The 56,103-nt window shown below is 61.5% G+C and carries 56 protein-coding genes and 1 other RNA gene (1 of these 57 only partly in view); 24 read left to right on the forward strand and 33 right to left on the reverse strand.

Annotated elements, in window-relative coordinates:
• The 9 genes from BUA42_RS14270 to BUA42_RS14310 all read left to right on the forward strand — a co-directional run.
• Positions 1-1,484, forward strand: the 3' portion of a protein-coding gene (locus tag BUA42_RS14270) for a replicative DNA helicase (RefSeq protein WP_072779338.1). The gene continues 7 nt to the left of window position 1, outside the view; only the last 1,484 of its 1,491 coding nucleotides appear in the window; its start codon lies off the left edge, out of view; its stop codon occupies positions 1,482-1,484.
• A 72-nt stretch (positions 1,485-1,556) separates the two neighbouring features.
• Positions 1,557-2,594, forward strand: a complete 1,038-nt coding sequence (gene alr, locus BUA42_RS14275) for an alanine racemase (RefSeq protein ID WP_072778892.1) — start codon at positions 1,557-1,559, stop codon at positions 2,592-2,594.
• Complete coding sequence (locus tag BUA42_RS14280) at positions 2,581-2,994, forward strand: hypothetical protein (protein WP_072778894.1); 414 nt, start codon at positions 2,581-2,583, stop codon at positions 2,992-2,994. The genes alr and BUA42_RS14280 overlap by 14 nt, the downstream gene beginning before the upstream one ends.
• Before the next feature lie 3 nt (positions 2,995-2,997).
• Positions 2,998-3,438, forward strand: coding sequence for a paraquat-inducible protein A (locus tag BUA42_RS14285; RefSeq protein WP_072778895.1), 441 nt, complete (start codon positions 2,998-3,000; stop codon positions 3,436-3,438).
• 197 nt (positions 3,439-3,635) lie between these two features.
• Positions 3,636-4,439: a DNA repair protein gene (locus tag BUA42_RS14290; protein ID WP_245819021.1), complete on the forward strand. Its 804-nt coding sequence runs from the start codon at positions 3,636-3,638 to the stop codon at positions 4,437-4,439.
• 57 nt (positions 4,440-4,496) lie between these two features.
• The gene (radA, locus tag BUA42_RS14295; RefSeq protein ID WP_072778897.1) at positions 4,497-5,864 is read left to right on the forward strand and encodes a DNA repair protein RadA; all 1,368 of its coding nucleotides are present in this window, start codon (positions 4,497-4,499) and stop codon (positions 5,862-5,864) included.
• Between the two features lie 31 nt (positions 5,865-5,895).
• On the forward strand, positions 5,896-6,468 hold the full coding sequence (locus BUA42_RS14300; protein ID WP_072778898.1) for a CvpA family protein: 573 nt from the start codon (positions 5,896-5,898) through the stop codon (positions 6,466-6,468).
• A 133-nt stretch (positions 6,469-6,601) separates the two neighbouring features.
• Positions 6,602-8,059, forward strand: coding sequence for an amidophosphoribosyltransferase (purF, locus tag BUA42_RS14305; RefSeq protein WP_072778899.1), 1,458 nt, complete (start codon positions 6,602-6,604; stop codon positions 8,057-8,059).
• Between the two features lie 97 nt (positions 8,060-8,156).
• Positions 8,157-8,423: a hypothetical protein gene (locus BUA42_RS14310; protein ID WP_072778900.1), complete on the forward strand. Its 267-nt coding sequence runs from the start codon at positions 8,157-8,159 to the stop codon at positions 8,421-8,423.
• A 73-nt stretch (positions 8,424-8,496) separates the two neighbouring features.
• Here BUA42_RS14310 and BUA42_RS14315 read toward each other — a convergent pair whose 3' ends face one another.
• The 7 genes from BUA42_RS14315 to BUA42_RS14345 form a co-directional block, all read right to left on the reverse strand.
• Entirely contained in the window at positions 8,497-9,696 is a 1,200-nt protein-coding gene (locus BUA42_RS14315; RefSeq protein ID WP_072778901.1) for an aminotransferase class V-fold PLP-dependent enzyme, read from the reverse strand.
• Between the two features lie 131 nt (positions 9,697-9,827).
• Positions 9,828-11,684 carry a BCCT family transporter gene (locus BUA42_RS14320; protein WP_084066241.1) on the reverse strand — a complete coding sequence of 619 codons (1,857 nt, stop codon included), beginning with the start codon at positions 11,682-11,684 and terminating at the stop codon, positions 9,828-9,830.
• Between the two features lie 187 nt (positions 11,685-11,871).
• A complete protein-coding gene (acuI, locus tag BUA42_RS14325; RefSeq protein WP_072778905.1) occupies positions 11,872-12,864 on the reverse strand; it encodes an acryloyl-CoA reductase in 993 nt (330 codons plus the stop codon).
• 101 nt (positions 12,865-12,965) lie between these two features.
• Positions 12,966-14,069, reverse strand: coding sequence for a dimethylsulfoniopropionate demethylase (locus BUA42_RS14330; RefSeq protein WP_072778907.1), 1,104 nt, complete (start codon positions 14,067-14,069; stop codon positions 12,966-12,968).
• Between the two features lie 71 nt (positions 14,070-14,140).
• The gene (locus BUA42_RS14335; RefSeq protein WP_072778909.1) at positions 14,141-14,650 is read right to left on the reverse strand and encodes a DinB family protein; all 510 of its coding nucleotides are present in this window, start codon (positions 14,648-14,650) and stop codon (positions 14,141-14,143) included.
• 1 nt (position 14,651) lies between these two features.
• Positions 14,652-15,356: a DUF1326 domain-containing protein gene (locus BUA42_RS14340; protein ID WP_072778911.1), complete on the reverse strand. Its 705-nt coding sequence runs from the start codon at positions 15,354-15,356 to the stop codon at positions 14,652-14,654.
• A gap of 1 nt (position 15,357) precedes the next feature.
• Entirely contained in the window at positions 15,358-16,146 is a 789-nt protein-coding gene (locus tag BUA42_RS14345) for a DUF2182 domain-containing protein (RefSeq protein ID WP_072778913.1), read from the reverse strand.
• 61 nt (positions 16,147-16,207) lie between these two features.
• On the opposite strand from BUA42_RS14345, the gene BUA42_RS14350 reads away from it, so the two are divergent.
• Positions 16,208-16,930, forward strand: coding sequence for a FadR/GntR family transcriptional regulator (locus tag BUA42_RS14350; RefSeq protein WP_072778915.1), 723 nt, complete (start codon positions 16,208-16,210; stop codon positions 16,928-16,930).
• Here the strand turns inward: BUA42_RS14350 and BUA42_RS14355 are convergent.
• A complete protein-coding gene (locus BUA42_RS14355; RefSeq protein WP_072778916.1) occupies positions 16,927-17,679 on the reverse strand; it encodes a cytochrome c biogenesis CcdA family protein in 753 nt (250 codons plus the stop codon). The two genes, BUA42_RS14350 and BUA42_RS14355, sit on opposite strands and share 4 nt — an antisense overlap.
• A 73-nt stretch (positions 17,680-17,752) precedes the next feature.
• On the opposite strand from BUA42_RS14355, the gene BUA42_RS14360 reads away from it, so the two are divergent.
• Entirely contained in the window at positions 17,753-18,010 is a 258-nt protein-coding gene (locus tag BUA42_RS14360) for a sulfurtransferase TusA family protein (protein ID WP_245819022.1), read from the forward strand.
• A gap of 12 nt (positions 18,011-18,022) precedes the next feature.
• On the opposite strand, the gene BUA42_RS14365 is transcribed toward BUA42_RS14360, so the two are convergent.
• Positions 18,023-18,412 carry a tautomerase family protein gene (locus BUA42_RS14365; RefSeq protein WP_072779340.1) on the reverse strand — a complete coding sequence of 130 codons (390 nt, stop codon included), beginning with the start codon at positions 18,410-18,412 and terminating at the stop codon, positions 18,023-18,025.
• A gap of 93 nt (positions 18,413-18,505) precedes the next feature.
• Positions 18,506-21,343, reverse strand: a complete 2,838-nt coding sequence (locus BUA42_RS14370; RefSeq protein WP_072778917.1) for an Rne/Rng family ribonuclease — start codon at positions 21,341-21,343, stop codon at positions 18,506-18,508.
• Between the two features lie 445 nt (positions 21,344-21,788).
• Here BUA42_RS14370 and BUA42_RS14375 point away from each other — a divergent pair, with 445 nt between their 5' ends.
• From BUA42_RS14375 to BUA42_RS14385, 3 genes are all read left to right on the forward strand, one after another.
• Entirely contained in the window at positions 21,789-22,256 is a 468-nt protein-coding gene (locus tag BUA42_RS14375; RefSeq protein WP_072778920.1) for a YbaK/EbsC family protein, read from the forward strand.
• Between the two features lie 108 nt (positions 22,257-22,364).
• A complete protein-coding gene (locus BUA42_RS14380) occupies positions 22,365-22,784 on the forward strand; it encodes a DUF2852 domain-containing protein (protein WP_072778922.1) in 420 nt (139 codons plus the stop codon).
• Between the two features lie 74 nt (positions 22,785-22,858).
• Positions 22,859-23,308, forward strand: coding sequence for an RDD family protein (locus tag BUA42_RS14385; RefSeq protein WP_072778924.1), 450 nt, complete (start codon positions 22,859-22,861; stop codon positions 23,306-23,308).
• On the opposite strand, the gene BUA42_RS14390 is transcribed toward BUA42_RS14385, so the two are convergent.
• From BUA42_RS14390 to ssrA, 8 genes are all read right to left on the reverse strand, one after another.
• A complete protein-coding gene (locus tag BUA42_RS14390; RefSeq protein WP_072778926.1) occupies positions 23,292-23,525 on the reverse strand; it encodes a ribbon-helix-helix domain-containing protein in 234 nt (77 codons plus the stop codon). The genes BUA42_RS14385 and BUA42_RS14390 overlap by 17 nt on opposite strands.
• Positions 23,522-23,695 (reverse strand): DUF4169 family protein, encoded by a 174-nt coding sequence (locus BUA42_RS14395; RefSeq protein ID WP_072778928.1) that lies wholly within the window; start codon positions 23,693-23,695, stop codon positions 23,522-23,524. The genes BUA42_RS14390 and BUA42_RS14395 overlap by 4 nt, the downstream gene beginning before the upstream one ends.
• A 90-nt stretch (positions 23,696-23,785) precedes the next feature.
• Positions 23,786-24,553, reverse strand: a complete 768-nt coding sequence (locus tag BUA42_RS14400; RefSeq protein ID WP_072779341.1) for a class I SAM-dependent methyltransferase — start codon at positions 24,551-24,553, stop codon at positions 23,786-23,788.
• A gap of 77 nt (positions 24,554-24,630) precedes the next feature.
• Positions 24,631-26,025, reverse strand: a complete 1,395-nt coding sequence (gene fumC / locus BUA42_RS14405; protein WP_072778929.1) for a class II fumarate hydratase — start codon at positions 26,023-26,025, stop codon at positions 24,631-24,633.
• 78 nt (positions 26,026-26,103) lie between these two features.
• Positions 26,104-26,601 (reverse strand): SspB family protein, encoded by a 498-nt coding sequence (locus BUA42_RS14410; RefSeq protein ID WP_072778931.1) that lies wholly within the window; start codon positions 26,599-26,601, stop codon positions 26,104-26,106.
• Between the two features lie 95 nt (positions 26,602-26,696).
• Positions 26,697-27,344, reverse strand: coding sequence for a DUF1194 domain-containing protein (locus BUA42_RS14415; RefSeq protein WP_072779342.1), 648 nt, complete (start codon positions 27,342-27,344; stop codon positions 26,697-26,699).
• Positions 27,345-27,439: 95 nt separating this feature from the next.
• Positions 27,440-28,432, reverse strand: coding sequence for a DUF4274 domain-containing protein (locus tag BUA42_RS14420; protein WP_072778932.1), 993 nt, complete (start codon positions 28,430-28,432; stop codon positions 27,440-27,442).
• 145 nt (positions 28,433-28,577) lie between these two features.
• Positions 28,578-28,932: a transfer-messenger RNA gene (gene ssrA / locus BUA42_RS14425) on the reverse strand.
• 100 nt (positions 28,933-29,032) lie between these two features.
• On the opposite strand from ssrA, the gene BUA42_RS14430 reads away from it, so the two are divergent.
• From BUA42_RS14430 to BUA42_RS14440, 3 genes are all read left to right on the forward strand, one after another.
• The gene (locus BUA42_RS14430) at positions 29,033-29,635 is read left to right on the forward strand and encodes an HD domain-containing protein (protein ID WP_245819023.1); all 603 of its coding nucleotides are present in this window, start codon (positions 29,033-29,035) and stop codon (positions 29,633-29,635) included.
• Between the two features lie 85 nt (positions 29,636-29,720).
• The gene (locus BUA42_RS14435) at positions 29,721-30,314 is read left to right on the forward strand and encodes a Crp/Fnr family transcriptional regulator (protein WP_072778933.1); all 594 of its coding nucleotides are present in this window, start codon (positions 29,721-29,723) and stop codon (positions 30,312-30,314) included.
• A gap of 66 nt (positions 30,315-30,380) precedes the next feature.
• On the forward strand, positions 30,381-30,572 hold the full coding sequence (locus BUA42_RS14440; protein ID WP_072778935.1) for a YgaP family membrane protein: 192 nt from the start codon (positions 30,381-30,383) through the stop codon (positions 30,570-30,572).
• Positions 30,573-30,795: 223 nt separating this feature from the next.
• On the opposite strand, the gene BUA42_RS14445 is transcribed toward BUA42_RS14440, so the two are convergent.
• On the reverse strand, positions 30,796-31,146 hold the full coding sequence (locus BUA42_RS14445) for a DUF4345 family protein (RefSeq protein WP_072778936.1): 351 nt from the start codon (positions 31,144-31,146) through the stop codon (positions 30,796-30,798).
• A 123-nt stretch (positions 31,147-31,269) separates the two neighbouring features.
• On the opposite strand from BUA42_RS14445, the gene BUA42_RS14450 reads away from it, so the two are divergent.
• The 3 genes from BUA42_RS14450 (at position 31,270) to BUA42_RS14460 (ending at position 34,897) form a co-directional block, all read left to right on the forward strand.
• A complete protein-coding gene (locus tag BUA42_RS14450) occupies positions 31,270-32,532 on the forward strand; it encodes a hypothetical protein (protein ID WP_072778938.1) in 1,263 nt (420 codons plus the stop codon).
• A complete protein-coding gene (locus BUA42_RS14455) occupies positions 32,529-33,923 on the forward strand; it encodes a cytochrome P450 (protein WP_072778939.1) in 1,395 nt (464 codons plus the stop codon). Before BUA42_RS14450 ends, BUA42_RS14455 begins: the two co-directional genes overlap by 4 nt.
• An 86-nt stretch (positions 33,924-34,009) precedes the next feature.
• On the forward strand, positions 34,010-34,897 hold the full coding sequence (locus BUA42_RS14460) for a fructose bisphosphate aldolase (protein ID WP_072778940.1): 888 nt from the start codon (positions 34,010-34,012) through the stop codon (positions 34,895-34,897).
• Between the two features lie 41 nt (positions 34,898-34,938).
• Here the strand turns inward: BUA42_RS14460 and BUA42_RS14465 are convergent, their stop codons facing one another.
• From BUA42_RS14465 to BUA42_RS14490, 6 genes are all read right to left on the reverse strand, one after another.
• Positions 34,939-36,057, reverse strand: coding sequence for a DUF418 domain-containing protein (locus BUA42_RS14465; RefSeq protein ID WP_072778942.1), 1,119 nt, complete (start codon positions 36,055-36,057; stop codon positions 34,939-34,941).
• 29 nt (positions 36,058-36,086) lie between these two features.
• Entirely contained in the window at positions 36,087-36,665 is a 579-nt protein-coding gene (locus BUA42_RS14470) for a DUF924 family protein (RefSeq protein WP_072778943.1), read from the reverse strand.
• 128 nt (positions 36,666-36,793) lie between these two features.
• Positions 36,794-38,083 carry an MFS transporter gene (locus BUA42_RS14475; protein WP_072778944.1) on the reverse strand — a complete coding sequence of 430 codons (1,290 nt, stop codon included), beginning with the start codon at positions 38,081-38,083 and terminating at the stop codon, positions 36,794-36,796.
• A 167-nt stretch (positions 38,084-38,250) separates the two neighbouring features.
• Positions 38,251-39,069: a M48 family metalloprotease gene (locus BUA42_RS14480; RefSeq protein ID WP_072778945.1), complete on the reverse strand. Its 819-nt coding sequence runs from the start codon at positions 39,067-39,069 to the stop codon at positions 38,251-38,253.
• 51 nt (positions 39,070-39,120) lie between these two features.
• Entirely contained in the window at positions 39,121-40,167 is a 1,047-nt protein-coding gene (gene queA, locus BUA42_RS14485; RefSeq protein ID WP_072778946.1) for a tRNA preQ1(34) S-adenosylmethionine ribosyltransferase-isomerase QueA, read from the reverse strand.
• Positions 40,168-40,255: 88 nt separating this feature from the next.
• Positions 40,256-43,549 (reverse strand): YhdP family protein, encoded by a 3,294-nt coding sequence (locus BUA42_RS14490; protein WP_245819024.1) that lies wholly within the window; start codon positions 43,547-43,549, stop codon positions 40,256-40,258.
• Positions 43,550-43,631: 82 nt separating this feature from the next.
• On the opposite strand from BUA42_RS14490, the gene BUA42_RS14495 reads away from it, so the two are divergent.
• Entirely contained in the window at positions 43,632-44,099 is a 468-nt protein-coding gene (locus BUA42_RS14495) for a peroxiredoxin (protein WP_072778947.1), read from the forward strand.
• A gap of 120 nt (positions 44,100-44,219) precedes the next feature.
• Here BUA42_RS14495 and BUA42_RS14500 read toward each other — a convergent pair whose 3' ends face one another.
• Positions 44,220-44,741 (reverse strand): GNAT family N-acetyltransferase, encoded by a 522-nt coding sequence (locus tag BUA42_RS14500; protein ID WP_072778948.1) that lies wholly within the window; start codon positions 44,739-44,741, stop codon positions 44,220-44,222.
• Positions 44,742-44,868: 127 nt separating this feature from the next.
• Here BUA42_RS14500 and BUA42_RS14505 point away from each other — a divergent pair, with 127 nt between their 5' ends.
• The 3 genes from BUA42_RS14505 (at position 44,869) to BUA42_RS14515 (ending at position 47,702) form a co-directional block, all read left to right on the forward strand.
• Positions 44,869-45,678, forward strand: a complete 810-nt coding sequence (locus tag BUA42_RS14505; RefSeq protein ID WP_072778949.1) for a ferritin-like domain-containing protein — start codon at positions 44,869-44,871, stop codon at positions 45,676-45,678.
• 223 nt (positions 45,679-45,901) lie between these two features.
• The gene (locus tag BUA42_RS14510; protein WP_072778950.1) at positions 45,902-47,215 is read left to right on the forward strand and encodes a M23 family metallopeptidase; all 1,314 of its coding nucleotides are present in this window, start codon (positions 45,902-45,904) and stop codon (positions 47,213-47,215) included.
• Positions 47,205-47,702 (forward strand): bactofilin family protein, encoded by a 498-nt coding sequence (locus tag BUA42_RS14515; RefSeq protein ID WP_072778951.1) that lies wholly within the window; start codon positions 47,205-47,207, stop codon positions 47,700-47,702. The genes BUA42_RS14510 and BUA42_RS14515 overlap by 11 nt, the downstream gene beginning before the upstream one ends.
• Before the next feature lie 61 nt (positions 47,703-47,763).
• Here the strand turns inward: BUA42_RS14515 and BUA42_RS14520 are convergent, their stop codons facing one another.
• The 7 genes from BUA42_RS14520 to BUA42_RS14550 form a co-directional block, all read right to left on the reverse strand.
• Positions 47,764-48,027, reverse strand: a complete 264-nt coding sequence (locus tag BUA42_RS14520) for a hypothetical protein (RefSeq protein ID WP_072778952.1) — start codon at positions 48,025-48,027, stop codon at positions 47,764-47,766.
• Between the two features lie 3 nt (positions 48,028-48,030).
• A complete protein-coding gene (locus BUA42_RS14525) occupies positions 48,031-50,823 on the reverse strand; it encodes a bifunctional [glutamate--ammonia ligase]-adenylyl-L-tyrosine phosphorylase/[glutamate--ammonia-ligase] adenylyltransferase (protein ID WP_072778953.1) in 2,793 nt (930 codons plus the stop codon).
• Between the two features lie 527 nt (positions 50,824-51,350).
• Positions 51,351-51,635, reverse strand: coding sequence for a barstar family protein (locus BUA42_RS21210; RefSeq protein WP_072778954.1), 285 nt, complete (start codon positions 51,633-51,635; stop codon positions 51,351-51,353).
• A gap of 77 nt (positions 51,636-51,712) precedes the next feature.
• Positions 51,713-52,921 carry a beta-ketoacyl-[acyl-carrier-protein] synthase family protein gene (locus BUA42_RS14535; protein ID WP_072778956.1) on the reverse strand — a complete coding sequence of 403 codons (1,209 nt, stop codon included), beginning with the start codon at positions 52,919-52,921 and terminating at the stop codon, positions 51,713-51,715.
• Positions 52,922-52,927: 6 nt separating this feature from the next.
• The gene (locus BUA42_RS14540) at positions 52,928-53,188 is read right to left on the reverse strand and encodes an acyl carrier protein (protein WP_072778964.1); all 261 of its coding nucleotides are present in this window, start codon (positions 53,186-53,188) and stop codon (positions 52,928-52,930) included.
• 36 nt (positions 53,189-53,224) lie between these two features.
• Positions 53,225-54,316: a UDP-3-O-(3-hydroxymyristoyl)glucosamine N-acyltransferase gene (gene lpxD, locus BUA42_RS14545; protein ID WP_072778966.1), complete on the reverse strand. Its 1,092-nt coding sequence runs from the start codon at positions 54,314-54,316 to the stop codon at positions 53,225-53,227.
• A 28-nt stretch (positions 54,317-54,344) separates the two neighbouring features.
• Positions 54,345-55,955, reverse strand: coding sequence for a L,D-transpeptidase family protein (locus tag BUA42_RS14550; protein ID WP_072778968.1), 1,611 nt, complete (start codon positions 55,953-55,955; stop codon positions 54,345-54,347).
• Positions 55,956-56,103: the final 148 nt, after the last annotated feature.

Below are 56,103 nucleotides of genomic sequence, written 5' to 3' on the forward strand. Positions count from 1 at the left end.
AAATCACTGCATTCAATCCGACGGGCGCAGAGATCCAGAACCCCGAAACAATGCCCCATTCAATCGAGGCAGAGCAGCAGCTTCTGGGCGCGATTCTGACCAACAACGACGTCTTCGACCGTGTCGCGTCGATCATCGGGCCGCAGCATTTCTATGATCCCGTTCACGCGCGAATCTTCGACATCGCCGCAGCGCGCATCGCCAAGAACAACCTCGCCTCGCCCGTCACGCTCAAAGCGTTCATGGAAGATGACGAGGGCTTGAAGGAACTGGGTGGACCGGCCTACCTTGCCCGGCTGGCGGGTGCCGCTATCAGCTCATTCGCAGTCCGCGACTACGCGCAGATGATCTACGACCTCGCCGTGCGCCGCGACCTTATCGGCCTTGGCCGGGATATCAGCTCCAAGGCTGCCAAGGTGGATGTCGCGTCCGAACCACGCGAACAGATCGTAGAGGCCGAACAGGCGCTTTACAAGCTCGCCGAGCAGGGCCGTAGCGAAAGCGGATTTCAAAGCTTCCTCAAGGCGGTAACGGACGCAGTTAATGTCGCCAACGCCGCCTATCAGCGCGAGGGTGGTCTGGCCGGCATCTCTACTGGCCTCATGGATATGGATCGCAAGCTGGGTGGTCTGCATAAGTCCGACCTGCTGATCCTTGCCGGACGTCCGTCCATGGGCAAAACCTCCCTCGCCACCAACGTCGCTTTCAACATCGCCAAAGCCTACCGCAAAGGCACCCGGCCCGATGGGACTGAAGGCACGGTCGAAGGCGGTGTCGTTGGCTTCTATTCCCTCGAAATGAGCGCCGAGCAGTTGGCCGCGCGGATTCTGTCAGAAGCGGCCGAAGTGCCGTCGGAACAGATCCGCCGCGGCGACATGACCGAAGCCGAGTTCCGCCGCTTCGTGGACGCCGCGAAATCGCTCGAAGCCTGTCCGCTCTACATCGACGACACACCGGCCCTGCCGATCAGCCAGTTGGCCGCACGGGCCCGTCGGTTGAAACGGACGCATGGGTTGGACGTTCTGATCGTGGATTATCTCCAGCTTGTGCGCCCGGCATCGGCCAAAGACAGCCGCGTGAACGAGGTGTCGGAGATCACCCAAGGCCTGAAAGCCATCGCGAAGGAACTCGATATCCCGGTCATCGCCCTGTCCCAGCTGTCGCGTCAGGTGGAAAGCCGCGAGGACAAGCGCCCGCAGCTCTCGGACCTGCGCGAATCCGGTTCCATTGAACAGGACGCGGATGTCGTGATGTTCGTGTTCCGCGAGGAGTATTATAAAGAGCGGGAAAAACCCGGCGATCACGACCTCGAAAAAATGGCCGCGTGGCAGGAAGAGATGGAACGCCTCCACGGCAAAGCCGAGGTCATCATCGGCAAACAACGCCACGGGCCCATTGGCACGGTCGAGCTGAGCTTCGAGGGTCGCTTCACCCGCTTTGGCAACCTGATCAAACCGTGGCAGCAGGGCGCGGAAGACATGTGATGTAGCCATCGTCGGCGAGGTACAGCACATTTCCGTCTTGACCCACCGCCCAGACCTGCCAAACACCCGCGCATGGCACAGGCTCAACTGACAATCGACCTTGGCGCGATCCGCGCGAACTGGCGCGCTCTGGCCGCAATGAACGCTGCCGAAACCGCGGCCGTGGTCAAGGCCGATGCTTATGGTCTGGGCGCGGACCGCGTGTCCAAGGCCCTGGCCAAGGCTGGCGCACGGACGTTCTTTGTGGCGCAAGCCGAAGAAGGCGTACTCGTTCGCGAGTCGCTTGGTGACGGTCCGACCATCGGTATCTTCGGGGGTCACATGGAAGGTGACGCGCCCCTGATCCGTGACGCCAATCTGACTCCGATGATCAATTCCATCGACCAGATGCTGCGCCACGTGGAGTCCCTGCCCGGCCATCCGTTCGGCATCCAACTCGACACCGGGATGAACCGTCTCGGTATGGAGGCGGGCGAATGGGCGGCGTTGCGCGAGATTGCACTGAGCCAGAACCCCTTTCTTGTCATGAGCCATCTCGCCTGTGCGGATGAACCGACGCACGGCATGAACGAATTTCAATTGCAGAACTTCCTGCAGATGACTGATGGGATCAAGGCTCAGCGATCCCTTTCCGCCACTGGTGGAACACTCCTGGGAGAACACTACCACTTTGACATGACGCGCCCCGGCATCGGGCTTTATGGCGGCCTGCCATTCGTCGATGCGCAACCTGTTGCGTCGCTGTCGATCCCCGTCATTCAGGTCCGCGAGGTCAACCCAGGCGAGTCCGTGGGCTACGGAAACAGTTGGGTGGCGCGCGTGCCCAGCCGGATCGCAACGATTTCCGCAGGGTACGCTGACGGCATCATCCGCGCGATGGGCCCGAAAGCGCATGTCTGGGCCAATGAAACCCGCTGCAAGATCGTCGGCCGCATTTCCATGGACCTGATCGGCGTGGATGTCGGCCCGGTGAAGGACTTGCCCGACACGGTAGAGCTTTTGGGCCAACATCAGTCTGTCGACACAGTGGCAGACGCAGCCGGAACGATCGGGTACGAAATTCTGACGTCCCTGGGACACCGCTACGCCCGCACGTATGTCGGCGGATGATCCGGGCGGGGAAATGAGCTTTTTCGAACCCTCCCCCGTGCTGCTGGCACTCATCTTTGTCCAACGCTTGGTTTACTTCGAGGTCTTGGCGCTTCTTGCTCTGCTCCGTCTGATCGTCGGCCGCGGCGCAGCGAGGCTTCCGGCCTTCTTGACATTGACGATATGCGCCGTCGCCATCTTCACGACCTTCGCCCCTGCCCTGAACTTGCAGAGCGTGCCGTTCTACGGGGATGCCGCACGCCTTCTGGCAACCGGCGGCGGCGCGGCCTTGCCTCTTGCGACCTCCGGAGTATTTGCACTCTGCTTTCTGTTTCAGCAAAGGCGCTGGCGATGGATCGATCTTCTTCACCTGCTGGGTGTCCTCGCCTTTGTTGGCCTCTGGGCGATCACGCGGGTGTAAAGAATGGCTTGGTTGAAATGGATCAACCTCGCGCTTCTTGTCCTGTACCCGGTGTCCTGGGCAGCGCCCTTGATGCGTGCGGGGCTGCTGCCACTATTCGGTTTGAGTGAGATCAGCGTGCTGACAGGTCTTCAAGCCTTGTGGTCAACCGATATCCTTCTGGCGCTGATTGTCACCGTGTTTGCGCTCTTCGCGCCATACGTGAAGACCATCGGACTGGCCTTGGTTCAGTTCGATTTTCTCAAGCGCACGGCCCTGCCGGTGCTGAGCGTTTTGGGCAAACTGGCCATGGCGGATATCTTTCTCATCGCACTCTACATCACGATCGTGAAAGGCATTGGGATTGGCCGTATCGAGACCGCCTGGGGCCTGTATCTTTTCACCGCCTGCATCCTTGCCTCACTGCTGATCAGCCTTGCTGAAATGGGCCAAACGCGGGATTGATCCAAAAGACGAAACAGTTTCGTTTTCCGCGCCCCATTGTTCACAAATCCGCTAACAGTCCAAAAAATCGTTAAAAAACAGTATGTCGTTGCGGCGCTTCGGCATAAACTTGCCGATGTTGCCAACTAGTATGATGGTTTCTGGGGGTTAAAATGATTGGGGCTGTGCGTTCGTTCGCGTTCGCCACGTCGTGGCTGATGCAACGATTGATGTTCGCGTGTGTTGCCACGCTTGGGCTTGGGTCTCTCGCCTACACAATTGCTTGCGCGATGGGTCACGCGCCGTGGCTAGAGATGACCGCAACATTTGGGGGTATGATCTATCCACAGGCCGGACCGGTGGTACAGATCGGTGTCACTGCGCTATTGCTGGGCATCTGCTTTTTCCTGCCGTCCAACGCCCGGATCATGGCGCTCGAGAACTCACACCGCCGGTTCCAGATCGCGATGGAGGACGTGGCCCGTGCCTATCGTCTGTCGCATGCGGCCGATCGCGAAGGCGTGTTCAAGATGCGCTCCGAATTTGATTCGGTCCGCGAACGCATCGCTTATCTGCGCGATCACCCGGATCTGGCGGAATTGGAGCCCTCCGTACTCGAAGTCGCCAGCCAGATGAGCCACGTGTCCAAAGACCTGGCGAAGACTTACTCGGACAGCAGCGTCAACCGCGCCCGCGACTTCCTCATCCAACGCCAGCAGGAAATCGAAGATTTCAACGACCGCCTTGATGCCGCAAAGGCTACTGCAGCAGAAATGCGCGTCTGGGTGGACAAAATCGAGCTCGAAGAATCGGTGGCACAAGCGCAATTGACCCGCTTGAACGAAGAGCTTGCGGACATCCTTCCCGAACTGCACAGCAGCGAGGACGCACCGCTTATCCCACCCCGAAAAGCGCCACATGACGCGCAAGCGACCACGAACGATTGGGACGAGGCCCCTGATTTCACCGACAAGGACGGCAATCGCATCGTTGCCCTTCTGGCGCGGCGCGCCGCCGAATAACACACCGTCCGATCCTGTGGCTTGCAGGCCCTGCCCCCTTGCTCCAAAAGCGGCGGCATGGCTAAACCGACGACTTCCTTTGTTTGCCAATCCTGCGGCAACAGCACGACCAAATGGTCAGGGCGGTGCGATGCGTGTGGGGAATGGAATTCCATCGTTGAAGAAGCCCCGCTGTCGGCCGGACCCTCAGCGAAATCGCTAGGGGCCACCAAAGGCCGTGCACTCGCGCTAAGCGCGCTGTCCGGGACCGAAGCGCCGCCACCGCGCACCACGTCTCATCTTGCCGAACTCGACCGGGTTTTGGGCGGCGGGCTTGTTCCGGCGTCCGCCCTGCTTGTCGGTGGCGATCCGGGGATCGGCAAATCGACGCTGCTTTTGCAAGCCGCCGCCGCCTTTGCCCAGTCCGGGCTGAAGGTGGTCTACATCTCCGGCGAAGAGGCCAGCGCTCAGGTCAGGATGCGCGCCGCGCGCCTTGGCCTTCGGGACGCGCCGGTGAAACTCGCTACGGAAACAAACCTGCGCGATATCCTGACCACTCTGGAAGCCGAAAAGCCCGATCTTGCGGTCATCGACTCGATCCAGACCATGTGGGTGGACAATGTGACCTCGGCCCCCGGCAGCGTGGCCCAGGTGCGCGCCGCGGCGCATGAGCTGACCAGCTTTGCCAAACGACGGGGCACATCCGTGATCCTGGTAGGCCATGTGACCAAGGACGGCCAGATCGCCGGACCACGGGTTGTCGAGCACATGGTCGATACAGTCCTGTATTTCGAGGGCGAGCGCGGACACCAGTTTCGCATCCTACGCGCGGTGAAGAATCGTTTCGGTCCTGCTGACGAGATCGGCGTGTTCGAAATGACGGGCACTGGCCTCGCGGAAGTGGCGAACCCCTCGGCGCTGTTTCTTTCCGAACGCGGCGACCCGACGCCGGGATCGGCGGTGTTTGCGGGCATCGAAGGCACCCGCCCGGTGCTGGTCGAGTTTCAGGCTCTCGTCGCGCCGACACCGCATAGCCAGCCGCGCCGCAGCGTCGTCGGATGGGACGGCGGGCGGCTGGCGATGATACTTGCCGTGCTCGAAGCGCGCTGTGGCATCCCCTTCGCCGGGCTGGACGTCTATCTGAATGTCGCAGGCGGCATGAAAGTGAGCGAACCCGCGGCCGACCTCGCCGTCGCGGCTGCCCTTCTCAGCGCGCGCGAAGACGTTGCTCTGCCGCCGGAAACGGTGGTCTTCGGCGAAATCAGCCTGTCCGGAGCACTTCGCCCGGTGGGTCAGACCGAAAATCGGTTGAAAGAGGCGCAAAAACTTGGTTTTACCGCCGCGATTGTACCAAAGGGTGGCAAATCAGTGCCGACCGGCGGAATTAAAGCCACCGAGATTGACGCGTTGGCAAGCTTTGTAGGGGATGTCTTCGGAGCCGGGTAAGGCACGACAGGCAATAGAAGGGCAGTGACGGATGGAAGGTTTTACCATTATCGACGGGGTGGTCGCCGCCATCATCGTTCTGTCGGCCCTTTTGGCCTATTCCCGTGGCCTCGTGCGCGAAGGCATGGCGATCCTCGGCTGGGTCGCGGCGGCGATCCTCGGCTTCATGTTCGGCCCGCAGCTGCGTCCGTTGATGACGGAAATCCCGGTCCTCGGCGAATTCATGACCGGCAGCTGCGAACTCAGTGTCATTGGCGGGTTCGCAGCCGTGTTCACCATCGCCCTTGTGATCATGTCCTTTTTCACACCGCTCTTTTCGACGCTGGTGCAACGTTCGGCCCTCGGCGGTCTGGATCAGGCTTTGGGCTTCCTCTTCGGCGTGGCGCGGGGCGTCCTCCTCGTCGCGGTCGGCTTCTTTGTCTATGAGGTCGTCATCACCGCGCAGGACATCGCCATGATCAACGACAGCCGCTCTGCGGTGGTGTTTGGGCGCATGACCGGCCAGATCGAGGATCAGAACCCCGAACAGGCCCTTGGCTGGATCACCGCACAATACGAAGCTCTCGTGAGCGTCTGCGAAGCGCCTGCCGGCGACGACGCGTGATCGAAACACCGCTTTGCCTGCACGGCAATGTCGCGGTTTCATGATCCTTTCGTGACAGTCGGCGCCGTGGCGCTTATGAGGGGGACAATCTCTGCTGCCACGGATTCGGAGTCCCGATTTGTCCGACACCCAGATGCCTCCCGCCCATCCGTTTGACGACGACAAACTGAAAGAGGAATGCGGTATTTTCGGCGTCATCGGCGTCACCGATGCTGCGAACTTCGTGGCTCTTGGTTTGCACGCCCTGCAGCACCGCGGGCAAGAGGCCGGCGGCATCGTTTCGCACCATCCCGATCACGGCTTCAACAACGCCCGCCGCTTCGGTTACGTGCGCGACAACTTCACCAGCCAGAAGCTGATGGAAACGCTGCCCGGCCCGCTGGCCATCGGCCATGTGCGCTATTCGACCGCCGGCTCGAAGGGCCAGACGCAGATCCGTGACGTGCAACCGTTCTTCGGCGAATTCTCCATGGGCGGCGCGGCAATCGCCCATAACGGCAACATCACGAATGCCGACGCCCTGCGACGCGAATTGATCGAGCGCGGTTCGATCTTCCAGTCCTCGTCAGACAGCGAATGCATCATCCACCTGATGGCGCGCTCGCTCCAGCGCAACATCCCCGAACGCATGGAAGACGCGCTGCGCCGCGTCGAAGGTGCGTTCTCGGTGGTGGCCATGACCCGCACGAAGCTCATCGGGGTCCGCGACCCGCTGGGGGTCCGTCCCCTCGTCCTGGGCAAGCTGGGCGACGGCTGGGCGCTGTCATCCGAAACCTGCGCGCTCGATATCATTGGCGCGGAATACGTGCGCGAGATCGATCCTGGTGAGATGGTCGTCATCACCGCCGAACACGGTGTCGAATCCATCCGCCCCTTCCGCCCGCAAAAATCCCGGTTCTGCATCTTCGAACACGTCTATTTCTCGCGCCCCGACAGCATCATTGGCGACCGTTCTGTCTATGAGACCCGCCGCCAGATCGGTGTGGAACTGGCCCGCGAAACCCCGATCGAGGCCGACCTCGTCTGCCCGGTCCCCGACAGCGGCACCCCTGCGGCCATCGGGTACGCGCACGAGTCGGGCATTCCCTACGGTATGGGCATCATCCGCAACCAGTATATGGGACGCACCTTCATCGAACCGACTGAGCAAATCCGCAACATGGGCGTCCGCCTCAAGCTCAACGTCAACCGGGCGCTGATCAAGGGCAAACGCGTGGTTCTGGTGGACGACAGCGTCGTTCGCGGTACCACCAGCCGCAAGATCAAGGAGATGATCCTCGACGCCGGCGCGGCCGAGGTGCATTTCCGCATCGCGTCTCCCCCGACGGCATGGCCCTGCTTCTACGGCGTGGACACGCCGCAGCGTGAAAAGCTTTTGGCCGCGACCATGTCCGAGGACGAAATGCGCGAGCATCTTGGCGTTGACAGCCTCAAGTTCATCTCACTTGATGGCCTCTACCGTGCGGTAGGCGAAGCCTCGGGTCGGGACCCCAAATCGCCGCAATATTGCGATGCCTGTTTCTCGGGCGAATACCCGGTGGAACCTTCCGACATGCTTGAGAAGGGCTTTCAGATGAAGGCCGCCGAGTAACGTCACGGCACAATCCCGCGCATCCGCAGATCACGCCTTTTCATCCGGCGCGCAGGGCCCCATCTGGCACGCGATGGATATGGCATAAACGACTCTCATGGCACAGACTGAAACCTCGTCCCTGGTTGCGCGAAATGCGACGCAATCCACCAACGATCTTGGCCGCGGCCTATTGCTGCTGGGCACCTTCGGCTCAAGCGCGGATCCGCAAGCGCTCCTGAAACTCCGCAACGGCAGAACCAAATCCGTATCGCGCGGAGACAGCGTGAATGGCAAGACGGTGATCGCCATCGAAGAAGGCCGCGTCGCACTGACCGGTAATGGCGATACCGAATGGCTCGAAATGCCCGCACCATCGTCCTGAAGGACACCGCCTGCTTCTCTGTTTCCCAAATACCTAGGGGGCGTCCGCTGAAGGCGGACGGGGGCAGCGCCCCCTACAGCACCGCGTCGAGCGCATCGATCAGCTTGGTGACCTCCGCCTCGGACGTGTAATGCACGAAACTCAGCCGCAGCACACCCTTGTCCGCATCGACGCCCATCGCCTCCAGCGCACGCACCGCGTAGAAGTCCCCGCCACCGCACATGATGCCGCGCGCCGCCAGGTCCGCTGCCACCTCTTCGCCGGGCCGGTTCAGGGCCAGCGCCACGGTCGGTGCTCGCAAGCAGGCCTCGGAGGGGCCGATGAGCCGCACCGAATTGCGGTCCTTCACCGCGTCGAGCAGCGGCTGTAACAACTGCACTTCATGTCCGCGCATCAGATCGTGTACCTGTGACGCGCCGACACCGTGATGCGCCGCCACGCTATCGATGTAATCCACCATGCCCGCGCAAGCCGCCACCTGCGCGTGATCCGGTCCCGCAGGCGTGAACCGTTTGTAAAGGCTGCCTGCGTTGAAATAATGCCCCTGGTTCGGCAGCATTTCCCCAAGCGCGCGGCGAATGACCATCACGCCCTGATGCGGGCCATAGGTCTTGTAGCTCGAAAACAGGTAGATATCCGGACCCAACTGCCCGACATCAACAAACCCGTGCGGCGCGTAGCTCACACCGTCGACACACACGAACGCGCCTGCGGCATGGCAGAGCGAGGTGATCTCAAGCACCGGATTGATCTCTCCCACCACGTTCGAACAGTGCGGGAAACACACCAAGCGCACGCGCTCATCCAGCAGGTTTTCAAGCTCATCCGTATCAAGATGCCCGATGTCCGGATCGACCGTCCATTCCCGCACCTCGATCCCCTCGTCGGCCAGCCGCCGCCACGGTCCGGAATTCGCCTCGTGATCCTGGTTGGTGACGATGATCGCCTCCCCGGGCGACAGGAATTTTCGGAACGCCTGCGCCAAAACGTATGTGTTCTGCGTTGTGGACGGACCGAAACTGACCTCATTGGTATCAACGCCAAGAAGCTGCGCCAACCGCGCGCGCGCCTCGTCCATCTCTTCGCCACCCAGCCGCGACGCGTCATACGGGCCGTAGGGCTGCACCTTTCGCTCCCGGTAGAACCGGGTCAGACGATCGATGACCGGGGCGCAGGTATAGGACCCGCCCGCGTTCTCGAAGAACGCCTGCCCCAGTAAAGACGGCTCTGAAAACGCCGGAAACTGCGCGCGCACAAATTCGATATCCAGCATGGACCCCCTCCCTCGTCTTTGCGACGCACAAAACCCCGCGATCCGACCCGGGTCAAGCCGGTCGCGCCACGCAACGAAAAGGCCCCGGCACATCCTGTACCAGGGCCAATCTCAGACGTCGGGACCGCGGTTTACTCCGCCGGGTTCGCCGATGCTTTCAGTTCGGCCGAAGTCGACGCCACACCGTTCTTGACCCGGTGACTGTCGCGCCAGATCGCCTTGAGAACGGAGATCCCCATCAACACCATGACCGCCGAGAATGGCAGCGCGCCGATGACCATCGCCGTCTGGATGGCGCTGAGGCCGCCCGCGATGATCAGGCCACCCACCACGAGCGCCAGAGCCGCACCCCAGAACAGGATATGCGGACGCGCTTTGGGTCCCTCGTCGCCAGCCGCGTTGATCGTGTTGATGATCAGAACGGCCGAGTCAGCTGACGTCACGAGGTACGTCAGTAGCAGGATCACCACGATGATCGACATGATCCAGGCGAGGTTCTCGGACAGCATGAAGGCCAGCATCGCAAAAAGCTGGTCCGACTGACCGGCCCCGACGATGGCGCCATCGGCCCCGCCGTTGAGTTCCAGGTCGATCGCGGTGCCGCCCACGATGGCGAACCACACAAAGCACATGAATGCCGGGATCACGATTGCGCCCAGAACGTATTCACGCACGGTGCGACCCTTGGAGATTCGCGCAAGGAACACGCCGACGAAGGGTGCGAAGGCAATCCACCACGCCCAGTAGAAGATGGACCATGCGCCCTGCCAACCAGACAGACGGTTGTCGGTCGCCGCGGCATAGGTTGCGGCGATATCTGCTTCGGACAGCCCTGCAGCCGATGCCGGCAAACCTTCACCGAAGGACTGCAAAGTCCCCCATGGGCTGGTAGCCGAGTCGTAAATCGCCGTCAGATCCTCTGCGGGCAAAGCCTGAACCGCCGGAGGGACGGTCGCCGTGAATGTCTCAACCGGCGTGCCTGTCCAGACCGTCATGATGTTGCCCGGGATCGACAGGATGTAATCCCAAATGCCCACGAACAGCGCCTGCAGCCCGAAGAACGTGGAGCCGAAGACAAGGAAGAAGGCGAGGATAAAGAAACTGAGACCCATGTTGATGTTGGACAGCCACTTGATGCCCTTGCCAACACCGGACAGGGCCGACAGCGTCGAGGCCCCCATGATCACAAGAAGTGCCGTGACAATCGCCATCGTCGACATGGTCTGATCGCCAGCTGCGTTTGTAGTGTAAAGCCAATCGCCGAACCCGATCCGCGACAGACCTGATACGAACTGTTCCACGCCGAAGCCCAGCGTTTGCGACACGCCCAGAACGGTCGCGACGACAGCCACAACATCGACCACGTGACCCACCGTCCCTGAGAGGGACCGCCCGAAGATCGGCGCAAGCGCGGACCGGATCGTCAGTGGCAGATCGCGTCGATAGGCGAAATAGGCCAGTGACAAGCCCACAATCGCGTAGGCTGCCCAAGCAGCAAGCCCCCAATGGGTGAACGACCAGACATAGGCCTGACGCACGTTGTCGGCCCCGCTCGCTTCGGTGAAGCCCTGGATGGTGCTGGGATTTCCACCCCAGTGATAGAGCGGTTCCGCCGTGGCGAAGGTCAACATCCCGATGCCGATACCGGCCCCGAACATCATGGAAAACCATGAGAAATTCGAAAACTCGGGCACATCGTCATGGTGCCCCAGTTTCAACCGGCCAGACGCAGGCAAGATCGCCAGGATGAGGCAGACGGCGACGAAAAACGCCATCACGTAGACATACCAGTAGTTGAATGTCGCGAGGATCAGACTGTTGATGCTCGACAGCACAGTCCCGGCCTGATCCGGAAAGGCGACGGCCCAAAGGATGAGCGCTCCGACGAGCAGTTTGCCCGAGATCGTGACGAGTTTTGCGAAGCCTTTGTAAAATCCACTATCGGCCGTCTCGATCGGCAAATGCATTAATGGCGGTTTGATTGCCATGGTGTACTGTCCTCCCAAACATTTTCTGGCTCTTATCGGGGCAGCCTAGCATAGAAATCTGCAAGATCAGAGAGAAATCCGCCGGAATCCCCGCTTTTTTGTTTAATATCAATGTCTTGAATCACATTCCACGCCTGTCGGAATGGCCGAAACCACCCCGATCCAGACACGCTTTTGTCCGCCGCCGTTATCCGGCAGCGACATCCACTACAACACGCCCCTTGACCTGACCTCGAAGGATTTCCGACCCAAGCTTCGGCAAATCCGACAGACCAGCCGGATGGATCATCGCTTCGAGCTTGTCCATCGGCAGGTCCTTGGCGATCCGTGTCCAGGCGCGGACGCGGTTGTCATAGGGCTGCATCACGCTGTCGATCCCCAACAGGTTCACTCCGCGCAACAGGAACGGAATGACCGTCGCGGGCAGGTTTGCCCCACCGGCCAGCCCCACCGCCGCAACCGAGGCCCCGTATTCCATCTGGCCGAGCACACGCGCGAGCATCGGGCCGCCCACCGCATCGACACAACCGCCCCAGGTCTCGGACTCCAGAGGCCGCTTTGTGGTCTCGTTCAACTCTTCCCGCGCCACGATCTGCGTCGCACCCAGTGATGTCAGGTAATCCGCCTGCTCGGGGCGTCCGGTGACCGCAGCCACCTTATGCCCGAGAGCCGCAAGGATCGCCGTTGCGACAGACCCCACACCCCCCGCTGCCCCGGTCACAAGCACCGGGCCCGGTTTGATCCCGTGATCCTCCAGCGCCATCACCGCCAGCATCGCGGTGAAACCCGCTGTGCCGACAGCCATCGCCTGCCGCGTATCAAGCCCATCGGGCAGCGGCACCAGCCAATCCGCCTTCACGCGTGCCTTCTGGCTGTACCCGCCCCAATGGGCCTCACCGACGCGCCAGCCGGTCAGCACAACCTTGTCGCCCGGCTTGTAGCGATCATCATCAGACGCTTCGACCGTCCCTGCGAAGTCGATCCCGGGTACATGCGGGTACTTCCGCACAAGCCCGCCACCGGGTCCGATGCACAAACCGTCCTTGTAGTTCACCGTCGAATACTCGACCGCCACCGTGACCTCGGCTTCGGGCAGGTCGGTCAGCTCCAGTGTTTCCACCTCCGCCGACGTCTTGCCGCTCTCTTCGTCCTTGCGGACCACCAGTGCGCTAAATCCCATGCCTCGTCTCCTTTTGCTGTCGTGTCGCGTCTTCTCTGTTTCAAAAATACCTCGGAGAGCGCGAGAGGCTGGCCTCTCGCTCCCTCACTCAGCCATCGGCGCTAGAGCCAGAACGTCTCCCACACCTGCGCCGCCCGCACCCCGTCCGGCAACACCACATCCAGATCAGTGCCCTCGTCCCAGTGCGTCATCCGCACCATACCAATCGCAACGTTGGTGTTGAAATCGGGCGACCACGCCGCGCTTGTCACCTGGCCCACCTGCTTGTCACCCGACATCAGCGGCCAGGCCCGGTCGCACCCGGGCACGCGGTCGCCAAAGATCTCGATGGCCCGGATCTGCCGCACCGGCCCTTCACGCGCAACCCGCAAGAGCGCATCGCGCCCGACACAGCCAATCGCCGTCTGGGTGTTGCAGAACTTGCCCAACCCACATTCATGCGGCGTATTGTTGTCGGTCATGTCGTTGCCGTAGCTCAACAAACCGCCTTCGATCCGCTCGATCAGGTTGGGACAGCCGGCATGGACGTCCAGATCCGCACCTGCCTCCATCAGCGCGTTCCAGAGCGGCATGCCAAGGTCACCGCCCTCGACATAGATCTCGAACCCGCCTTGCCGCGAATACCCCGACCGCGCGACCGCCAGAGAGCGGCCCTGGAAATCCAGCATCTTGAAGCGGAAAAACCGGATATCGCGCACCGCGTCGCCAAAGACCCGCGCCATCAGCTCATCGGCTTTCGGCCCCTGCACCGCCAGTGGCGACACGTCGGGCTCGTCCACCAGCACATCCAGCCGGAACCCGTAAGCCAACCCCTTCACCCAGTAGAGCAAATCGCTGTCAGCAATCGAAATCCACCAGCGATCCTCCGCCAGTTTCACCGCCACCGGATCGTTGAGCATCCCGCCCGTCTCATCGACAATGGGTACATAGTAACACTGGCCCGGCAGCATTGAGCGCAAATCGCGCGGCGTAAGCATCTGCATGAGCCGCCCCGCATCGGGACCGCGCAATTCGACCTGCCGCTCACAGGCCACATCCCAGACCTGCACCGCCTCTTTCAGATGCCGGTAGTCCTCCTCGACCGACCGAAACATCGTCGGCAGAAGCATATGGTTGTAGACCGTGTACGCCTTGATGCCGGCAGCTTCGACACCGTCCGAGAACGGAGTGCGCCGCAACCTGCGGGATGGGGAAATCAGAGCCATGTGCACACCTCAAGCACGAAAAAACGGGTTGGCGGGCGGGGCGATGCGCTGTGCGCAAGCGGCGCGCGCCATCACAGCCAAGGCCCCTCCTCGGGCATAAACAGAAGATCGGTGACAGGCGCCGTCGCACCCGCCGCCGTGAGCATCGCGTGGATCTGCCCCCGGTGATGGGTTTGGTGATTGAAAAGCGCCGACACGCACAGGTCGAACGGATGTGTGAAATCGCGATCCGCCATCACCGACCGCCAGACCACATCGCCTTTGAGGTCCACCGTATCCAGCTTTTCCGCCCAAGCGATCAGCCGCGCATCCGTCTTGTACCGCTCGCCCGCCCATACAGCCGGTGTCGGCGTGAGCGAAAGGTGGTCACCCTCGGGGGCATCGCCGATCCCAAGACGATACATCCACATCCGGTCGGCCCACAGAATGTGGTTCGCCGTCTTGAAGATCGAGCCAAAGAACGCCTTGCGCTCCTTGCGTAACTCCGCATCGCTCAACGCCTCAAAAGCGTCACGCAACTGCTTGTTCTGCCACGCATTATAGCGCGCCATCGTCACGCAATAGTCGCGCGTCACCAACATCTTACTTTGGTCCGCGCCAGTCGATCGGGCAGATCTCGGCCGACTTGCCGCCGAAATCCCAGATCCGACCGTAGTCGCGGACTTTCGACTTCAATCCCTTCGCCGCGATGATGTCCGGTCCCATCCAATATTTGGAGTTGGTGATCATCACGGGGTGATCGTCATCCGCGCCATCGATCATCTCGATCTCGCCCTGAATCTTCCGTCCGATAAAAAGCCCGCGCTTCTTGCCGTCCCGAATGATCTCGACCTTCTCGCGCTCGGCTCCCACGATGTCGCTCACCAGCATGGTGAAAAGACCCGTCGTACCGCCGGCAGCCCCCGAAAAGATCTGCAGAATGCCGTTATAGGCCTTTCCACTGGCCCGCTCATCGACATAGGCCGCCACCTTCCAGCCGCCTTCCGCCATGCGGCCGGGAATTTCGACCATCAGACCCACATTCAGCCCCGACAGGCTCTCGCCTTCGTAATGACCTTCGTCGATCGCAATCGCCATCCACGCATAACAGTGTCCCTCGGTCGGAGGATGCGCGCCAAGGCTGACCACACAGGGACAGAACACCGTGCAGGAGCAGTTGAGGAACAACTCGCCCTTGATCTCCCACTCCGTCGGCGTCATGCGCCGCCGCTTTGGGTTGTCCATCCGTTGGTCGATCCGCTGGCTGACCGGCAACCGGTCCGCGTCTGGGCGTTTCTTGACCGCCATCTTATCCTCCCATCAACACGGGCCAGCCCATCACCGCGAGACCCGCAATGATCAGGGCAAAGCCCATTGGTTTTGTCACCACATGCCCGATCTGGGGCAATTTCTCGATCACCATGAAAAGCGTCGCCAGCCCCATCCAGGCCAGGTTCATCACGCCGCCGACAAAGCCCAGCACCATGAAGCCCCAACAACAGCCGACGCAGAACACGCCAAGGCCAAGCCCCATGCGCAGGCCGCCGCCAAAGCCGGTTTTCCAACGTGTGAGAAAGTACGACATCGGGCTGTGGCAGACGCCGTGGCACACTTCCTTGGCGCGGCTGAACTGGAACGCACCCACGACGATGAGCAATCCGCCTTGCAGCCAAGGGCTGCGCGCGATGCCCAGCATGTCGATCACGCCGCCGAAAAGCAAAACAAGTTGCACACCGGTGATCAGAACGGCAAAGCCGACCCAGACCACGAAATAGCCGAGCAGAACGCCAAACCATCCGGCCCGCGTTCCGTTCGCGCTGATCATGAGGTCTTCATAGGCGCGCAGCGTAGGCACCATCGTTGGAAGCATCATCGCGGCCATCATCACCGCCCACATCGCGAAAAGCGGGCCGAACTCCGCCATCGGCATGCGCATATCCATACGCGGATCCATGCCCTGCATGGCCTGCCCCATTGGTCCGGGACGCCCGAAAAGATCGAGGTCCATACCGATGGCCATCATGTAAAGGAACACCCACGCCCCAAGGATCGACGCAAAGAACGCCAACCACCCCACGGTGCGCAACGTGCCTTGCATGTGGTCGCCTCCCCAGACTCAGCTTGACCGCATGATTGTCAGACAATTAAATGTCTGACAAATGAAAACTGCAAAACAAACCTCCAGCCTCTCGGTCCAGATCGCCGATGCCATTCGCGCGGCCATCGTCGACGGGCGGCTCTTGGTCGGCGACCGCCTGCCATCCGAGGCCGAACTGGCCGATCAGCACGGCGTCTCGCGCGCCACGGTGCGCGAGGCCCTCAAGCGACTTGCGGCGCAATCGCTCATCCGAACCGAACGCGGTGCCTTCGGCGGGGCGTTCGTCAATCATCTGTCATATGAAGAGGCCCGCGCGCAGCAGGTCACGACCTCCACGCTGCTGCTCGGCATGAACGCGGTCAGCTTCCAGGTCGCCTGTGAGGCCCGTTATGCGCTGGAGCGAAGCTGCACCGCGCTCGCCGCCGCCCGCCGCAGCGACGCGACCCTCACGACCATGCGGACCGAGATCGCGCGCCAATCCGATCCTGACCTCACCGACGAAGCGTTCTGCGCCTCGGACGTCGCGTTTCACCGCGCGCTCGTCGACAGCGCCGGCAACGAGGTGCTCAGTTATCATCTCGCCGGAAGTGTCGAGGCCATGCAGCCTCTGATGAACATGATCACCTTCACCCAGCGCAGCCGCGCCGAGATCGTGACGCTGCACACCAAGATCGCCGATAGCTTGGACGCCCGCGACGCCGCTGCAATCGACGCTGCACTGACCGCGCTCGAAGGCTACACGATCACCTTGGGTAAATCGGTGCTGGAACAGCGCGCACGCTAGCCGAGCAACGCAAGGCCTGGGAAGGTTTCCAGAAGCCAGAACGCGAAAGACGTGAACGCGCCCGTCACCAGCGCCAAGCCGACGACGACCAGAAGCGCACCCATCGCAATCTCGATCTTGCGCATGTGCTTCTTGATCCGGTTCATCAGCCCCATCGCCCGCGTCATGAACATCGCGGCCAGAAGGAACGGAATCCCCAAGCCCGCCGCGTAGACACCCAGCAAAACGGTGCCCCGCGCCACTGACGCCTCAGACGCCGCCAGAGACAGGATCGCCCCAAGTTGAGGGCCGATACAGGGCGTCCAGCCAAAGGCGAACGCAAAACCAAGGATGTAAGCCCCAAAGGCCGACCCGCCGTGATCGCCTGCCTCAAGCCGCCGCTCCTGATCCAGAAACGGGATACGGAACACCCCCAGGAAATGCAGCCCAAACAGGATCACCACCACGCCAGAGGCCTGCGCCAGTTGGGTCTGGTATTCGAGGAAGAACGCCCCAAACGCCGAAGCCGTAAAGCCCAGCAGGATAAAGATCGTCGATAGCCCCAGCACGAAAAACAGCGCCGCCGTCACAGCGCGCCTGCGCCCGTGCCCGCCTTCTTCCATCTCCTGAACGCTTACACCGGACATGTAAGCCAGGTAAGGCGGCACGATGGGCAGGACACATGGGCTCAGAAACGACAACGCCCCGGCCAGAAGCGCAATGCTCATGGCCGGAAACAGGGCGGCGTCGATGATCTGAAATTCCAACATCAGATGTCACATATGCGAAGCGCGCCTGCCTGTCACGCGACGCACAGTCACATAATCGTGGCGCGGGTTCCGCATGGACACCCTCAGGGCCACGACATACATCACCCCCATGATGGAAGAACTCGACGCCACGGGACTGCTGTGCCCCCTGCCCGTACTGAAGGCCCGCAAGCGATTGCTGAGCCTGCCTTCCGGCGCAGCGCTGGTCATCCGCACGGACGACCCTGCGGCCATTGTTGACGTCCCACACTTTTGCAACGAGGCCGGGCACGCACTTGAGAACAGTCAGGAAGACGGCGACGCCATGATCTGGACGATCCGAAAAGCCTGATCGCGACCGCGGTTAAAGTTTCAGCACGCGTTTGACAGACCCTTCTGCACTGAACGACCAGTCCAGCGGGCTGTTCTCCAAAAGAAACATGATCGAGTTGCCCGACGGAAACCCGATCTTATCCAGCCGCAACCGAACATCTGCATAGAGCGCTTCCTTCTGGGCCTCCGTGCGCCCGGACAGCAGCGCGATCTCGATGACAATCGTCGCCGCCGGATCGCGCACCCCCAAAAAGGTCGGGTGAAAGATCATGTCTTGCGGCGCGTATCTGCACACGAGGCAAAAGAAATCTTCCGGGTTCACCGCGCAGGTTTCCACCAACGCGTCGTGAAGCTCCTGATTGATCTTCTGGCAGGTTCCGGGATCAAGGTCTTGCGGCACGTGAAGCTTGTTGAACGGCATGATCATCCTTTCCGGTTCTTTGTTGACAGACGCCCCAAAAGAAAAAGGCTTCGTGTCCATCACGAAGCCTTTCTTGCACGATGTCTTGGTCGCTTAGCGGCCCAGAGACCACCAACCTTTGCGCTTTTTCTTCGGTGCCTCGTCCTGTGCGGGCTCTGCCTCCGCTGCCGTTGGTTCCGGCTCGGGCTTGGCCTCTGGCTCCGGCTCCGGCGCAGGTGCGGGTTCGGACTGCGTGACATCTGCCACCGCCACAGCCTCTGTCGCGGCCACGGCCGGTTCCGGATCAACCGGTGCCTTCTTCGCGCGCGATTTGCGAACGGGCTTCTTGGCCTCTTTCGGGGCCTCCGCATCGACAGTCTCGACCGTTTCCTTCTCAGGCTCCGCCTTTTTCCGAGTGCGCCGCGGCTTCTTCTTCGGCGCTTCGTCTTCGGCTGGGGCCGCTTCGGCCTCGCTGGCGGGTGCCTCCTCAACGGGTGCTTCGGCAGCCTTCTTGGCAGGAGCCTTCCGGGTCCGCCGTTTCTTTGGCGCAGGTGCCTCTTCTGCGGCTTCCGCAGGCAATTCCTCGGTTTGAGCAGCGTCCACAGGCGCTTCCTCGGCCTGAGCGGCCTCCGCCGGAGCATCAGCCTCTGCCGGAACGTCGTCTTTCTTGCGGGACCGACGCGTGCGCTTCGGCTTCGCCGTGGCATCTTCTGCTTTCGCTTCCGCCTCGGCTGTCACTTCGACCTCAGGAGCTTCTGCAGTGACCTCGGCCTCGGCCGGTGTTTCGCCGTCTGACGGTTCCTCGTCTGACGACTCCGCCCCGTTCTCACCGTCCTCCTGACGGTCGCGATTGCGGTTGCGGCCTCGGCCGCCTCTGCGTGACCGGCGACGGCGCTTCTTGGGCTTTTGATCTTCGTCTTCGGACCCATTCACGGTCTCTTCGATCTGATCCTCATCCTCGGACGCGGCGTCCTCGTCCACCTGATCCATCAGGGACGTATCAACGGACACCACGGGTGCCGTCGCTTCCGGCACAGTCCGGGTCGCCGTCTTGAACTTCTCCATAGAGAAATCCGGGCTGACCATGTGCACATCACCTTCGATACGCACCGACAGCCCATAGCGCGCCTCGATCTGGGCCACGTGCTCCCGCTTCTGGTTCATCAGGAAGTTGGCGATGGACACCGGACATCTGACCAGCACCTCGCGCGAGCGGCGGCGCACGCCTTCTTCCTCGATCTGGCGCAGCACCTGCAGCGCCATGTTGTCGTCGGACCGGATCAGACCGGTGCCGTGACAGGACGGGCAAGGCTGCGTCGTCGCCTCGATCATGCCGGGCCGCAGACGCTGGCGGCTCATCTCCATCAGGCCAAAACCGGAAATCCGGCCCACCTGGATACGCGCACGGTCGTTCTTGAGCTTGTCCTTGATGCGCTTTTCGACGGCGTTGTTGTTCTTGCGCTCGTCCATGTCGATGAAGTCGATGACAATGAGACCGGCAAGGTCGCGCAAGCGCAACTGCCGCGCCACTTCTTCCGCCGCTTCGAGGTTGGTCTTCAACGCGGTCTCTTCAATCGAGCCTTCCTTGGTCGCCCGACCAGAGTTCACGTCGATGGCCACCAATGCCTCGGTCACGCCGATCACAATGTATCCGCCGGACTTGAGCTGCACTGTCGGGTTGAACATGCCCGACAGATACGATTCCACCTGATGGCGCGCAAAAAGCGGCATCGGGTCGATGTAATGCTTCACGTTCTTTGCGTGGGACGGCATGATCATCTTCATGAAGTCCTTGGCGATGCGGTAACCGCGTTCGCCCTCGACCAGAACTTCGTCGATATCGCGATTGTAGAGATCTCGGATCGACCGTTTGATCAGGTCGCCTTCCTCGTAGATCTTCGCAGGCGCAATCGACTTGAGCGTCAACTCGCGGATCTGTTCCCAAAGCCGCTGCAAATACTCGTAATCGCGCTTGATCTCAGTCTTCGTGCGTTTCGCGCCAGCCGTCCGGATGATCAGCCCCGCGCCCTGCGGCACGTCGATGGAATTGGCGATTTCCTTGAGCTTCTTGCGGTCGGGCGCATTGGTGATCTTGCGGCTGATCCCGCCGCCCCGCGCCGTATTCGGCATCAGAACGCAGTAGCGCCCGGCGAGGCTCAGATAGGTGGTCAGTGCAGCGCCCTTGTTGCCGCGCTCTTCCTTGACGACCTGCACCAGAAGGATCTGGCGCACCTTGATCACTTCCTGGATCTTGTAGCGCTTGGGGCGGGGTTTGCGCTTGGGACGAATGTCTTCCTGTGTGTCGTCATCAGCAACCGACTCGATGTTTTCATCGCGGTCCGCCGGCTGCGCCTTGGGATCGTAATCATCCTCATCGTCGCTGTCTGTGCCGTCCTTTGCCGAGACGTCCTGGTCGGCATCATCATCGGGCTCTTCCACCGGGGTCTCTGCGACGGTCTCCATCGGGGACAGACCTTCCTGGTCGTCGTCCTCTTCGCTCAGATCGATGGTTTCCATCCCGGAGATGTCATCCGAGATATCCTTCGTAGCGACGGCATCGCCGTTTTCGGCTTCCGCCGCCTTGGCCCGTCCCCGCCCGCGACCGCGGCCCCGGCGGGACTTCGGCTTTTCGTCCTCGTCATCACGCTTGGCCATCGATTCCGCATAGGCGCGCTCTTCCTCGAGCAGCGCCTCGCGATCCGCCACGGGGATCTGATAGTAATCCGGATGGATTTCCGAAAACGCCAGGAACCCGTGGCGATTGCCGCCGTAGTCGACAAAGGCCGCCTGAAGCGACGGCTCGACCCGGGTTACTTTTGCGAGATAGATGTTGCCAGCAAGCTGGCGTTTGTTTTCGGATTCAAAATCGAATTCCTCGACCTTGTTTCCATCGACCACCACAACGCGGGTTTCCTCCGCGTGGGTGGCATCGATAAGCATTTTCTTGGGCATAAATTCCGTGCGCACAACCGCCGCCGTCCTCCCTCTGAAGAAGGAGACCGGGATCGGGTGTGTCTTGTCATGGCGATTGAATGCGCAAATGCTGCGCGGGGCAAATCACCCCGGCGGTCAAGCCATACGTCTTGCGCGCGTTTCATCGCGTTTCTTCTCCGACGCATGCCGAACCCGGCTGCGTCCGTTACGAACCTGACGTTTCTCAAAACCCCAGGCATGTTCTAAAGCCTTACGGCCAACTCTGCGTGATGCGGCATCCGAACGATCTTGCCGACGCGCGCACCAGCGAAACTCTTTGGCCCGGAAACCGCGACGCGGACTGGGCTGACACGCACAATAGTGCGAGGGGCGCGATCAATACAATGGGCAATCGCATCTTTTCTGATACCGGGAGCTGCAGTACCACACGCGGACAGCGAGCAGATCAGCAAGGACAAAAGACATGAGCAAGAGCCTGAAGCGCGTCCGCGCCGCCTTGGAAGCCGCAGGATTGCCGGTCGACATTCGCGAAGTCGGACAGGCGCGCACCGCACAGGAAGCGGCGAACAGTGTCGGGTGTCACCTCGATCAAATCGCCAAATCCATCATCTTTCGCGCCGAGACAAGCGGCCAAGCCGTCTTGTTTCTCACCGCTGGCGGCAACCAGGTAGACCCCGCAAAGGCCTCGACCTGCGCGGGCGAGCCGCTGGGCAAGGCCGACGCGGCGCTGATCCGTGCGCAAACGGGCTTTGCCATTGGCGGCGTGGCCCCTGTTGGACATCTCACCCCGATCCGCGCCTGGCTCGACCCGCGCCTGCTGGAATTCGATGTGGTCTGGGCCGCTGCAGGCACGCCGCGACACGTCTTCCCGCTGGACCCACACGTTCTCCCCAAAATCTCTGGCGCACAAGTATCTGAATTTACTTCATAATAAAAGTAAATGTAAAAAACATTCACATTTTCTCTTGCAATTTCGCTGGCAAATTCCGATTTCTTGGATGTGAAGACAATTAACATCCCTCAAACAACGGAGTTGAAAATGAGCACGATCGCCGCCCCCGCTTCTGTCCCTGCCCGTCAGGGTTGGTTTTCCCGCACCGAGGCATGGCTCGACAACAAGGGCAAAGGCGCCTGGATCGCCGCAGCCATTCTTGGCCTGATCTTCTTCTGGCCCATCGGCCTTGCCATCCTCGCCTACATGATCTGGAGCAAACGCATGTTCAATACATCCTGCGGCAGCCGACGCATGTCGCCCAAATTCACGGCGATGCGGTCCTCAGGCAACACCGCCTTCGACGCGTACAAGAACGAAACCCTGCGTCGTCTGGAAGAAGAGCAGCAGAACTTCGAGGCCTTCCTCGAGCGCCTGCGCGAAGCGAAAGACAAGGCCGAGTTCGACCAGTTCATGGACGACCGTGCCAAGGCGGCCAAGGAAACCCGCGAAAACGAAGACGCCTGATCTTGGTCTTTCACGCCCGTGGCTCCATATCGGGGCCACGACCGGTGCAACCTCTGTCAGCAATGGTTTGAACGATGTACGCGACACAGCCCTATGACCACCTTCCCGACCCGATGGTCCAACCCGAATTCTACGACACCGTCGTCATCAAGCGCGGTCTCGCCTGGGTCATCGACGCGGTCCTGATCCTAGCCCTCGTGGTGCCGGCGGTGGTGATGACGGCATTCATCGGCCTGTTCTTCTTGCCCTTCCTGTTCTTCCTCGTGGGCTTCGTCTACCGCGTCGCCACGATCACCGGCGGGTCGGCCACATGGGGTATGCGCCTCATGGCCATCGAGTTCCGCGACCAGCGAGGAGAGCGTTTCGACTTCTCCCAGGCCTTCCTGCACACGCTGGGTTACACCGTGTCGATGTCGGTCTTCCCGCTGCAACTCATCTCGATCGCGATGATGTTCCTCACCGAACGCGGTCAGGGCTTGACGGATATGCTTTTGGGCACCGTCGCCCTCAATCGCCGGGCGTGACCTGCGCCTGGTAATACGCCAGAACAAACACCCGAATGGCCGAGGCAAGGCCCACATCCATGCCTCGGCCTTCATCAATTTCCGCGGCCAAGGCGTTGATCGGCATATCCTTTTCCGCCGCGATGTCCCGAAACGCCCTCCAGAACGCATCTTCCAGCGACACGCTCGTGCGATGGCCCCGCAGGGTCAGCGACCGTTTGACCGGCCGTCCGCTCATGACTTTGATTTGCCGTCCAGATCGCGCTCGGCCTTTTCGGCCCGCGCTTTCTCCAGGGTCTTTTGAGCCTTGGTCCGCCCGAACTTCACCGCGTTCTCATCCGCCTTCGTGCGCTTCTCGTCGCGCGCGCGGACTTTGCGAAACCGGTTGAGGTTGGTGACGTTGCTCATAGACCAAAGATACCCCCTGATCGGAGGCAAACAAGGCCCTTCCAAGCGCCTTGTCCACGCGATTTTGAAATCGCGCCCCGCACCGCGCGCCTAAACAGGCTTCGACAGATGCCAGACCTGCTCCATCGGATAGTTCTTGGCCCAGTCGGACGGAACCCAGCACCGCGTCTCCGCCGCTTCGTCGGGCGCATAAAGTTCCTGATAGCGCGTGACCGTGAACCCGATCTCGGTGAACAGCGCAAACCAGTCCGCGATGGACAGGTTGAACGTCACGCCGCTTGGGTCGATCTCCACCTCCGTCCAGTCGACACCCCACAAACCCCGATACGGCCTGTGCAACACCGGCTCGCACGGCGCGCCGTTCAGAGGCGTGCAAATGATCGACAGCGGGTGATTGCCCAGAAACACCAGCGATCCACCGGGGCGCAAAAGCCGCCACGCTTCGCGCAGCCAGACCTCCGGGCGGCACCAGATCGCCGCGCCATATTCCGAGATTGCGAAGTCGAAACGGCCCGCGTCGAAGCCGGTCGCCTCGGCGTCCCCCTGAACGAAAGTGATCTCCGCCCCGTACGCGTCCGCCAACTGCCGGGCCGTCGCCAATTGTTCGGATGACACGTCGATCCCCGTCACCCGCGCCCCGCGCCTTGCCATCCAGCCCGACACGTACCCGGTCCCGCATCCCAGTTCGACCGCATCCAATCCGGTCATGTCTTCGGGCAGCAAGGTCACCGACGTCTCCGGCGCACCCCAGATCCCCCATTGCGGCGGCCCGCTCCAAAGCCGTTTGCCCAGATCGACCCAGTTCTGGGCATCCTTGTCCCAGACCTCGCGGTTGATGGAGACGTGATCTTTGGTCATGACAGCACCTACCGGTACGAAAAAAGCTGCCACAGTATCCCGCGGCAGCATTCGAGAGCCTAGCAAAAACTGCTGGCCTACCCTTTCGGCCCGATCATCTGCTCGGGGCGGACGACCTTGTCGAAGGTCTCGGCGTCCACAAAGCCCAGCGCAATCGCCTCTTCCTTGAGCGTCGTCCCGTTCTTATGCGCGGTCTTCGCCACCTTGGTCGCGTTGTCGTAGCCGATGGTCGGCGCGAGCGCCGTGACCAGCATCAGCGACTCTTTCATCAGCTTGTCGATGCGCGGCTCATTGGCCTGAATGCCCAAGAGCATCCGTTCGGTAAAGCTGTCTGCCGCATCGCCCAAAAGCTGGATGGATTGCAGCAGGTTGTAGGACATCATCGGGTTGTAGACGTTCAGCTCGAAATGCCCTTGAGAACCTGCAAACTTGATCGCCGCGTCGTTGCCCATCACATGCGCCGCCACCTGGGTCAGCGCCTCTGCCTGCGTCGGGTTCACCTTGCCGGGCATGATCGACGATCCCGGCTCATTCTCCGGAAGGATCAATTCACCGAGACCCGAGCGCGGACCAGAGCCCAAGAGGCGAATGTCGTTGGCGATCTTGTAGCAGGACCCCGCCACGGTCGCCAAAGCGCCCGACATGAAGACCATCGCGTCATGCGCCGCCAGCGCCTCGAACTTGTTGGGCGCCGTCACAAACGGCAGGCCAGTAATCTCGGCCATATTCGCGGCAACCGTCTCGCCCCAGCCATGCTTGGTGTTAAGCCCTGTGCCAACAGCCGTGCCACCTTGCGCCAACTCGTAAATGCCCGGCAAGCACGCTTCGACCCGTGCAATACCCTGACGGATTTGATGCGCGTAGCCGGAAAACTCCTGCCCAAGAGTCAAGGGCGTGGCGTCCTGTGTATGCGTCCGCCCGATCTTGATGATGTCCTTGAACTCTTCTGACTTTTGCTCAAGCCCCGACGCTAGCTTTTCCAACCCCGGCATCAGCACATCGCGCACCATCATTGCCGTTGCGATATGCATCGCGGTCGGGAACGTGTCGTTCGAAGATTGCCCCATATTGCAATGATCGTTGGGATGCACCGGGTCTTTCGATCCGATAACGCCGCCCAGAATTTCAATCGCCCGGTTCGCAATCACCTCGTTGGAGTTCATGTTCGACTGCGTCCCCGATCCCGTCTGCCAGACGACCAGCGGGAAGTTGTCGTCGAACTTGCCGTCGATTACTTCGCCCGCCGCCTGAATGATCGCATCGGCCAGACGCGGGTCCAGATCACCCGACGCCTTGTTCGCCTGCGCGCAGGCTTTCTTGATCACGCCCAGCGCGCGGACAATCGCAACCGGCTGCTTTTCCCAGCCGATCGGGAAATTCATGATCGACCGCTGCGTTTGCGCGCCCCAGTACTTGTCGGACGGAACCTCGAGCGGGCCAAAACTGTCGGATTCGGTGCGGGTCTGCGCCATGCGAGCCTCCTTCGGTATACGGTTGCATGCCGTTTACCCGCCCCCAATGCGCGAGGCAATTGTCAAACTGGCGCAGGGCTATTTGCGGAAGGTGTCGAGGCTCACCACATCCGCGTCTTTGCGCGGCTCGCTGCCCTTGTCCTCGGTGGCCGCCGGGCTTGGCGTGACCTCGGTCACAGCGCGCGGCGCCGGGACAAGTGCGGTCTCTTCTTCGCCATCGTCGTCGGTGCTTTCAAAGCGCAGGCCGAATTCGACGGACGGATCGACAAAGGTCAGGATCGCATCGAACGGAATATAAAGCCGCTCCGGCGCATCCCCAAAGTTCAGCGTCACCGCGAACCCGTCTTCCGAGACCTCCAGATTGTCGAACCAGTGTTGCATCACCACGGTCATTTCGCCCGGATAACGGTCGGACAGCCAATCGGCGATCTCGACATCCGGGTGACCCGTGTCGAAGGTGATGAAGAAATGATGCTCCCCCGGAAGACCGTCCTTCTGCACATCCTCAAGAACGGCGCGGATCAAACCGCGCATCGCCTGATGCATCAGGCTTCCATAATTGATGCCAGTGGTCATGTCGGATATCCCCCGAGTCGCCCTCAATCATATTGCATCGGTCCGAAAACAAAAGACCGGGGCTGACCCAAAGTCAGCTTCCGCCCATTGTATCGTCAGAACAGTACCTGAGAGATTTCGCGCAGCACTTTGCGGCGGATCGCACGCGCGTAGTCACGGTGCCCGCGCGCCGTTTCGACAAAGCCGTTAGCCGTAATCACATTGCGGGTGTAGAAATTGGTGATCGCCACACCGAGGCCTTCGATGGCGAGCCCGTTCACCGTCACCCCTTCCCGTTCCGCCAGGCGGCGAAATCGGGTCACTTCTCCTCCCGCGTTCGGTGTCCCGTCACCGGACATGTCGATCACCCGGCGCGCGCAATTGGGGCCGCGGTCGAAATGCTCAAGCGCGGTCGACATCGCCTCGGCCGGCGCGGTGTTCGACATCACGAAAGCCCGTGGAAGCCGTTGCACGGCGTTGGCGAAGAGTTGCACGTGGCTCTGGCTCAGCATCTGCGTCCAGTCGAGGCTCACCTCCTGCGCATCCACGCCCGACCACTGTATCACACTCAGCGCGACCTGATCGCGAACGAGGATCTCTGCAATCTCAGGATCCCGCAACGCGGCGGCAAGACCATCGACCTGCAACCGGTACTCCCCGGGATCGACGGATTGCGAGACATCCATGGCAAGGATAAGCGCCGTACGGCAAGCGAGCGCCGGTTGAGCCAGAAACAGACAAACGAAGAGAACACGCCACAGCATCGCGTTATTCATGACGCGGCAATCTCCAGCGTCAAGCGAAAGCCGTTCGATCGCAAGCAACGATTGAGCGCTTCGAGAAGCTAGACGGGACTGCTTCAGGCGCTGAGCGTCACGAAAGATTCCGAATGCGCGTAATACGAACTTGACGGTGCGCGCCCTGCCACTGGACGTTCAAACAGCGCAACCGGAACCGGGATGCAGTCTTTCGCCATATCGGCCCTTTCCTCGTAAAGACGGCGCATCTCGTTGAGCAACGGTCGCTGGTCATTGGCAAAGCCAACAGACGCAAGCGATAGCTCGCTGCGCGCAAAGCCTTGTTTAGTGGCACGATCGCAAATCTCGAAAACAAGCGATCCGGGAAAGCGTTCTTTGACGGCAAGCGATGGCATGCCAACCATGTGCTGACCAAACAGCATAAGGAACAAAGCCGCAGCAGTGGCACGATCACAGGACGGCTGTCTGACAACCCAATGCAGCAAGGCCACGTTTCCGGGGATGTCGTAATTCAATTCGTTCAACATCTGATGCCACAGGTCCGGGTCCGGCGCTTTTTCCTGCCACGCAAGAAATGTTGGATCCGTTGTCTCGATGGTTTGAGGCCCCGCGTCCGCACGACGTCCGGCGGCTTCGTTTTGAACAAACGCCCGCATGATGATGACACTCCCGGCCAATGGCGAGCCAAATGGGTCGTTTAGGCGGGCTTGGCACGTGTCGTCCAAAAGCTCCCGTGCCATGTCGTCCATATCCCGAAACTTGAAAAGACCGTAGGCAGTTTCTGCCACACGTGGGTGATCCGACATGATGTCCAGAATGGACCCGGCATCCGCACAAAGAATGTCATGCAAAATCGCGCATGCCTTGCGTTCGCCTTGGGTCAGGTGATGAACGCCGGGCGCGTCCAACAGGGCGTTTTTGCTGTTCTCGCGGCGTACGAAGCGCACGGCAAATGCCATCAGGTAATCTGCCCGCCCAGAGGCCTGATTTGAGATGACGGACACCTTGCCCTGCCGCAAAAACGTGGACAGACCCTTTGGTGTCTCAAGCGCCTTGCGCCCTTCCTCGTAAGCGATCTCCCGAGCGGTTTGCATGAAGCTCAAGTCCTGAATGAATACACTTTGGCTTCTGTTTTCACACGGAAAATCAGGCGAAGACTTGGCTCCAATTGGATTTCTTCTGGAAAATCATACCAGTCCGCAAAATGCGGAGTTTTAAAGCAGGACGCGTTTGAATGAAAATGCAGGCTTCTGTTGCCAGGTGCCTGCGAACCCCGCCTGACGCTGCTAGGCCTCAGGGCTTAAGTTTCGGTAACTCCGACTGCTTACGCAGCCATTGCGACCGGAGCATGGTTGTCATTTGCAACTATACTATTTGAACCGATAACGGTGGTATCTCACCGAGACAAAGCAGACGTCTTTAGACGTTCGTCGATCCTGTTTCGGCCCCATGTTCCTGCAAATGACAGGGTATCTGGTGGAGCCGCCGGGTACCGCCCCCGGGTCCGAGCCGCTTATTACACGCGCGTTTATGTCCATAGTCCCCTTGCGGGAACACATCGAATATCGGTGTTCCAACGCCGGATTTCAAGCACGATACGCATCCGGAACGCCTGAATTTTCTCTGTCCGACCGCACTTGCCAAACCGGCCCGCACGTCGGAAGCTGGCAATCGGCAACCACAGGAGCGCGATAATGTCGGACACGCAGACCGTATCCTTCACCCAGATGAAAGACGGGACCAAGGAAGACTATGAACTGCTCGACGAACTGGAGAAGCCCTATATCGCGCTGGCCCCGGACCGCATTCTGGAAGAGCTGCGCAAGCAGGACGATCCCGCCCATAAAGGTTACAAGATCACCCGCGCCCAGCACGGGCTTCAGGCCGCAACACGCGCGGAAGAGGACGGCGCCGATATCGACTGGATCGTCGGGGCGCTACTTCACGACGTTGGCGACGGCCTCGCGCCCCGCAATCACGATCGCTTCTCGGCCGAAGTCATCCGTCCCTACGTGCGCTGGGAAGTGGCTTGGACAGTGGAACATCACGGCATCTTCCAGTCCTTCTATTACGGCCACCATTACGGCTGGGACCGCAACGCGCGCGACAGGTTCAAGGCGCATCCGTGCTTCCAATCCTGTGCCGACTTCTGCGAACGCTGGGACCAGTCATCCTTCGACCCCGACTACCCCACCAAACCGCTTGAGCATTTCGAACCCCTGGTGCGCGAGGTCTTTGCCCGCAAGGCCTACGATCCGGAGGTGATCCGCGAAGGCGTTGTCGTCGGACTGCCGTAAGCGCGTTTCGCTCGCATCTCGGCGCTTGAACTGACAGGCTGTCTCGGGAAACCTGTACCCGATAGCACGAAAGGGATGCACCTCGATGCAAACACGCCCCTTCTCCGCCAAGGCAGGCCAGACGATCTTTCGTCCCGGTGAGGAATGCCCCGGCTTTCTTGACCTCAAGAAAGGCTCGATCCGTGTCATGCTGACCGGGGCTTCGGGGCGGGAAGTCGTGCTCTACCGGGTACGGCCCGGAGAGGTTTGCCTGCAAACCTTTTCCTGCCTTGTCGAAGGGCACGCATACGGCGCAGAGGGCATTGTCGAGGCGGATGTGGAGGCCGATCTGATCCCGGCATCCCAATTCCGCGAGGCGCTCGAATCCGATGCCGCGTTCCGGCACAAGGTACTGAACTCCGTGGCCCTGCGGTTCTCGGAGTACCAGCAACTGGTCGAGGATGTGGCACTCACCGCCTTTGACGCCCGGTTGGCGAAGGTCCTCCTGCGTCTCGCGGACGACCAAGACATCGTCCATGCCACCCACACCGCACTTGCCGCCGAAACTGCGTCAGGGCGCGCCTATGTCACCCGACGGCTGGCGGTCTTCGCGCGGAAAGGCGTGGTCGAACAGCTGCCGGACGGCATCGCCATCAGGGAAAAGCGTGCCTTGGAACAGATTGCCGCAGATCCGCGGTGACAGAGTCACCGTCAGACTGCCCAATCGCTTGTTAAGGTCTCCTCAATGACATGAAAGGAGATACTCATGACCAAGAACGAAGGCACTCTCGACCGCACCCTCCGCGTGATTGTTGGACTTGTCCTGCTCTCACTGGTGTTCATCGGCCCGCAGACCTATTGGGGCCTGATCGGCCTTGTCCCGCTGGTAACGGGCCTGATCGGCTCCTGCCCGGTCTACTCACTTCTGGGCATCCGGACCTGCCCGATGAAAAGCTGAGACATCCCAGTAGGTCGGACATATTTGTCCGACCTGCGTCCAAACACGAGGCGCGCTGATAGCACGCAAAACTGCTCCGGTGCACGCATCGGGGCTTGAAGCTATGGATATCCGTGTCCGACCGTGATGCCGCTGCAGTCTTTCTCCGCCGCGATAACCATCGACGGACGAGATCGCATTTCGCCGGTCGGCCGCCCCCGTTCTCGGGAAGGTTCGAACGCGGTCAGAGGTTGGCGAGGATCAGCCACGCAGCGAACACCGCTTCGAACAGGAAGTAGAGATGCGCCTTTGGGTAAGGCGGTTTGTCCAGGACCAGCGACAACGCCCGCCCGGCGCCCGCGCCGAGATACACAAAACCCAGCATCGCGTAGGCCCAGGGTTCGCTGAGCCACAGGCAGGCCGCGCCGACCGCCATGAACATGCCCCCCGCCGAAGCGCGCAATTCAGACAGTCCCATCGTCGTGTCGCCGGTCTTCAGATCAAGTACGCCGGCGGTGTAGCGCGGTGCAAGAAACCCGAACGCGCCCAAGGCGATGCTCAGAACTGCGGCGATGATGTTGAGAATGTCGACCATGAAGCCCTCTTTGCGATGTGTGCACAACCGACCACATAGCGCGCGGTTCCCGCAAACCAGCAAACAATTGGCGCATAGCATAGCTGGTGCTACAGTCTGCAAAACAACCGAGCAGTCAGATACATGCCCGCCCCGCCCAAAGTCGTGCGCCGCCGCAAGGTGTTTTATCTCCCCGGATACGACCCGTTTCCGGCGCGGCGTTACCGGGAGCTTTACAGGACCGAGGGCGCAAAACAGGCCGAGATCTCAGAGTATGGCCTGCGCGTCGAAGCCGCGGGCGATGACGGGGCCTATAGCTGGCGGGCTTCCGGGGTCTTCGACGGTGTCCGCGTCGAGTCCGAATTCGAGGTCCTGACGTGGTCGGACATCGTACAGGACAGCATGTCGAACTCGATCCCCGCCACCTATTGGCAACTCATCCGCACGAGTTGGACCTACATCGCGTCCGGAACCTTGCGGCGTCTCGCCCTGCTGCCAAAAGGGCCGCTGATCGCCGCGCTTTACCCGATTGCCGTTCTCCTGCTGCAATTGATCGCCGCGCTTCTGGCGGCGCATCTTGTTGGCTGGACGCTCAGCACCGTGTTTCAGGCTCTGGTGCTCTGGGCGCTTGGCGAAGGTGCCATCGCGCGATGGGGACAGGCCTTGTTGTACTGGACACCATTCTTCGTGATCGCCGTGCTGGTCTTGCGGTGGTTCCGGGCGCAGGACCACAAGCTCTATACCTATTATCTGATGCATGACTACGCCTTTTCGGCCGGGCGGAAGGGCGCGACGCCACCTGCGCTGCAGCAAAGGCTGGACGACTTTCGCGCGACCATCGCCATAGCACTTTTGCAGGATTATGACGAGGTTCTGGTCGTCGGTCACAGCTCTGGTGCACATCTTGGTGTGTCGATCCTTGCCGATCTTCTGCGCGATCATCCGACCCTGCCGTCGCGCCCGGCTCTGTCGTTTCTGAGCCTGGGGCATGTGATCCCGATGGTGTCGTTTCTGCCCAAGGCCTACAAGCTGCGCACCGATCTTCGGTTCCTGTCACAGCGCGACGAGATCACCTGGGTCGATGTCACCGCGCCCGGGGACGGATGCTCCTATGCGCTTTGCGATCCGGTGGCCGTGACCGGCTTGGAGACGGCGGAAAAGCGATGGCCGCTTGTCTTCTCGGCGCAGTTTTCGCGCACCATGGCCCCCGAACGCTACGAAGCGCTGCGGCGGAAGTATTTCAAGCTGCATTTCCAGTATCTTTGCGCGTTCGAGCAACCACTGGACTACGATTACTTCCAGATCACCGCGGGGCCTTTGACCTTGGGCACGCGCTACGCGGACCGACCGCCGTCGAAAAGCCGGATCGACGTGCCGGTGTCGAAATACACCTCGACCGGGCCATGAGACCGCCAAAACCGAAATCCCGCCCCGACCGCGTGTCGCTCTGGCGCTATATGCGGCTCTTCCGCCAGGACATTCTCTCGGCCCAGCCGGAACGCCTTTACGGCGCGTGGATGGCAGAGTTCCGCACACCGTTTTTCCGCTCCTACCTCGCCAACGACCCCGAGCTTTTGCGCGTCATCCTGAAGGATCGCCCGTCTGACTTCCCGAAGTCGAACCGCATTGGCGAAGGCTTGCGCCCGCTTCTGGGCAAATCCGTCTTCCTGACAAATGGACCGACATGGGAGCGGCAACGCCGGATCATTGACCCCGCATTCGAACGCGGTCGGTTGGCCCACAGCCTACCCGCCATGTGGGACGCGGGCGAAGCGATGGTTGCCCGCGTGCTGGATCACATCGGCACGGGCGAAAAGATCGAGATCGAGATCGAAGAAATCGCGAGCCATGCCGCCGCCGACGTCATCTTTCGCACGCTGTTTTCGATCCCCATCGAAGACAAGATTGCCAGCGAAGTCTTTCACGAATTCCGCCGCTACCAGCGCGCGCAACCCATCCTCAACCTCGCCGCCTTCGTGCCCCTGCCCCGGTGGCTTCCCCGTTTCCATCGCTCCGACACCAAAGCCGCGGCGCACCGCATTCGCACGTTGATCACCGACCTGACCAATCGGCGCATGCAGGAGATCCGGAACTGTACCGCGCCACACGATCTGGCGACACGAATCATGACGACCCGCGACCCCGAGACCGGAGAGACCTTCACCGTCGATGAAATGGTCGATCAGGTGGCGATCTTCTTCCTCGCCGGTCACGAAACCAGCGCCAGCGCCCTCGCTTGGGCGCTCTATCTCTGCGCGACGAATGGGAAATGGCAATCAACCATCGCGAAGGAGGCGCAGGCCCTAACCACGCCGACAGACGTCAAGCGCCTCACCCTCAGCCGCGACGTGTTTCGCGAAACCCTGCGTCTTTACCCGCCGGTGCCTATGATGGTGCGCGAAACCACCAAGCCCGAGACGTTTCGCAAACGCGCCATCCCGAAAGCCGCGCAACTGGTGCTCAGCCCATGGCACCTGCACCGTCACACTCGGCTTTGGGACGACCCGGATGTCTTCGACCCAGCGCGCTGGCAGATGCCGGAAAGCAAGCCCTCCATCCGCGACGCCTACATGCCGTTCAGCACCGGCCCCCGCGTGTGTCCCGGCGCGGGGTTCGCGATGGCCGAAGGGCCGCTTTTGTTGTCGATGATGCTGCGGGCGGTGGAATTGTCTCCGGTCACCGGCAAAACTCCCGAACCAGTCGCCCACCTGACAGTGCGGGCGCGTGACGGGATTTGGCTTGGTGCAAAGCCGCGAGATACCGCAGCATCAAAAGATGCGGCATCCGCAACCGGTTAGCGCTAAACCCCTGTGGCCCCACTATCTTTCTGAAAGAACCTGCTCTACCACAGCCTCAGGATGACGCGTCAACTTGGGGAAGACAGATGACCAACTCGGCCATGGCAGAACGCATCGCAACCGGCGCAGGCTTTATCGCAGCGCTTGACCAGAGCGGCGGATCGACCCCCAAGGCACTGAAACTCTACGGTATCCCCGAGGACGCCTACAGCAGCGACGAAGAGATGTTCGGCCTGATCCACGACATGCGCTGCCGCATCATGACCGCGCCGGACTTCACCTCGGACAAGGTGCTTGGCGCAATCCTGTTCGAACGCACCATGCGCGATACGGTCGAAGGCATCCCGGTGCCCACCTACCTTTGGGAAAACCGCGGCATCGTGCCGTTCCTCAAGATCGACAAAGGACTTGAAGACACCGAGAACGAGGCGCAGGTGATGAAGCCGATGCCGGGGCTGGACGCGCTTCTGGCGGATGCGAAATCGCTTGGTGTTTTCGGCACCAAGGAACGCTCCGTGATCCACGCGGCAAACCCGGACGGGATCAAGGCGGTGGTGTCGCAACAATTCGAAGTGGCCAAAACCGTGTGTGCCGCAGGGCTTGTTCCGATCATCGAACCCGAGGTGGACATCAACAGCCCCAGCAAAGCCGAGGCTGAAGCGATCCTGAAACAGGAAATTCTGTCCGAACTCAGCGCCTTGGACGCGTCAGAGAAGGTGATGCTCAAACTGACGATCCCGTCGGAAGACGGCCTATATATGGATGTGGCCGATCACCCCAACGTGCTGCGCGTCGTGGCTCTCTCCGGCGGTTATACCACCGACGACGCCTGCGCGCGTCTGTCACGGAACCCCAAGATGATCGCCAGTTTCTCGCGCGCATTGGCGGAAGGTCTGTCGCACCAGCAGACAGACGCAGAATTCAACGCCGCTCTTGGCAGCAACATCAACAAGATTTTCGAAGCGTCGAAGTAACCTGAAAATTCAGATACTACGGAGATTGATGCAGCGCACGCCTATGACCGGGGCTGGCCCGCATAGGTGATCCGCCGCAAGACCCATTCGAAAGGCCCAAGCCGCATCTGCGTCCTCCACCCCGCGAGGAGCACGATGAGCAGCAGCGTCACAGCGATGGCGATACCCGTCGCCGTGCCACGCCCGACCTCTTCCCAGTGACCAAGACCGTACGCGGAAAAGATGGTCGACAAGAGGATGGACTGACCAAGATAGATGCTCAGGCTCGACCCACCTGCGGCTAGAACCCGTTCCATCACCACCCCGCGCGTTCGCGAGACAGCCGCGATCACGCCAAGGTAGCCAAGCGTCGCCACCGGAGCGATGGCGATGGTCAACGCCGCCCCCGGCACAGTCGCACCCCACTGCCATAGCGCTGATCCAATGAGGCTAAGCGCCAACCCGGGCAGAAAGCACCACCGGCGCGCGCGGTGCCAGAGGGGATGATCCGACTGATCGATCATTCCGGATTTCACCGCAGCCAGCCCAAGGCAGAACCACCCAAGCGCCGACACCCCCTGCGCGATCAACCCGCCGGGCATCACAAAGGCAAACCCGATCGTCCGGAACACAACTGCATCGATGAAGCCGCCTTGGGACAAGGCCGCGCGCTCGAACTCAAGGAAGTCGGGCGGTATCTCTGCCGGAGCAAGAAGCAGCGGCACGCCGATCACGACCTGTACGATCAAGAGCATGGCCCCCACCCGGACAAGACGGCGCACCGTCCAGTCGCGGAACAGGTACAAAATCGACCCCGTGATCGCGTAGATGACAAGGATATCGCCCGGAAAGAACAGGCAGCCGTGCAAAACACCCAAGAGCAGCAGACCCAGCATGCGGTTGCGATAGACTTTGCCGAAGGCAAGGCCCCGCCGCTCGGCCGAGCGCATCAGGAACCCAAGTCCGACCCCGAACATGAAGGAAAAAAGACCATAGGTCTTGAGCAAGGCCACACCATTGACCAGCCACAGGGTCACGGCGTCAGCGGTTGTCTCGGCAATCGGATCGGTCAGACCATGCAGTGCCGAAAACGCGATGAACTGAACATTGACGACCACGATCCCGAACAACGCGAAAAGGCGAAGATAGTCCGGCATCAGGGCCCGGTCAGAGGCTGCCATGATGTTTCCCGGTAAGGTTGCGCGGAACGCTACCCGGCCTTTTTCAGTTCTTCAACTGTCGACCCGTAACCGCCGCCTTCGACATATCTGAGTTCCTGCGGGGTCGAGTGCCGCGACAGTGCGTCGTTGCGATAGGGGAAGCGACCGAAACTGCGAATGACCTCACGATGCGCGCGGGCGTGCAGAAGGTTGCTCTCGCCTTCTTTCGGCATGCGCTCCAGCATCAGCCGCACACAGCGGTCCTGATCGCAAAGGTTTTCCGAGTGCATGAGCGGCATATAGAAGAACTGGCGCGCGGGTTCGTCGATCTTCATGTCCCAGTTCTTGCCGATCGCCTGCTTCGCGGCGGCGAGGGCGAACTTGTCCGACGCAAAGGCTTTGCCCGTGCCACGAAACATGTTCCGCGAAAACTGATCCAACAGGATGATGTAGGCCAGTGTACCGCTGGGATAGGTCAGCCAGAGCGCGTAGCGACCTTCCATGGCGCCATTCCAGGCCGCTTCGAACCGGTCGCGGATCTGCTGGTCAAGGTCGTCTGACGCCTTGTACCACCGTTCTGGCCCGATCTCGTCCAGCCAGAATTCCAGAACATCTTCAGGCGTGACCATGGCGTGTACTCCAGACTATCGCGGCCTTCCAACAAGGTATGAACGCTAAACAAGAAAATGTAGGTCAGACAGTCACATTTAATGTCAGGGCCGACACACGGCGCGAGCGCGGCCTTTCGGCCACGCCCCTATGCGGCGGATGACCTGTCCTTGTCTTCCGCCAAATGGGCCTCTGCTTCGGCTTCGGCGGTTTCGATCGCCCATTCCTGCGCCACCTCCATGGAAACCGGCGTCGCGGTCGGCATCATTGTCTGGTAGGCGCTTGTTTCATCCACCGTGGGTGCCGGGCGCTGGGTCATCCGGTAGATCGCGTAGGCCGTCAGCAGCAGCAGAACCACGGACAGAAGGATGAAGAACCCCGGCGGACCGAACGCTTGCATGGCGTAGCCAATGACCAGAGGTCCGGCGATGGCCCCCAACCCGTTCACAAACAGCAACCCGGCCGAGGCCGCCGCCATATCTTCGTGCTGCAGGAAGTCGTTGGTATAGGCGATGAGCAGGGAATAAAGCGGGTTCGACAGCCCTCCGATCAGGAAGGCCGACGCGAGCAGGATGTAATAGTTCCCGCCGAACAGCATCCCCGTGAGCGAGGCCAGCCCCGCGATCCCCGCCGAAATCGCCACCAGAACGCGCCGGTCGGACCGGTCCGAAATCCAGCCAATCGGATACTGGAACAGCAGCGCGCCAACGTAGAACGCGGCGGTGAAGAACGGGATCTGACCAAGGGTGAGACCCGCCTGGGTCGCGTAGACCGCAGCCATGCCGAACTGCGCGGCAAAGACGCTGCCCATCAGGAACATGCCGACAAACCCAAGCGGTGACGTGTGGAAGAGTTCGCGTAGGCTCATCGGCTTCGTGCTCTCGAAGGCCGGTGTCGGCGAGATCGACAAAAGGATCGGCGCAAAGGCGATGGAGACGAGCACCGACGGCACGATGAACAGAAGGAATCCGGACGGGTCCGGCAACACAAGCAGCCCCTGCGCGATGATCACGCCCAGCATCTGCACGATCATGTACGCCGAAAGCGCCTGCCCGCGCGTTTCATTGGTCGACGCGTTGTTGAGCCAACTTTCCGCCGTCACGTAGACGCCGCAGAAGCAGAACCCGATTACCACGCGGCCCAGTACCCAGGCCATTGGGTCCTGCACGGAAGGGAACAGCAGCAGCGCGGCGGATACAAGCGATCCAAGCGCAGCAAACACCCGCACGTGGCCCACGCGCCGGATCATGTTTGGCGTGACGCGGGACGCGATGAGGAAGCCCGCGAAATACGCCGACATGACGAGCGACATCTCAAGCGACGAAAAGCCCAGACCGGGACCGCGCACACCGAGAAGCGAGCCCTGCAAACCGTTGCCAAGCATCAGAAGAAGCATGCCGAGCAACAGCGGCCAGGACGTTTTGAAAACGGTAATCATCGCCGGGCCTTTCCCGTTGAGGCTGCGCGCCACGTCGCATGGTTTCAATCCCGGCTAATTGCGCAAAACGACAGGCGCAATCACATGGGCGACTTTTTTCGGAAGAATGTCTGAAAGCGCCGTTGCGCGTTTACCGCGTCGACGACCGGACCTGTCAGGGCGCGCAATTATTCAGCGGGATGCGGCTCTCGGATGCTTGTCCCTTCGGACGGTCGAAGGAGCCGCTTCAGCACAATCGCAAATGGCTTCACGAGGACAAATGCCAACGCGGCCAAGACCGGATGTGCCCGCCGCATCATCTTTGCGGCATAGGCGTCGGCCTCTGCCTCTTGGTCGGCCACGGTGCCGCCTTCGAGATGTCCGCAGGCGTGATGCCCGACCTCGTGATAAAAGGTGAACTCGGTGCGAAACCTTTGCCACCAGCGACGCGGACCGCGCGGTGACTGCGCGGGCCAAGTCAGGATGATGTTCGAAAAGAAGAGGTTATAAAGGCCAAGGTAGTCGAGCGACGGATCGGCAGGCATGACATCGACACGGGCAACCCCATCCAGATCAAGACCGCGCGTCCTGGCCCATCGCGACACCGCCGTGACGACGCCATGAGGGTCATCGATATCGGAGGCGACAAAGACCGGTAGCCGCTCGTTCAGGTGTGCCGCCGGTTCCTCGGTCAGGCGCTTGGACAACAGTGTCAGTGTCTTGCGATGCAGCGGATGCAGGGGCGTCTTCGACAGTCGCAGACTCTCTTGACGGAACGCCTCGGGGTCGAGCGCATCAAGCAACGCAAGCAGGACCCCAAAGTATTGCGCGCGCGGACCGACGGAGGTGTCTGTCCAGGCAGGGCTGGCGAGTTTGGCGAGCACTTCAGGAACAGCGTTGTCTGAATCCTGCAATAGATCACGCCACGCATCGCGCACCGTTTCCACATGCCCGGTCGCGATGCCGCGCAGCAGTTTGTCGATCTGAGGTCTGTCGCGACGGTCCATAGTCCGCCGCTAGCAAACGATTGTGCGGATTTTATGGACCCGCGCGCCACATCATGGAATGAGTAGCGAACTGTCACCATACGAAAAGAAGCGGTAGCGTTCGGCAATGGCGTGTGCGTAGATTTCCCTAATGCGCTCCTGCCCCATGAGCGCGGAGACGAGCATCATCAGCGTCGATTTCGGCAGGTGGAAATTCGTCATCAACCCGTCCGTCACGCGGAATTCGAACCCCGGATAGATAAAGATGTCGGTGTCGCCTTCCCACGGCGCGATCCCTTCGTCCCGCGCGGCGCTTTCGATGAGGCGGAGTGCAGTGGTGCCCACCGGGATGATCCGTCCGCCGGCGGCCTTGGTCGCGCGAATCTCGGCGGCGGCGTCTTCCGAAACGTGTCCCCATTCGGCGTGCATCTTGTGCGTGGTCACGTCTTCGACCTTCACGGGCAGGAACGTCCCCGCCCCCACATGGAGCGTCACAAAGGTCATACCCACCCCGCGCGCCTTCAGCGCGGCCACCAGTGCCTCGTCGAAATGTAGCGACGCCGTCGGTGCCGCAACCGCACCCGCGTTGCGGGCCCAGATCGTCTGGTAGTCTTCCTTGTCCCGGTCATCGGCGTGCCGCTTGGCGGCGATGTAGGGGGGCAAGGGCATGGCACCGGCATGGGCCAGCGCATTGTCAAAATCCTCTCCGGTCAAGTTGAAGCGCAGGAAGGCCTGCCCTTCGGCGCGGCTGTCGACACGGGCCGACAGGTCGGGTGAGAACGTGATCGTCTCCCCGTCCTTCACCTTCTTCAGCGGCTTCACCAAAGCGGACCACGACCCGTTCGCCTGTGGTTCAAGCAGAGTGACCTCGATCTTGGCTTCGGACGGTCCGGCCTCGCCTGACCGTTTGCGCACACCGAAAAGCCGCGCCGGGATGACGCGCGTATCGTTCAGGATCAGCCGGTCGCTTGGACGCAGGATCTCAGGCAAGTCGCTGACGATCCGGTCGGCGATGCCCCCGGCCTCGGCATGCAGGAGGCGGGCCGATGACCGTGGCGAGGCCGGGCGCGTCGCTATCAGGTCATCCGGCAGGTCGAAATCGAAATCACTGAGCTTCATGGGTCGGACTCCGGGCTGAATGGTCTTGCTTCGGTCTAGTCAAATCGCGGAACAAGCAAAAGCCTGACGCGTCGCACGCGCACGACCCTCATTCGCCGGGGTTGGGCGGTGGACGGCGGAAAATCTCACGGAACATGCCCGGTGTCAGCGCCGAGAGCGGGTTCACACCGACCTGCGGATCACTTGCCGGACCGCCGAGTGTGAAATTGAACCCGATCAGGCCCTCGCCCCGGCGGGTGAAGATACTGCCGATGCCGTTCAGGAAGTAGATCGGAGACAGAACGCCCTGAAAATCGAGCGTGCTGGTGGTCAGATTGTAGATGCCGTCCATCGATATCCCCATCGAAGGTCCGGTCGCGCTCGATTCCGTCAGGATCAGTCGGTCAGGCGTCAGGCGAAAGCGCGCCTGAACATCGGTGAAAAGGATCCCCGGGCCTTCGAGCTGATCGAGCAAGCCCACAATGCTGATCGCATCGAGCAATGAGGCAATCCCCGGCGCATCGCGCAGCCGCGCATTGGCAACCTCGAGCACACCATCATAGCTGCCCGGACGGCCCGAGACCGGGGCCAGCGCCAGCGTCAGGCTGCCCCCTGCCACGGTCTTGAGCAATCCGGCCTCGCGGATCACCCGACCCGCGTTGTCTGAGCGAATGCGAAACGCTGTGCCCGAATTCTGCGGCACTGCTTCACCCACGATGGGGGCCGAGCCGTTGATGTTGGCGCTGAAGGACCCCGCCAACCCCGAGGATGACTGTAGGTCCGCGCGGAAGTCGGATAGGCGGATGTTGTTCGACACCTGCAAACTGTCGAGGGCCAGCGCCAAAGGCACTGTTGCCCGTGACCCGCCGCCGCCCGTGCCGCGCCCGAAAGGTGCAGACCTGAGGTCAATCCGGCCACCGTTGATCTGCACGGCAGGCGGCACGCCCGCGCCCCGGCCACGCAACGTGACCGGCGCATCGAGCCACGCGCCAACCCGCACGCGGTCGAGATCGACCGAGGCAAGCGACCCGTTGGCGTTCAATCGCACGGACCCGCGCGCCTCCAGACCGGGGCCGGACAGCGCCAACACATCCACCCTGGCGGGCCGGTCGAGCACACCCGCGACCTCAAGCAGACCTGTCTGCCCGCGCGACAGGGACCATTGCACCGGCGCGATGGTCACGCCGATCCCGTCGAGCCGCGACGTGAGCTCAAACCGGGGCGGCGCACCCCGATCGAGCGCCACGACAAGGTCCGCCGGACCACTGCCGGAGATCGTTCCGGGCGGCAGAGCGACGCCAAAGGACCGCGCCGCAGCATCGGACAGGGTGACGACCCCTTCCACGCGGCTGCCCGACACCGGCGTGCCGGGTTCCGGGATCGGCAAGGTCCAGCTGCCTTCGAACGGAACACCGGACAACTCCGCCTGCCCGGACACCCGCAACGCGCGATTGTTGATCTGCACGTCCAGGGCGCGCGCCGTCAGGTTGCGGTTGGGCACGATGGCGTCGCTTGAGACATCCGTGGCGCGACCGCGAAAATCCAGCGCCATGTCCGGTAGGCGCAACCCGCGCCGCAGCGGCAAGTCGAGGCTGCCGTCAAACGCCACGCGCCCGGACAGGATATCCACCGGACGATTGGCCTTTTGCATGATCTCGAGACGCGGGCTGTCGAGAAATGACAGTAGCGCCTCGATCTCACCCTCGCCTTGCAGCCTGAGTTGGCCTTCGGCCGGACGTTGCCGCGTGTCAGGGATAACGAACGTGCTGCCCGCCACGCCGATCGCACCGCCCTGCTGTGGCGTGACCTGACCGGCGGACACCCGCACCGCAAACCGGTTGCCGTTCAGGGTCAGCGTACCGGTCCCGTCCGTCACCACCGGCAGCGTGCGCGCGTACCGCACCTGCGCATTTTCGAACGCCGCGTTGAGGTAGATCAGTGGCCGCGCGTCCTCTTGCGAACGCAGGGCGAACTGACCCTTGGTAATCGCGCCTCCCTGCACATTTTCCGCGACCCACTGGCGCGTGCGGGGTGCAAGCGCGGTGGGCCAGAGGCGCAGCAACGCCTCTGGTGATACGCGCCCGACGGTGCCATCCAACCCGTAGCGCCACGCCGCCTCTGTCGCGGTGACACGACCGGACAGACGTACCGGGACCTGCGGATCATCGACCCAGAGCCGCCCGAGATCGACCTCGAACGGGTCAAGACGCAGACGGAAATCAAGCTCTGCCCGGTCGAGGCTCAAAGCATTTTCGAACAGCGTGTCCGGCGCGGCCTCCAGCGTGCTGAACCGCACCTGTCCGATCATTTCCGACGGAACCCCGTCGCGCAGCCCGGCGAGCGTCGCCCGCCCGTCAGCCACGGCACGACCGAGCGCGCTGTCGAAAGACAGTTCCGAAAAGCGGATCTGTTCGGCTTGCGGGTCGAAGGTGAAATAGCTGCGGGCCGAGGTGAACGGGATCGGTGGCGTGTCGGGCGTTGGTTGCACAACGCCTTCACCGATCTGCAGGGTCGCATTCAACACACCCAGCGTTCCGTCCTCGCGCATCGTCGCGCGCAAGGCGCCGGAGATCGGGGCGCGCAAGGCACCGAGCCATGCCAGTGCCGGTCCCTGCGTCGCGATATCCTGAGACGGCATGTCGGTAAGGGTCATGCCGAAGGCAACGTCTGTCTGACCGATGACGGAGGACGCGTTGAGCTGCAGCGTGGTCGCCGTCGCCCCGCCGCCCAGCAGGGCGAAATCGCCGGACAACCGCACGTCGTCGCGGTCACGCGTGAGACGCAGACGTCCACCGTCCACCGTCCAGCCCCGCCGTGCGCGGACATCTTCGAAGCGGAGCGTCAGGGCGCTGGCCTCCACACTGCGCAAACGCGACAGGCGCGGGTCCTCCAGCAGCCGGTCGATGTGCGAAACGATGGTCGGCACGTCGGGCGCGTCCCCGTCCAGGACGAACGCATCACCAAGCGCGAGACCAAGCCGCCCGGAACGATCCCGCTTCAGCGTCACGAAAGCGCCGCTCACGCCAAGATGGCGCAGAACCAGACTACGACGTGCGAGGTCGTGCAGGGCCAGCCCGATCTCTACGTCGGACAGCACCGCCACCGGACCGCCTGACGCGGTTTTCACGTCCACATCCAAAAGGATGATCCGGGCGCGGCCATCCGGTTCGAGCCTGAGCTGGACATCCCCGAACAGCACCCGAAATCCGGGCAGAGACTCGGCCAAGCGCAGCTCGACGGTGTCACGCACCCAGTCCGGTGCGGACACAGACCGGCCCACCATCGCCCAGCCCGCGACGAGCACCGCCAGGATCAGCGACGCAAAAACACCGAGCGTCCATGCCAGCAGCCGCCGTTTGCGCTTTTTCGGCACTTTGGGGGTTTCTGTTTCGGTCGATGTCACTGGAAGCGACGTCCTTTTGCATTACCCTTGGCAATAACGGCTGACCGCCGTGATCGTTGCACCCATTTTAGAGGAACACGCCATGAGCGATACACTGGAATTGGCCCCCGACTTCACTCTGCCAGTAGAGGGCGCGGACGAGGCCGAAATCACCCTGTCTGCCCTGCGTGGCACACCCGTCGTCCTGTTCTTCTATCCGCGTGACGACACATCGGGCTGCACCAAGGAAAACGAAGCCTTCACGGCCCTGCAAGGCGATTTCGAGAAGATCGGCGTGCGCGTTTTCGGGATTTCCAAGGACAGTCTGGCAAGTCACGAGAAATTCATGGCGAAGAAATCGCTGACCGTGCCGCTTCTGTCGGATGAGAACGGGACCGCATCCGAGGATTTCGGCGTGTGGAAGGAAAAGAACATGTACGGCAAGAAGTACATGGGGATCGAACGCTCGACCTTCCTGATCGACGCCGAAGGCCGCATTGCCAAGGAGTGGCGCAAGGTCAAGGTGCCGGGGCATGCCGAAGAGGTTCTGGAAGCGGCGAAAGCGCTCTAGCCCGCGTCTCGGATCGGGCCGCGCCGGATTCCACTGGCGCGCGCCCTAACGGGTGCGAGTTGAGGCTCGTGAAACGACCCCCTCCCAAGAAGCTGTTTTACGCGTCCTGACCCGCTCGCCTCAAGTGCTGTTCATCGCATGAACCCACACTTCCGCCTCGGGCTCATGCGGAGCGCGCGCTCCGTCGGTCACGGCACCAAGCCTTTTTGCGACAGCCTGTGACCGCGTGTTCTGTTGGTCGATGTAGCTGTAGAGCCTGTCCAACCCTAGGTCCTCGGACGCCCATGTCTTGACGGCCTTCGCCGCTTCGGTCGCATAGCCTTTTCCCTCTGCGCCTTCGAACAGATGCCATGCCAATTCCACGTCCGGCCAGTTGGAATGCTTGATCAGGCCCACCCGGCCAACGGGATCCCCAGTCAGCTGTTCCACCACCACGAAGAAGCCGAAGCCGTGCCAATGCCAGTGGCCAATCCCGGCAAGATACCCGAACCAGGCCTGCTCTGCCGTGACTGTCTCGTCCTGCGCTTGCAGCGACGGGGCACTGGTCATGAACCGGGTGAACGCTGGTAGATCACTCTGTTCCGGTCCACGCAAAACCAACCGCTCAGTTTTCAGCGTGGGTGCGGTCGTGAGTTGTTTCATCGGATTCCTTTCCGGACGCGAACCCGGGGTCCGGGTGAGGTCATTATAGAGAACGGTCGCGCTTGGCGCACCGAAGAAGACGCGACGTGGTCTTGCAGTCCGCCACGTTGCGCGCGAAGACGGGCGCATGACAACACTTTGCGACATGGCAGTGGACGTTCTGACCACTGCAGACGGGCGAGAGAAGACGGCCAAGTCACGGGACTATGCCGCGCAGTGGTTCGTGGCCCGAGACACCGACACGCCGATTGCCATCGGAACGGCAAACCCGCCCTTGCGGCCGGCGCGCCCCGACGAACCGAAACTGCTTGACCCGCGCGACGTGCCAAAACGCAAACCGGGCAGTCCGCAGGGCCGGATCGCACTTTTGCATGCCGTGGCGCATATCGAGTTGAACGCGGTCGATCTGCATTGGGATATCATCCCCCGCTTTGCGCATGTTCAGATGCCCCTCGGCTTTTACGACGACTGGGTGAAGGCGGCGGACGAGGAGTCGAAGCACTTCAACCTGATGTGCGACTGCCTCGAAGAGATGGGCAGCTACTACGGCGACCTGCCCGCCCACGCCGGGATGTGGCGCGCGGCCGAAGACACGGCAGAAGACTTCATGGGACGTCTGGCCGTGGTGCCAATGGTGCTTGAAGCACGCGGCCTGGACGTGACGCCCGGCATGATCGAAGTCTTCCGCAAGGCGGATGCGACCAGCGCGGTGGCAGCGCTGGAGACCATCTATGCCGAGGAAGTCGGGCACGTGGCCTATGGGTCGAAGTGGTTTCACTTCCTTTGCGGGCGGCACGAGAAAGACCCGAAAGACGCCTTCCACGCCCTTGTCCGCACCTACTTCAAAGGTGCGTTGAAGCCGCCCTTCAACGAAGAAAAACGCGCTGAGGCCGGCTTGCCACCCGACTTCTACTGGCCGCTGACAGAGAGCGTTTAGGTTGAAAACCGCCGATTTTGATGAGTTTTGCAGGGGTTGCCCCCGATACCGATCGGCCGTATCGGCGAAATCTTGCCGGTCAGGCAACAGATCGCCCGAGGTCTCGACTCACTGGTCCAAAAATGTTGCCAATTTCTGAATGTGACTTTAATGCCGTAACAGAACGCGCTCGGAGTTGGGGCTTGAGGGCGCGAAAAATGGGACGGGATTAGGGGACATACAGGTGCGCACGCGACTTGCGATCAAACTGCATGGCATACTCGAACGACTATTTCCGGAGCGCCGCCTATTTCTGCGATCCGACACAGACACCCGTTTCATCCGTCTGAAATCCAGCACACAGGCTATGGCCTTCGGGGGCGCATCCCTTGTCGTGGCGTGGACCATCATCGCCACTGCCGTTCTGCTGATGGACTCCATCGGGTCCGGCAATTTCCGCGAGCAGGCGAAGCGCGATCTGGAAACCTACCAGCTGCGCCTGAACATCCTGTCCAACGAGCGCGACGCCCGCGCCGCTGAAGCGATCGCAGCGCATGAGCGGTTCAACAGCGCGCTGGAACAAGTGTCGGTGATGCAGTCGAAGCTGCTTGACGCCGACACCCGCATGGCAGAGCTGGAGACCGGGCTTGAAGCGGTTCAACTGAAGCTTCGTAACGCCATCCGCGAGCGCGAGGACGTGCGCACCGAACTCGCGACGCTGCGCGACGAGCTTGAGAATGGCGATACGCTACTGGCCTCTGCCGGGGCGGTCGACACTACGACGCTCGACTTCCTGTCCTCCGCCCTCGCCCGCACGGCAGAAGAACGCGATCAAGTGGTTGCGGATGCGCAGGATGCGCTGATCCGCGCGGACGAGATGGCGACCGAAATTCGCCTGATGCAGGAAAAGAACGACACGATTTTCCGCCAGCTTGAAGAGGCGATGACCGTGTCGGTCAAACCGCTCGACAAGATGTTCGAGGCAGCGGGCATGAACCCCGACACCATCCTGAACCAGGTGCGGCGCGGCTATTCTGGCCAAGGCGGCCCGCTGATGCCGCTGACCTTCTCGACCCGCGGCGAAGAGCCGTCCGAGGACGTGTTGCGCGCCAACCGTATCCTGAACCAGATGGACCGGTTGAACCTGTACCGCATCGCGGCTGAGAAAGCGCCGTTTGCGATGCCCCTGAAAGATTCGTTCCGCTTTACATCGGGCTTCGGCTACCGCTGGGGCCGCCTGCATGCGGGCACCGATTTTGCAGCCGCCCACGGCACGCCGATCTATTCAACCGCGGACGGTGTAGTGACCTTCGCGGGCTGGCAGTCAGGATATGGTAGGCTGGTCAAAATCCAGCACGAGTTCGGCATCGAAACCCGCTACGCGCATAATTCGAAACTCTACGTGAAGAAGGGCCAAAGGGTCTCGCGCGGGGATAGAATTGCTGCTATGGGGAACACTGGACGCTCTACCGGCACCCATCTCCACTACGAGGTCCGTGTCGGTGGCAAACCTGTCAACCCCATGATCTACATCAAGGCTGCAAACGATGTTTTCTAAAAGCAAAATCAATGAGCCCGGCCCCAAGGCCGATGAGAGCAGCGCATCCAAGCCGGCAACGCCGGACACCCCGCGCCCCACACCCACAGAATTCAAGGCATCGGCTCCGAAAGCGAAGCCTGCCGCTTCGATCCTGTCGAACGACCTGCACATCACTGGTAACCTGAAGACAACCGGCGACATCAATGTCGAAGGCACCGTTGAGGGCGACATCCGCGCGCATCTTTTGACGGTTGGCGAGACCGCCACGATCAAGGGTGAAGTGGTCGCCGATGACGTCGTCGTCAACGGCCGTGTCGTTGGCCGCGTGCGTGGCCTCAAGGTTCGCCTGACCGCGACCGCACGGGTTGAGGGTGACATCATCCACAAGACGATCGCTATCGAGAGCGGCGCGCATTTCGAAGGTTCCGTGCAGCGCCAAGACGACCCGCTGAACGGCGGCAAAGCCAAGCCCGTTGCAGCCGCACCCGCCGCATCGAACGGGTAAACCTACGCTAACTGATTACAGAGAGGCCGCCTTCGGGCGGCCTTTTTCGTTTCTGGCGACATCAGCTTCTCCGCCCTTTCCAACCGCCTCTTCGTCTGGGCGCATTCATTGACGCCAAGCCTTCTTCCAGCACCTGGCGCATGGGGTGGCCGTCCTCTGGATGGCGGTCGAGCAATGTTTTGATCAGTGACTGACTGTCCGCATCCACCGGAACGGCCAAGGCCCAGTCGAGGAAGATGGAGCGGCATTCCTCGTAGGTGATGCCGTCAATCTTGAAAGCTTCCGCGATCAGTCCTTTTGGATCCGTAGCGTCGCCTTTTCGCATGGCTCAACTGTCCTTCTCGATGGGCGGCAGGGCCGCGTTGATCAATTCGGCCGCTCGGGCGCTCGACATGGTGAGTTTTTCGCGCAGGGCGTCGATGCTCTCGGTCTTCGTGATGCGGCACAGGAATGCGGACGCGGCACTTCGGTCGTTGTCCGGGCTGACGGTCGTGTCCGAGATCAAGCGCGCGCCGAGCTGGAGCGACCAACACAGGGTATAGGTGTGACTTAAGTGCTGCGCGGTCTCGGAAGAGAGCCAGCCGCAGGTCACACCGCTTTGCAAGGCATCCGGCACCGCGCCCAACGGTCGACCCGCCAGCAGCGCGGCGGCTTGGGCGACAAGTTCGATGTCCTGCATCCGCCCCTGCCCCAGCTTTGGGTCCCACGGGTCGCCCGCGCCCTTGGCCGCGGCGATCCGGTTGCGCATGACGGCCACCTCGCCAAGCACCCCGTCCCAGTCGCGTGGGGACGCAAGCACGTCTGATTGGACGGCTTGAATATCCGCACCAAGCGGCCCCGCTGGCGCGACGACGCGGGCGCGTGTCAGGGCAAGATGTTCCCAGACCCAGGCCTCATGCATCTGGTAATCGCGGAAAGACTGCAGGCTGGTGGCGACCGGACCCTGGTTGCCGGATGGGCGCAGGCGCATATCGATCTCGTAAAGCCGGCCTTCGGCCATCGGGACGGTCACTGCGGTGATCATCGCCTGCGTGAGGCGCGCGTAATAAGGGCGCGGCGCCAGCGGGCGACGTCCGTCCGACAGTTCGGCATCGCCGGGATCATAGATTACGATCAGGTCGAGGTCCGACTGCGCGTGCAGTCGCCGCGACCCGAGGCTTCCCATCCCGAGGATCACAGCGCCTCGTCCCGGTGGCGAGCCGTGCTTGCGCGCGAACTCCGTCTGCACCTCTGGGGCGATGGCGCCCAGTACCGCATCGGCGAGGTCGGCATATTGCGCCCCGGCTTCTTCCGCCTCGATCAGGCCGCGCAAGACATGCACGCCGATACGGAAATGCCATTCCTTTGCCCAGCGACGCGCGGCGTTGAGCTTGTTCTCGTAATCCGCCTCGCGCGACAGGATATCCGACAGGGACGCGCGCAAGCTCTGCTCCCCCGGCCAGTCCGCAAAGAAATCGCCCCCGATCACAGCGTCGAACACGCCTGCATTTCGCGACAAGTAGCGGGCAAGCTCTGGTGAAACACCCACGATGTCGATCAGCAGGTCGATGAGCTGCGGATTGGCCTCGAACAGCGAAAACACCTGCACCCCGGCGGGCAGACCGCTGAGGAACCCGTCGAATGCAGACAGCGCGGATTGCGGGTCAGATGTCTTTCCGAGGCGATTGAGGATGTCGGGCTTGAGCCGTTCGAAGATTCCGCTGCCACGCTGGGATCGCAGCGCGGGATAGGTGCGCCAGCGACTGACGACCTCGGACTTGGCCAGCGCTTCCGGGATAGGTGCGTCGGACGTTGGTGCCGCGTCACCCCCGAAGAAGCCCTCTGTCAGACTGTGCACCTCTTCCAGCCGGTCGCGCAAATGACGCTCCAGCGTGTCTCGGTCGGTGCCCATGAAAGCCGCGAGCCGTTCGAAGCCTTCGGGTGACTTCGGCAGATCGTGGGTCTGGGCGTCGCGCACCATCTGCACACGGTGTTCGACCTCCCGGTGTGCGCGATAGTGTTCGGTCAGCGTGTCCGCCACGTCTTTCGGCACCCAGCCCTTTTCGGCCAGAACGGCGAGCGCCGGAACGGTGCCACGCAGACGCAGGTCCATATCGCGTCCACCTGCGATGATTTGGCGGGTCTGGGTGAAGAACTCGATTTCCCGAATGCCGCCGCGGCCAAGTTTCATGTTGTGGCCAGGCAGGGTAATGGCGCCGCCCAATCCCTTATGATCCCTGATCCGCTGCACCATGTCATGCGCATCCTGAATGGCCGCGAAATCGAGGTGCTTCCGCCAGACGAAGGGTGTCAGCGTCTTGAGGAATCGTTCCCCGGCTGCGGTGTCACCGGCGCAAGCACGCGCCTTGATGTATGCAGCACGTTCCCACGTGCGGCCGAGGCTTTCGTAGTAGCGCTCTGCCGCTTCCATGGCGAGGCAGACCGGCGTCACCGCCGGGTCCGGGCGCAGACGCAGATCGGTGCGAAAGACGTAGCCGTCTCCCGTCAGATCGCTCAGCATCGCGCACATCTTGCGCGTGGCACGGACAAAGCTGGCGCGGGCATCGTGATAAGCGTCCGGGTCGAAGCGGGTTTCGTCAAAGAGGCAGATCAGATCGACATCAGAGCTGTAATTCAGCTCGCCCGCGCCCATCTTGCCCATCGCCAGGGCCACCATGCCGCCAGCCTGCTCGGCATCGTCTTCGGTCTGACCGGGCAGCTTGCCGCGTTTGATTTCCGCCCCGATGGTGGCGCGCAGCGCGAGGTGTACCGAGAGGTCCGCGAAATCCGTGAGTGTTTGCGTCACGGTTTCAAGCGGCCAGACACCGGCGAGGTCGGCCAGCGCTGTCAGCAGGGCAACGCGGCGTTTGGCTTGCCGCAGCGCGACCGCCAGCGCATCGGGCGCGGTGGCCCTGAGATCATCGCATAGCTGTGGCACCGCGCTGTCCATCACATCAAGCGCGCCTTCGAGCCAGTCGCCTTCTTTCTCGATCAGGGATTTCAGATACGGGCTGCAGCCGCCGGTGCCCGCGATCAATAGCGCGATGTCGCCGCTGGCCCAGGGCACGGCCTGCAACGTGTCGGCACCGTGATCGGGCTCAAAGGCACGGGGCAAACGGGTGATGCGCTTTGCGAAACTCATGGCGGAAGATGGTCACGCGTTCGGGCAAATGGCAATGGGATTGCGTGCGATCTTGGCAGGTGGATCCGTCGATGCAGGAGGGATCGTCAAGGCACGACGGACGCTAATGGTTCCGCTGACATGGCGTGTGGCCGGTCAGACAGCTGTGTCCGACCGACGGGCAAAGCGGAATGTTACCCGTCGGGTCCACCCGAGGATAACGATGTCTTGTAAGCCGGGCTTCAGCCCGGAATGTGTTACGTGAAGAGAAAAAGCGGCGCCGCCTCGTTTGGCCTGACGGTTCTCTCATCTGCCGGGAATTCCCCGGGACCTGTGCCCTCGCAGGCCTTCATGAAACCGGTTTCTCATGGTCGCCCCGGATCGGGGAACAAGAGACTGTCAGTTCAGGTGTCGCGGCATGGGAGTGACCCTTCCCGCTCGATGCGCATCGTGGGCAGCGGTATGCCGCGCGAGGCGTTAAGGAGTTGGAAACCGTGCGTGCGCTCAGGATCTCGGCGAATGGCTGAAAGACGGGACAAAGCCGCCGTTCAGCCAAAACGAAGCTGGACTCGAATGTTTTCGTCTTTCTGAGCTTCTTCAAACACAGCCTTAATACGAGACAGCAGCGCAGAGACTGGTTCTGGGACGTCTTTGTATCCTACCACTTCGATGCAGTATGGCGGCAATAAGCCATTGATATCGCTCGTTATGCTGTCCCATAGCGCATCTAAGTTGTGCCCATGCCACTCCGGAGCGTCCAAGATAGCAAGCAATCGCCCATAGACATCGTCGACATATTTGCAATCCGAAACATCTATTCTGAGAGACTTCATCTGGCGACATTCGCATATGCAGAAAGCTGTGGCTATGGCCTCCAAGCCGCCACTCAACCTTGGGCTCACCACACAGGCTACACCCGCCGGAGCGCCAGGACGGAATTGAGCCCGCCGAAGGCAAAGGCGTTGGACAGGGCGACCTGCACCTTCGCGTCTCTCGCCACATTGGGTACCACGTCGAGCGCGCATTCCGGGTCCGGTTCCTCGTATCCGATGGTCGGGGCGATGACACCGTCCCGCACCGCCATGATGCAGGCGAGAAGTTCGATGGCGCCGGTGCCGCCGATGCAATGCCCGTGCATCGCCTTGGTCGATGAGATCATGAGCTTGTCGGCATGGGCGCGAAACACATCCGCCACCGCCGCGCATTCGGTCTTGTCATTCGCCGCCGTTCCGGTGCCGTGCGCGTTGATGTAACCCACCTCCTCCGGGTTGAGTTTGGCATCCTGCAGGGCGCCGGCAATCGCACGGGCAGCGCCGTTCTTGGATGGCATGACGATGTCGGAGGCGTCCGAGGTCATGGCGAACCCGACGACTTCCGCAAGGATCTCAGCGCCCCGCGCCGTGGCATGGTCGTGATCTTCGAACACGAACACCCCGGCCCCTTCGCCCTGCACCATGCCGTTGCGGTTGGCGCTGAAAGGACGGCAGGCATCCTTGGACATCACGCGCAGCCCTTCCCATGCCTTGACGCCCCCGAAACAGAGCATCGATTCCGACCCGCCGGTGATCATCACCGGGGCAAGACCCCCGTGCACCATCTGGAACGCCTGGCTCATGGCATGGTTGGACGAGGCGCAGGCGGTTGAGACGGTGAAACTCGGACCCTTGAGATTGAACTCCATCGACACATGACTGGCGGCCGCGTTGTTCATGAGTTTCGGGACGACGAACGGATGTACCCGGTTCTTGCCGTCTTCGTAGACCGAGCGGTAGTTTTCGTCGAGCGTGGTCATCCCGCCGCCGGAATTTCCAAGAACAACACCCGAGCGCGCCGCCAATTCGCCCGAAAACTCCAACCCGGCCTGCGCCAGCGCTTCCCGGGCCGCGATCAGCGTGAATTGGGTGAAGCGGTCATAGAGGGACAATTGCTGGCGATTGAAATGCGCCGTCTCATCGAATTCGTGTACTTGCGCGCCGATCTGGATCGACAGGCGCTCCACGTCCTGGAACGACAAAGGGCCGATGCCGCAACGTCCCTCGCGCATTGCCTCCAGAGTATCCGGCACATTGAGGCCGAGTGCATTGACCGTCCCTGCCCCTGTGATGACGACGCGTTTCATGTTGTGTCAGCCGGACTGGTCCGCGATCAGGCGTTCCACACCTGCAATCACCGAAGTCACCGACGAGATGTCGAAATCGCTTTTGCCCGGTTCATTGGCGTTGAACGGCACTTCGATGTCGAACTCTTCTTCAAGAGCGAAGATGCATTCCACAAGGGCCATGCTGTCGATGCCGAGGTCTTCCATCGTGTCGTTCAGAGCAACGTCGGACGGCTCGATCATCGCCTGATCGGCAATGATCTTGATCACCCTGTCTTGCACGCTCATCTGTCCCACCCTTCAGACGCTTTCGTTGGGCGTGATTTAGTCACTGGGTTCGGTCTTTGAAACCGTTTTCTTGAGAGCGGCCACATCCGCAATCAGCCGCGGCAGGCGGCGCAGCTGCTTGTAGAGATCCAGTTGTGTGTCCATTTTCATGGCCGGGTAGCCAAGCATGACCCGCCCGGCAGGAACGTTGGACAGCACCTTGGTGGCGCCGCCGGTGATGACGTTGTCGCCGATGAAGATGTTGTCGCTGACGCCACTCTGGCCGCCCAGAACCACGTTGTTGCCGATACGACTCGACCCGGCGATGCCAACTTGCGCGCAGATCAGACAGTCATTGCCGATGACCACGTTGTGGCCGACCTGGGCAAGGTTGTCGAATTTGCAGCCATTGCCAATCTGTGTGTCACGCACGGTGCCCCGGTCGATACAGGCATTCGCCCCGAGTTCCACATCGTCGCCGATGGTCACGGAGCCCAGCGAATGAATGCGGGCATAGCTTTGGGCCATGGCATTCCCGGCATCGCCCAGCGTCTCGCGGACGTTTTCCGCGCCTGAGGCTTCCGGCGTCACAAAGGAGAACCCGTCGGCCCCGACCACCGCGCCGGGATGAGCAATGAAACGATCACCGATGCTCACGCCGTGCATCAAGCGGACACCGCTGTTGAGACGCGCGTCGGCCCCAAGGGTCACGTCTTTTCCAACGTAACAGGACGGTCCGATGACGCTTCCCGACCCGATGCGCGCGCCGGCCTCGATCACCGTAAGAGCACCGATGGATACGTCCGCGCCCAAGACCGCGTCGGGATGGATGATGGCGCTGGGATGGATGCCGGTCTCGTAACCACTGCCCGTGTCCAGCATGGCAGAGAGGCCGGACATGGCGAAACGCGGACGAGGCGCCATCAGGGCCGCGTCGAGGCCAAATGCCCGCCAGTCCGCGCCGTCCCATAGCATGGCGGCGCGGGCCTGGCCCTGAGTGAGCTGCGCCGCGAATTCCGGTTTCATGGCCAGCGCGAGGTCGTCGGGACCCGCGTGGGCCGGCTCCGCCACAGCGCTGATGGTCAGAGCCACGTTGCCTTCGGCGCGAATGCCAAGGGCGTCTGCGATCTCTGCGATGGAAAAGGGCATGGTGCCTCCGGCCTGACTGGCCGAAGGTTTAGCTTTGAATGCCGCCGATCTCCACCCCTGCCGCGCTCAGCGCGCGCCAGATTGATGCGTCACGGTCATAGACATCGCGACGGAACTGGACGTCGCCCTTCGGTGTGGTGAAGGCCGTGCGGTAGATCAGATGAACGGGGACCGGCGTCTCAAGATTAACGCGCGTTTCCTGACCGGTGCGCAGTGTTCTGTGGAAGAAGCCAACCGGGTCATCGGTCTGCGGGGCCAGAAGCGCGTAGGCGAACTCGTGCGGATCGTTCAGGCGGACGCAGCCATGGCTGAAGGTGCGCACCTCACGCGAGAACAGGGATTTCGCAGGCGTATCATGCAGATAGATGTTATGCTTGTTGGGGAACATGAACTTCACCGTGCCCAGTGCATTGCGCGGTCCGGGCCGCTGACGCATGGCAAAGGGGAAGTTGCGTTCCGTGTAGCCCGCAAAGCTGCGATTGCGGCTCACCACCCGACCGCGACTGTCGGTGATTTCAAGGTGTGATACTGCGCCGGGATTGGCGCGCAACTTGGGCAGGTACTCTCGCACGATGATGGAGCGCGGCACGAACCAACTTGGGTTGATGACCATGTGATCCATTTCGTCCGAGAATTCCGGTGTCTGACGGTCAAGCTCCTGATGGCCGACTACCGAGCGTGTTTCGAACGTCAGTTTTCCGTGGTCAAAGATGCGGGCTTTGAAATCGGTGATGTTCACAAGGATATGGCGGTCGCCCAACCCGTCTGGACGATTGATCCAGCGTTCGCGCTCCATCGCCACCATGACGGATTTCAGACGGTCCTGCGGCGCGACGTTGATCTCTGCAATGGTGCTCGCCCCGGCAATGCCGTCTGCGGTCAGGCCGTGCCGGTCCTGAAAGGTTGCGACGGCTTCCGTGATCGCGGCATCGTAAGATGCCGTAACAGTCGGTTTCAGGTATCCCATCCTGATCAGGCGGTCGCGCAGCGCGACTACGCCCTGCCCGCTATCGCCGGGTTCCATCTTGCGGGACGGCACTGTTGCGCCCCAGCCACCATGCGAAACGGCATGTTCCAGCCGCATCTTGGCCTTCATCAAACGCGTATATTCGTGGCTTTGCGGGACCAGCGAGGCGATGAAGGCCGATGGATCGTCTGACAGCAGACCCGACAGGTAGAAGCCCGCGTCGCGTCGCGGAATTTCGCGGACGATTTCACGGTGAACGCGTTGCGGCGTGTCGATCACACCGGTCTGCATGTCGCGCGCGAAGTCGAGATACAGTTCCGTCAACTGCACTTCGAGCGCACCGCGATCAAAGCCGTTTCGCACCGACGCCATGCGCGCCAGCAAAGCGTCCTGATTATAGCTGCGCTGAGGAAGGCCGTGATGCCGCGCGGATGCAAGCGCTTCGATCAAAGCGGTCCGGCGCGCGAAATCGGCCGGGCTGTCACCCGTCCAGATCGGCGCGAAACCGCGATCCCGGTAAAAGGCTGCGATCTCGTCGTCGCGCGACACATTCTCTGCCACAGCTTGCTGGAATGCAGTGACCTGAACGGCGTCGGATTTGACCGGCATGACAAATGCGGCCGCAGCCAGGGCAAGAACGGCGGCACTACGCAGGAATGTCTGGCGGGTCATAAGGTACTCTCCCTCGATCGTACAACGTCAGCGCATTGACAGCGCTTTGGGTTCCATCGTCATGCTGGTCGCCAAAGCTGTCCACTCACAAAAAGGTATATTTTGACAATTACTTTAAATTTGCGGCAAAGCTGCACCGCAGCGACAG

It is taken from the genome of Marivita hallyeonensis (assembly GCF_900129875.1).
Classification (GTDB): domain Bacteria; phylum Pseudomonadota; class Alphaproteobacteria; order Rhodobacterales; family Rhodobacteraceae; genus Marivita; species Marivita hallyeonensis.

Coding starts and splice junctions, on each gene's coding strand:
- alr (WP_072778892.1), top strand. CDS start 1,557: ATGGCACAGGCTCAACTGACAATCGACCTTGGCGCGATCCGCGCGAAC.
- BUA42_RS14280 (WP_072778894.1), top strand. CDS start 2,581: ATGTCGGCGGATGATCCGGGCGGGGAAATGAGCTTTTTCGAACCCTCC.
- BUA42_RS14285 (WP_072778895.1), top strand. CDS start 2,998: ATGGCTTGGTTGAAATGGATCAACCTCGCGCTTCTTGTCCTGTACCCG.
- BUA42_RS14290 (WP_245819021.1), top strand. CDS start 3,636: ATGCAACGATTGATGTTCGCGTGTGTTGCCACGCTTGGGCTTGGGTCT.
- radA (WP_072778897.1), top strand. CDS start 4,497: ATGGCTAAACCGACGACTTCCTTTGTTTGCCAATCCTGCGGCAACAGC.
- BUA42_RS14300 (WP_072778898.1), top strand. CDS start 5,896: ATGGAAGGTTTTACCATTATCGACGGGGTGGTCGCCGCCATCATCGTT.
- purF (WP_072778899.1), top strand. CDS start 6,602: ATGCCTCCCGCCCATCCGTTTGACGACGACAAACTGAAAGAGGAATGC.
- BUA42_RS14310 (WP_072778900.1), top strand. CDS start 8,157: ATGGCACAGACTGAAACCTCGTCCCTGGTTGCGCGAAATGCGACGCAA.
- BUA42_RS14315 (WP_072778901.1), bottom strand. CDS start 9,696: ATGCTGGATATCGAATTTGTGCGCGCGCAGTTTCCGGCGTTTTCAGAG.
- BUA42_RS14320 (WP_084066241.1), bottom strand. CDS start 11,684: ATGGCAATCAAACCGCCATTAATGCATTTGCCGATCGAGACGGCCGAT.
- acuI (WP_072778905.1), bottom strand. CDS start 12,864: ATGGGATTTAGCGCACTGGTGGTCCGCAAGGACGAAGAGAGCGGCAAG.
- BUA42_RS14330 (WP_072778907.1), bottom strand. CDS start 14,069: ATGGCTCTGATTTCCCCATCCCGCAGGTTGCGGCGCACTCCGTTCTCG.
- BUA42_RS14335 (WP_072778909.1), bottom strand. CDS start 14,650: ATGTTGGTGACGCGCGACTATTGCGTGACGATGGCGCGCTATAATGCG.
- BUA42_RS14340 (WP_072778911.1), bottom strand. CDS start 15,356: ATGGCGGTCAAGAAACGCCCAGACGCGGACCGGTTGCCGGTCAGCCAG.
- BUA42_RS14345 (WP_072778913.1), bottom strand. CDS start 16,146: ATGCAAGGCACGTTGCGCACCGTGGGGTGGTTGGCGTTCTTTGCGTCG.
- BUA42_RS14350 (WP_072778915.1), top strand. CDS start 16,208: ATGAAAACTGCAAAACAAACCTCCAGCCTCTCGGTCCAGATCGCCGAT.
- BUA42_RS14355 (WP_072778916.1), bottom strand. CDS start 17,679: ATGTTGGAATTTCAGATCATCGACGCCGCCCTGTTTCCGGCCATGAGC.
- BUA42_RS14360 (WP_245819022.1), top strand. CDS start 17,753: ATGGACACCCTCAGGGCCACGACATACATCACCCCCATGATGGAAGAA.
- BUA42_RS14365 (WP_072779340.1), bottom strand. CDS start 18,412: ATGCCGTTCAACAAGCTTCACGTGCCGCAAGACCTTGATCCCGGAACC.
- BUA42_RS14370 (WP_072778917.1), bottom strand. CDS start 21,343: ATGCCCAAGAAAATGCTTATCGATGCCACCCACGCGGAGGAAACCCGC.
- BUA42_RS14375 (WP_072778920.1), top strand. CDS start 21,789: ATGAGCAAGAGCCTGAAGCGCGTCCGCGCCGCCTTGGAAGCCGCAGGA.
- BUA42_RS14380 (WP_072778922.1), top strand. CDS start 22,365: ATGAGCACGATCGCCGCCCCCGCTTCTGTCCCTGCCCGTCAGGGTTGG.
- BUA42_RS14385 (WP_072778924.1), top strand. CDS start 22,859: ATGTACGCGACACAGCCCTATGACCACCTTCCCGACCCGATGGTCCAA.
- BUA42_RS14390 (WP_072778926.1), bottom strand. CDS start 23,525: ATGAGCGGACGGCCGGTCAAACGGTCGCTGACCCTGCGGGGCCATCGC.
- BUA42_RS14395 (WP_072778928.1), bottom strand. CDS start 23,695: ATGAGCAACGTCACCAACCTCAACCGGTTTCGCAAAGTCCGCGCGCGC.
- BUA42_RS14400 (WP_072779341.1), bottom strand. CDS start 24,553: ATGACCAAAGATCACGTCTCCATCAACCGCGAGGTCTGGGACAAGGAT.
- fumC (WP_072778929.1), bottom strand. CDS start 26,025: ATGGCGCAGACCCGCACCGAATCCGACAGTTTTGGCCCGCTCGAGGTT.
- BUA42_RS14410 (WP_072778931.1), bottom strand. CDS start 26,601: ATGACCACTGGCATCAATTATGGAAGCCTGATGCATCAGGCGATGCGC.
- BUA42_RS14415 (WP_072779342.1), bottom strand. CDS start 27,344: ATGCTGTGGCGTGTTCTCTTCGTTTGTCTGTTTCTGGCTCAACCGGCG.
- BUA42_RS14420 (WP_072778932.1), bottom strand. CDS start 28,432: ATGCAAACCGCTCGGGAGATCGCTTACGAGGAAGGGCGCAAGGCGCTT.
- BUA42_RS14430 (WP_245819023.1), top strand. CDS start 29,033: ATGTCGGACACGCAGACCGTATCCTTCACCCAGATGAAAGACGGGACC.
- BUA42_RS14435 (WP_072778933.1), top strand. CDS start 29,721: ATGCAAACACGCCCCTTCTCCGCCAAGGCAGGCCAGACGATCTTTCGT.
- BUA42_RS14440 (WP_072778935.1), top strand. CDS start 30,381: ATGACCAAGAACGAAGGCACTCTCGACCGCACCCTCCGCGTGATTGTT.
- BUA42_RS14445 (WP_072778936.1), bottom strand. CDS start 31,146: ATGGTCGACATTCTCAACATCATCGCCGCAGTTCTGAGCATCGCCTTG.
- BUA42_RS14450 (WP_072778938.1), top strand. CDS start 31,270: ATGCCCGCCCCGCCCAAAGTCGTGCGCCGCCGCAAGGTGTTTTATCTC.
- BUA42_RS14455 (WP_072778939.1), top strand. CDS start 32,529: ATGAGACCGCCAAAACCGAAATCCCGCCCCGACCGCGTGTCGCTCTGG.
- BUA42_RS14460 (WP_072778940.1), top strand. CDS start 34,010: ATGACCAACTCGGCCATGGCAGAACGCATCGCAACCGGCGCAGGCTTT.
- BUA42_RS14465 (WP_072778942.1), bottom strand. CDS start 36,057: ATGGCAGCCTCTGACCGGGCCCTGATGCCGGACTATCTTCGCCTTTTC.
- BUA42_RS14470 (WP_072778943.1), bottom strand. CDS start 36,665: ATGGTCACGCCTGAAGATGTTCTGGAATTCTGGCTGGACGAGATCGGG.
- BUA42_RS14475 (WP_072778944.1), bottom strand. CDS start 38,083: ATGATTACCGTTTTCAAAACGTCCTGGCCGCTGTTGCTCGGCATGCTT.
- BUA42_RS14480 (WP_072778945.1), bottom strand. CDS start 39,069: ATGGACCGTCGCGACAGACCTCAGATCGACAAACTGCTGCGCGGCATC.
- queA (WP_072778946.1), bottom strand. CDS start 40,167: ATGAAGCTCAGTGATTTCGATTTCGACCTGCCGGATGACCTGATAGCG.
- BUA42_RS14495 (WP_072778947.1), top strand. CDS start 43,632: ATGAGCGATACACTGGAATTGGCCCCCGACTTCACTCTGCCAGTAGAG.
- BUA42_RS14500 (WP_072778948.1), bottom strand. CDS start 44,741: ATGAAACAACTCACGACCGCACCCACGCTGAAAACTGAGCGGTTGGTT.
- BUA42_RS14505 (WP_072778949.1), top strand. CDS start 44,869: ATGACAACACTTTGCGACATGGCAGTGGACGTTCTGACCACTGCAGAC.
- BUA42_RS14515 (WP_072778951.1), top strand. CDS start 47,205: ATGTTTTCTAAAAGCAAAATCAATGAGCCCGGCCCCAAGGCCGATGAG.
- BUA42_RS14520 (WP_072778952.1), bottom strand. CDS start 48,027: ATGCGAAAAGGCGACGCTACGGATCCAAAAGGACTGATCGCGGAAGCT.
- BUA42_RS14525 (WP_072778953.1), bottom strand. CDS start 50,823: ATGAGTTTCGCAAAGCGCATCACCCGTTTGCCCCGTGCCTTTGAGCCC.
- BUA42_RS21210 (WP_072778954.1), bottom strand. CDS start 51,635: ATGAAGTCTCTCAGAATAGATGTTTCGGATTGCAAATATGTCGACGAT.
- BUA42_RS14535 (WP_072778956.1), bottom strand. CDS start 52,921: ATGAAACGCGTCGTCATCACAGGGGCAGGGACGGTCAATGCACTCGGC.
- BUA42_RS14540 (WP_072778964.1), bottom strand. CDS start 53,188: ATGAGCGTGCAAGACAGGGTGATCAAGATCATTGCCGATCAGGCGATG.
- lpxD (WP_072778966.1), bottom strand. CDS start 54,316: ATGCCCTTTTCCATCGCAGAGATCGCAGACGCCCTTGGCATTCGCGCC.
- BUA42_RS14550 (WP_072778968.1), bottom strand. CDS start 55,955: ATGACCCGCCAGACATTCCTGCGTAGTGCCGCCGTTCTTGCCCTGGCT.